Origin of the sequence: Streptomyces sp. NPDC047853, from assembly GCF_043204535.1 — a bacterium.
Taxonomy (GTDB): domain Bacteria; phylum Actinomycetota; class Actinomycetes; order Streptomycetales; family Streptomycetaceae; genus Streptomyces.
The window spans coordinates 56,692-113,102 of sequence record NZ_JBIDCI010000009.1 but is presented as its reverse complement, the minus strand read 5'-3'; the positions used below and the strand labels follow the sequence as shown (position 1 = coordinate 113,102).

Genomic DNA, 56,411 nt, shown 5'->3' with positions numbered 1-56,411 from the left:
AGCGGTGTCGCTCATACGTCCTGTCACCTCCCGCCCGCGGGTCCGATCAACTGTCTTCGACTCTACGGGCGGGGTCTGACAATCGGCTCCGGCGGCCTGCCGGGGCCCGCTCGTCGCGGGTGCGGGGTCAGGGAACGGTGCGGGAGACCACGTAGACCATGGGGTGGCCCGGGTTCTCCATGTTCACGACGACGTCCTGGGTGGGTGCCGGGTCGCGCTGCTCGTTGACCAGGCCCCACCAGGAGCCGGACCCGCCGAACTCCCAGCCGGTGACCCGCTGGGCGCGGTCGCTGATGGCGATGTTGTCCCGCTTCAGGGTGTCCCGGTCGACGCCCAGTCCCGCGAGGAAGGCGTCGAGGCCGGCGCCGGTGGTCTCGAACTGGACGTAGAGGCGGCTGGTCTTCCAGTTGTTCGTCTCGTAGTAGGCGACCTCTTCGGAGGGGACCGGTACCGGGACCTCGTAGACGCGGCGCTGGAGCTTGGACGGCCAGCCCTCGGTCATGCCGGTCGCCGCGTACTTCGCCTCCTTCTCCCGGCCGCTGTCGCGGCTCTGGTTGGCGGAGATCACGAGGTAGCCGGCCGGGACGCCGATGAGCAGCACGATGATGAGCAGGGTGAGCGACCGGCGGCGGATCATGTGCCGGCGGTCCTCCACCGGGTGCCCGGGCTCGTCCGGGGGGCCGGCCTGCTGGGGCACCGAGTCCGTCACAGGGACTCCCGGGGCGTACGGCGGGCCTCCGCGAAGCGCTCGTACCGCTCGTAGCGCTCCACCCGGCGCCGCTTGGCGCGGCGGAACCGGCGGGCGACCAGCCGGGCCAGGTCGGCGGCGCCCACCATGCCGGCCTCGGGGCCGAGCTGGGCGCGGACGATGCGGGCCTCCGGGCGGTAGCCGCGGCCGGTGAGCTGACGTTTGAAGGCGTCCCGCGCGGGGCCGATCAGCAGGTCGTCGGCGGCGCTGACGCCACCGCCGACGACGAAGCAGGAGGGGTCGAGCGCGGCCGCGAGGTTCGCGATGCCCACGCCGAGCCACTGGCCGATGTCCTGGAGCAGCTCGATGCACATGGCGTCGCCGTCGCGGGCCAGCTCGGTGATCATCGGGCCGGTGATGTCGCCGATGCTGCCCTTGACGTGCTCGATGATGCCGTACGCCACCGGCGAGTCCGCCGCGGCCAGCTCCCGGGCCTCCCGGACCAGCGCGTTGCCGGAGCTGTACTGCTCCCAGCACCCGCGGTTGCCGCACGGGCAGCGGTGGCCGCCCGGCACCACCTGCATGTGCCCGAACTCCCCGGCGACTCCGTACTTGCCCCGCTTGACCTGCCCGTCCTCCAGGATCGCGCCGCCGATACCGGTGCCGAGCGTGATCATGACGAGGTGGTCCTCGCCGCGACCGGCGCCGAAGCGCCACTCCGCCCAGGCCGCGGTGTTGGCGTCGTTGTCCACCAGGACGGGGACCGCGAGGCGGCCGGCGATGCGGTCGCGCAGCGGCTCGTTGCGCCAGGACAGGTGGGGGGCGAACAGCACGCGGTTGCGGTCGGCGTCGACCCAGCCCGCCGCGCCGATGCCGACGGCGTGCACGTCGTGCCGGTCGGAGAGGTCCAGGACCAGTTCGACGATGGTGTCCTCGACGACCTTGGGGCTCTTGGACTTGTCCGGGGTCTCCGTGCGGAGCTTCTCCAGGATGTTGCCGTCGGCGTCGACGACGCCCGCCATGACCTTCGTGCCGCCGATGTCGATGCCGACCGTGGGCACGCGGGGCGCCGTCAGGTGTGAGCGGCGTTCCCTCGTGCCCACGGTGCGCAGGACCGGGGCGCGGCGGGAGCCGATGGGGGCGGTGAAGTCGCGGTAGGTGCTCATCGGGTGCGATTGTGCCGCACGGTCATGCCGGGTGCCGAATGGACGGGGGCGGGTGGTGACCGTGTTCACCGTCGGCGGGTACGTCATGGCTGGTCGCGGAGTCCCCCGCGCCCCTCGCGGGACGCTTCGACGACGCCCGCACGTCTAGCGGCGTTCCAGTTCGTGCCGCAGATCGTCCAGCTCCGTTCCGCCCGCCATCTGCCGGGTCAGCTCGTCCAGCGTGATGTCCTCGCGCTCGTGGTTGCCCACCATCGTGCCCCTCTTCAGGAGCACGAACCTGTCGCCCACCAGGTACGCGTGGTGCGGGTTGTGGGTGATGAGGACGACACCCAGCCCCTGATCGCGGGCGGCCGCGACGTATTTCAGGACGACGCCGGACTGTTTCACGCCGAGGGCGGCGGTCGGCTCGTCCAGGACGAGCACCTTCGCGCCGAAGTGCACCGCGCGGGCGATCGCCACGCACTGGCGCTCACCGCCGGAGAGGGTGCCGATGGGCTGGTCGACGTCGCGCAGGTCGATGCCCATCCGCAGCAGCTCGGCGCGGGTGGTGCGGCGCATGTGGTCGACGTCCATGCGCTTGAAGGGGGCGACGCCCTTGCGCGGCTCGGAGCCCAGGAAGAAGTTGCGCCAGACCGGCATGAGGGGGACTACGGCCAGGTCCTGGTAGACGGTGGCGATGCCGCGGTCCAGGGCCTCGCGCGGGGAGGACAGGCTCGTCTCCTCGCCGTCCAGGCTCAGGGTGCCGCCGTCGTGCCGGTGCAGACCCGAGATGATCTTGATGAGGGTCGACTTGCCGGCGCCGTTGTCGCCGAGCACGCAGGTGATCTCGCCCGCGCGCACCTGGAGGGACACGCCCTCCAGGGCGCGGACGTTCCCGTAGTGCTTGCTGACGCCGGACAGCTCCACGAGCGGCGTACGGCGTTCGGTCTGCGTCACTTGGTGGCCTCCGCGCGCTTGCGGACCCAGGCGTTGAGCAGGGTCGCGAGGAGCAGCATCGCTCCGAGGAAGAACTTGAACCAGTCGGGGTTCCACTCGGCGAAGACGATGCCCTTGCTGGTCATGCCGAAGATGAGCGCGCCGACCGCCGAGCCGACGGCGCTGCCGTAGCCGCCGGTGATCAGGCAGCCGCCGATGACGGCCGCGATGATGTAGATCAGCTCGTTGCCGACGCCCTCGCCGGACTGGACGACGTCGTAGGAGAAGAGCAGGTGCTGGCCCGAGATCCAGGCGCCGAGGGCCACGCCCATGTACAGCCCGATCTTGGTCCTGGTGACGGGGACGCCGACCGCGCGCGCCGCGTCCTTGTTGCCGCCCACCGCGAAGATCCAGTTGCCGGCCCGGGTGCGCAGCAGGATCCAGCTGGCGACGGCGACCAGGGCGAGCCACCACAGGATGGTGACCTTGAAGCCGACGCCGCCGACGGTGAGCGTGGAGGCGAAGACGTCCCGGGCGGAGGCGAAGCCCTCCATGTCGGCGATCGTCTTGGTGGAGACGGTGCCGTCGATCAGCTTGGTGAAGCCCAGGTTCAGGCCGGTCAGCATCAGGAAGGTGCCGAGCGTGATGATGAAGCTGGGCAGTCTCGTGCGGGTGAGCATGTAGCCGTTGAAGGCGCCGATCGCGAGGGTGACCAGCAGGGACACGGCCACGCCCACCCAGACGTTGGCGGTCATCTGGTAGCTGAACATCGACGACACCAGCGCCGACGAGGTGACCATGACGCCCGCGGACAGGTCGAACTCGCCGCCGATCATCAGCAGTGCCACCGGGACGGCCATGATGCCGATCGTGGAGGCGGCGTAGAGCACCGTGCTGAGGCTGGCGGCGTGCAGGAAGCTGTCGGCGAAGAAGGCGAAGAAGAGGAAGACGGCGATCGCGCCGACGACGGAGCCCAGCTCGGGGCGGCCCAGCAGTTTCCGCAGCGGAGAGGACTGCAGAATCCTTTCGTCAGCATCCTTCGTCTGCGTGGCGCTCATCGGGTGCCCCGCCTCGTGTAGTCGCTCAGCGCGGCGGCGTCGTCCTTGGTGATGATCTGCGGCCCGGTGAGCACCGGCCCGCCACCGCCGAGGACGTCGGCGTTGTACCGGTACAGCCACAGCAGGTCGACGGCCTCGTAGCCCTGGAGGTAGGGCTGCTGGTCGACGGCGAAGCCGAGGCTGCCGTCCTCCAGTCCGGCGGCGACCTTGGCGTTGAGGTCGAAGGTGTCGATCTCGGCCTCGCTGTCCGCGCCCTGCTTGGCCTTCACGGCGGTGTCCGCGTAGGGGGCGCCCAGGGTGACGACCGCGTCCAGGGACGTGTCGGTCTGGAGCTTGGCCTCGATGGCGGACTGCACGTCCGGCATGCTGGTGCCGTTGACGTAGAGCCGCTCGATCTTTCCGTCGAAGGTCTTCTCCACGCCGTCGCAGCGCTGCTCGTGGCCGACGTTGCCCTGCTCGTGGAGGACGCAGATCGCCTTCTGGCGGCCGCGTTCGTTCAGCTCCTCGCCGACGGCCTCGCCGGCGATCGTCTCGTCCTGGCCGATGTGGGTGAGGGCGCCGAACGCCTTGGACTGCTCGGAGCCCGAGTTCACGGTGACCACCGGGATGCCGGCCTTCCGCGCGCGGTCCAGCGCGGACTTCATGGCGTCGGGCTTGGCGAGCGTGACGATGATCCCGTCGACCTTCTTGTCGATCGCCGCGTCGACGAGCTGCGCCTGCTGCTGGGCCTCGTCGTCGTGGGAGTACAGGAAGTTGATGTTGTCCTTGACGGCGGCCTGCTCGGCACCGCTCTGGACGATGTCCCAGAAGGTGTCGCCATCACCCGAGTGAGTGATCATCGCGAAGGTCCAGCGGGGGGTGTCCACCGCGGCCTTCCCCTGGGCGGAGGCGGCCTTGCGTGCGTCCTCGGCGCGCTTGCCACCCGTGCTGCTGCACCCGGCCAGGGACACCGACAGTGCCCCTGCCAGCGCGATGCCCACCCATGTCCGAAACCGTGCCACGAGGCCGTGCCCTTCTTGCCGTGCCGTGCTGTGCCGTTGCTGTGCCGTTGCTGTGCGTGCCGCGCGTCGGCCGACGCCCGGCCGGGATCCGGAAATCCCAAACGCCCCATTGTCCGACACACAAGCGGAGCACATGCCTCCGGGGAGTGCGACGACGGTCACATTGTCCGGACATTGCGACGAACCCGCACGGTGGGGCCGCCGCCGGACGGCACCGGTCAGGGCCGCACGAGCAGCTGGAACTCGAAGGAGTAGCGCGACGGACGGTAGGTGTGCGTGCCGAACTCGACCGCGCGTCCCGTGTCGTCGAACGTCGTCCGCTCCATGGTCAGCAGGGGGGCGCCGACGTCCTCGCCGAGCCGTTCGGCCTCGTCGGCGGTGGCGGCGCGGGCGCCGATGGACTGGCGGGCGCTGTGCAGGGTGATCCCGGCGGCGCGCATCAGCCGGTACAGGCCGGTGGCCTCCAGCTGTCCGGTGTCCAGGTCGACGAGGCCGGGTGGCAGGTGGTTGCACAGGTACGCCATCGGCTCCCCGTGCGCCAGCCGGAGCCGCTCCACCCGGTGCACGTCGCTCTCCTGGACCACGCCGAGCGCGGCGGCGACCTCCGCGGTCGCCGGGACGACGGTGTTGACCAGGACGTTCGTGGCCGGGCGCTGTCCCGCCGCCTCCAGGTCGTCGTAGAGACTGCTGAGTTCGAGCGGGCGCTTGACCTTGCTGTGGACGACCTGGGTGCCGACGCCCCGGCGGCGCACGAGCAGGCCCTTGTCGACGAGCGACTGGATGGCCTGGCGGACGGTGGGCCGGGACAGACCGAGCCGCGCGGCCAGCTCGATCTCGTTGCCCAGCAGGCTGCCGGGGGTCAGCGCACCGTGCTCGATCGCGGCCTCCAGCTGCTGCGACAGCTGGAAGTACAGCGGCACGGGGCTGCTGCGATCCACGCTGAGCTCCAGCGACACGGTCGGGTCCACTTCTGGTTTCGGCACGGGCCGAGCGTAGCTCCGTGCGCTGGTGACGGGAAGTTGTCTAGTTCGATTGTCCGGACATACGCATTGACAGGGCGTACGCTGTGCGCCCACTTTGATTCCATGCGCATCGGGGTCATCGGTACGGGCCGCATCGGCACCGTTCACGCCAACACGCTCAGCCGCCACCGTGACGTCGGGTCCCTGATCCTCACGGACGCCGACCTCGGGCGGGCCCAGGATCTGGCCCACCGGCTCGGCGAGACGGCGGCCCCCGGCGTGGACGAGATCTTCCGGTGGGGCGTGGACGCCGTGGTGATCACGACGGCCACCGCGGCCCACGCCGAACTGATCGGTCGGGCAGCACGCTCGGGGCTGCCGGTGTTCTGCGAGAAGCCCATCGCGCTGGACGTACCCGGCACGCTCCAGGCGATCGCCGAGGTGGAGGCCGCCGGGACGGTCCTCCAGATGGGGTTCCAGCGGCGCTTCGACGCCGGCTACACGGGAGCCCGCGAGGCGGTGCGGTCCGGACGGCTGGGCCGGCTGCACACCGTCCGGGCGGTGACGAGCGACCAGGCGCCGCCGCCGACGGCGTACCTGCCGCAGTCCGGCGGGCTCTACCGGGACACGCTCATCCACGACTTCGACATCCTGCGCTGGGTGACCGGGCGGGAGGTCACCGACGTGTACGCCGCCGGTTCCGACGCCGGGCCGCCGATGTTCCGCGCGGCGGACGACGTGGACACGGGCGCGGCGCTGCTGACGCTGGACGACGGCACGCTGGCCACGGTGACCGCGACGCGGCTGAACGGCGCGGGGTACGACGTGCGCATGGAACTGGCCGGGGAGTCGGACCAGATCGTCGTCGGTCTCGACGACCGTACGCCGATCGCCTCGACGGAGCCGACCGGGCCGCCGGCCGCGGACAAGCCGTGGACCGGCTTCGTGGAGCGGTTCGGGCCCGCCTACGAGGCGGAGCTGGCGACCTTCGTGGAGGTCGTGCGCGGTGAGCGGGCCAACCCGTGCGACGGGCGCGAGGCGCTGCGGGCCCTGCTGATCGCCGAGGCCTGTGAGATCTCCCGGCGGGAGCGCAGGGCCGTGCGGCCGGCGGAGGTCCCCGGCGCCGGTGCCTCCGGAGCGGCCGCGACGGGGTGAGGGCGGGCCGCCGGGTGGACGTCGGGGCCCGGCGTCCGAACGTCGGCCTCAGGAACCCGGCGTCCGAACCTCGGGTCCAGGACCCGGCGCCGGTGCCTCCGGGGCGGCCTCGACGGGGTGAGGGCGGGCCGCCGGGTGGACGTCGGGCCCGGCGTCCGAACCTCGGCCTCAGGAACCCGGCGTCCGAACCTCGGGTCCAGGCCCCGGCGTCAGAGCTCCCGCACCAGGACCGGGCGACCGAGCCCCCGCACCAGGACCCGGCGACCGAACCCCCGCACCAGGACCCGGCGACCGAACCCCCGCACCAGGACCCGGCGTCCGAACCCCCGCACCAGGACCCGGCGTCCGAGCCCCCGTACCAGGACCGGGCGTCAGGGGCCGTCCTCGCCTTACTCGTCCAGCAGCCCCGCGTCGTAGGCCAGCAGCGCGATCTGCACCCGGTTGCCCAGGTCGAGCTTGGCGAGGATGCGGGAGACGTGGGTCTTGACGGTGGCGACGCTCATGAAGAGCTCCGCGGCGATGGCGGCGTTGGCCATGCCGCGGCCGACCGCGACGGCCACCTCGCGCTCGCGGTCGTTGAGCGCGGCGATGCGCGCACGCGCGCGGGTGCGTCTGGTGTCGGCGGTGCCGCCGGCCGCGTGGGCCATCAGCCGCCGGGTCACGGCGGGCGACAGGACGGGGTCGCCGGCCGCGACCCTGCGCACCGCGTCGAGGATCTCCGCGGGCGGGGTGTCCTTGAGGACGAATCCGGCGGCACCGGCGCGCAGGGCCCGCAGCACCTGCTCGTCGGCGTGGAAGGTGGTGAGCACGACGACCTGCGGGGCGTCGGTGCGGCCGCGCAGCCGCTCGGTCGCCGTCAGGCCGTCCACCTCCGGCATCCGGATGTCCATGAGGACGACGTCCGGCCGGGTGCGGTCGACGAGGGCCTCGACCTCGCCGCCGTCGGCGGCCTCACCGACGATCTCGACGTCGCCGGCGCCGCCCAGCATGAAGGACAGCCCGGCCCGCACGAGCGGGTCGTCGTCGACGAGGAGCAGTCTGATCGCAGTCATGGGCCATACGTAATCACGGTTGCCGGTGGCCGACTTGGTCCCCGTGACGGCGGCCGTCCGGTCGCCGGTGATGGTCTCATCCCCACGGCAGCCGGGTCCGCACCTCGAAGCCGCCCTCGGGTGTCGGGCCGTGCTCCAGGGTGCCGCCCGCCAGCGTGGCGCGCTCGGTCAGCCCGATCAGGCCCTGCCCGGAACCGGGCACGGGGGGCACCTCGCCGACGGGCGGGGCGTTGCGCACGGTCAGGGTGAGGCCCTCGCCCGGGGCTCCGGCGACCGAGACGGTGACCTCGGTGCCGGGGGCGTGCTTGCGCGCGTTGGTCAGTGCCTCCTGGGCGACGCGGTAGGCGGTGCGGCCGACGGAGGCGGAGACGCCGGCGGGGTCGGCGACCCGGCCCACCAGGGTGATCTTCATGCCGGCCTCCCGGCACTCGGTGACCAGGGCGTCGAGTGCCGCGAGCGTCGGCTGGGGACGGCCCTGGTCGTCGGAGTCCCCGGCGCGCAGGACGCCGATGATCTCCCGCAGGTCCTGAAGGGCCTCGTGCGCACTCTCGCGGATGACCCCGGCCGCCCGCGCCACCTCCTCCCGGGAGGCGTCGGGCCGGAACTCCAGCGCTCCCGCGTGCACGCTGAGCAGCGTCAGCCGATGCGCGAGGACGTCGTGCATCTCGCGGGCGATGGCCTCCCGGGCCAGCCGTTGCGCCTGTTCCGCGCGCAGCCGCGCCTCGTTCTCGGCGCGCCGGGCGCGGTCGCGCAGGCTCAGCAGCAACTGGCGCTTGGAGCGCACGAGCAGGCCCCAGCCGACGATCGCGGCGGTGAGCAGCAGCCCGATGAGGAGCGAGGCCAGGTAGGGCAGTCCGGGTTCCGGGCGCATCCAGTAGAACAGCGGCTGCACCAGGATGCCCGCGCCGCCCACCCAGGCCACGTACCGGAACGGACGGTGCACGGCGAGCGTGAACAGGGCGACGAGGGCGGCGCCGCCCGAGGTGGCCGAGAGCAGGGAGACGGGCACCATCGCCGCGGCCAGCCCGACCGGCCACCGGCGCCGCAGCCACACCGCGGCGCAGGCCAGCGCTCCGATCACCTGGTCGGCCAGTCGCAGGGCGTCCGACAGCTGCGGCTCCTGGTCGAGGGTGTCCGCGGTCAGCAGTCCGATGCCGACCGCGAGCAGGAAGCAGGTGAAGTCGACGATCCAGTCGCGCCCGGTGCGCCGGGACCGTCCGTCGGCCCGCCGCGCCTGCGGGTACATGTCCTCGACCAGCGCCGCCGGCAGCACCCAGCGCCGCTTGGCGAACGCGGAGGGCGTCGTGGCCTGCTCGTCACTGTTCACGGTCGACAAATCTACGCAGGGGCGGCCGCCGCGACGGCCGGGAGAGCGGGATGAGCGACCGAAGTCGCGAAGGTGTCGACTTTCGGCGTTCCGGCCCGTACGCACCGGGGCCTTTCGTCGGACAGGGCTCGCCCCGCGGCCGATGTGTGTGGGGGGACCGCGGGGCGAGAGTCGACGGCATGAAGGAGTTGCTGGAGTTCCTGGGCCTGATGGCCGTGATCCAGGGCGTCGCCGGTCTGGTGCACGAGTTCACCGACTGGCACTGGGGCCTGGTGCAGCGGATCGGTTTCCTCGACGGCTACGAGGTCTACGCGAGCGTGGTGCTGCTCGCTCTCGGCGGCGCGCTGTTCGCCGCCGCCGAGAGCCGGAGCGGATGACCACCGCTCAGGGCCGGACCGGGGTGTTCAGCAGCCGTGGTCGACGAGGTCGAACGAGGCGTAGTGGTCGGCCGTGTAGTAGTCCTCACGGGTTGCCTCGCCGGTGACGATCCGGCGGGCGCCACGGGTGTCGGAGCCGGGGGTGATCACCGTGTACTCGTGGTAGTAGCCGGTGGACCGGTCGGGCAGGATGCCCTCCCGGTTCTGGAAGACGGTCCCGTCCTGTTCGAAGGGATAGGGGCCGCCTCGCTCGATCAGGTCGAGGGTGTCGTGCGCCTGCGCGGGCAGGTCGCTGAGGCAGATCTCGCCGACCGCGGCGGGGGCGGCGCCCGCGGTGGTCGCGGAGACGGTGCCGCCCACGAGGAGGGCGGACAGGACTGCGGCTGCTGCGCCGAGCCGAGCGGCGCGTGGGGGGAATCGCATGACCTCATGATGACGCGCGTAGACAGTGGCATGTCAATGACAAGTACGTGGAGGTTACCGGTAAGTCGTATGGCGTTTCGGCGAGTTCGCGGGCCGAGGTCGACGTCCGTTCACCGCCGGTACGAGCCCCGGCGGTCCGCTGGGATGGGGTCATGGACACGAACACACTCACTCATCCCACCGCTCCGCTGACCGGCCGGGCCGCCCTCGTGACGGGCGGCAGTCGCGGCATCGGCGCGGCGACCGCGGTGCGGCTGGCCCGGGAGGGCGCGGACGTCGCCTTCACCTACGTGAACGGCAAGGAGGCGGCCGAGGACGTCGTACGGACCGTCGAGGCGCTGGGGCGCCGGGCGGTGGCCCTGCGGGCGGACGCCGGTGACGCGGCCGAGGCCACGGGGGCGGTGGAGCGGGCCGCGGACGCCCTCGGCCGCCTCGACGTGCTGGTCAACAACGCGGGCGTCGGGCTGCTCGGCCCCGTCGAGGGCTTCTCGGTCGGCGACCTGGACCGGGTGCTGGCCGTCAACGTCCGGGGCGTCTTCCTCACCGCCCGGGCCGCGGCCGCCCGCATGAGCGACGGCGGGCGGATCATCACCGTCGGCAGCTGCATGGCCCTGCGAGTGCCGGGCCCCGGCGGGACGCTCTACGCGATGAGCAAGGCGGCGCTGGTCGGGCTGACCAAGGCGCTCGCCCGCGAACTGGGCGGCCGGGGCATCACCGCGAACATCGTCCATCCCGGACCGATCGACACGGACATGAACCCGGCCGACGGGCCGTACGCCGAGGGACAGGCGGCGCTGACCGCGCTGGGCCGCTTCGGCACGGCCGAGGAGGTGGCCTCGACCGTCGCCCACCTGGCGTCGGCCGGGTACGTCACCGGGGCGGAGTTCTCGGTGGACGGCGGCCACGCGGCCTGACGCCGACGGCGGACCCTGCGCACGAGGCGCTCGGGAAGCCGCCGGTGACGGGTGATGCGCGTGGGGCGCGCCGGTGCTGTCCAGGCCGGGCGCGCCCCACGGGTCGGGGTGGGTCAGCCGCCGAGCTCCTGGTGGCGGGCGGCGAGGTGGGCCGCTCCGTCCTCGGTCAGGGAGCCGAACAGGCGCAGGCGGGAGATGCCGCCGTCGGGGAAGATGTCCACGCGCGCGTGGGTGCCGACGGCCGCCTCGGGCAGGACGAAGCGGTGGTTGGTGTCGGGCTGCATCCGGGTGCGCGGCAGGATCTCGCGCCACTCGCCGTCCTCGCCGTCCTTCACGGACACCGAGGCCCAGCCGGCCGAGTTGCCCTTGAGGTACGCGGTGTCGATCTCGATCGCGCGGATCTGCGAGCGGTCCACCAGCCGGTAGCGGATCCAGTCGTTGCCCTGGTCGCGGCGGCGGCGGGTCTCCCAGCCGTCGTCCATCTTGCGGGAGCGGCCCGGCTGGATGGTGTTGGTGGCCGGCGAGTAGAAGAGGTTCGAGGCGTCCTCGGCCCGGCCGCCGTTCTCCAGGGCGACCACGTCGAAGGTGCCGAGGGCGGTGAGCCACGCCGGGTCGGGCACGACCTCGCCGTACACGCGCAGGCGGGCGATGCCGCCGTCCGGGTGCTGCTTGAGGCGCAGGTGGGTGAAGCGCTGCTCGGCCAGGACGGCGAAGCCGTTGGCCGCGTGGCCGCCGACCGCCGTGCGCGGGACCAGGGTCGTCCACTTGACGTCGTCCGCGAGCAGCTCCCCGGGCGACGGCGAGCCCTCGACCGAGGTGCCCTCGACGGAGACGGCCTGCGGGTAGTTGCCGCGGAAGTGGGCCGTGTCGACGACGATGCCGCGGATCACGCCGGGGGCGCCGAGGCGAATCAGCGCCCAGTCGTGGTCGTCCTCGGTGGGCCAGGGGTGCTCGGCCGAGGCGCCGCGCCGTCGGCGGGTCTCCCAGCCGTCCATGACCTTGCCCTTGTGCCCGAAGTGCTCGGGGTCGAACTCGGCGGGCTCCGGCACCAGCAGGTTCTCGCGCTGGGCGAAGAACTCGTCGTTGGCGGCGACGACACCCGCGCCGAGCTGCCGGTCGGCAAGGTTGGCGTACTGGGTGAAGGGGAGGTCGGCGGTGCGGTAGTCCGCGTACGGGTCGCCGCCTCCGTAGGGGTTCGCGTCTCCGGTGAAGCTGGCCAACGAGGGGTTCTGCTGGGCCGTCACGGTGATCAGGTGTTCCTTTCGGGGTCGTTCGTGGAGTGTGTGGTTCAGGGGGTCCGGACGCGTCAGGCCCGGTCGAGGAGCTGTCCCTTCGGCTCGGTGAACGCGCCGTCCGCCACGACGCGCCGTCCGCGCAGCCAGGTGGACTTCACGACGCCGTACAGGGTCTTGCCCGCGTAGGCGGTGACGCGGTTGCGGTGCTGGAGGGCGGCCGGGTCGACGGTGAAGGTCTCGTCGGGGGCGAGGACGGCGAAGTCGGCGTCGTGGCCGGCGGCGATGGCGCCCTTGCGCCCGTCGAGTCCCACCTGGCGGGCGGTGTTCGCGGACATCCAGCGCACGATGTCCTCCAGGCCGAGGCCCCGCTCACGGGCCTTGGTCCACATCGCCGGGAGGCTGAGCTGGAGGCCGGCGATGCCGCCCCAGGCGGTGGCGAAGTCGTCGGTCTTGAGGTCGGCGGTGGACGGCGAGTGGTCGGTGACCACGCAGTCGATGGTGCCGTCGACCAGTGCCTGCCACAGCAGGTCCTGGTTGGCGGCCTCGCGGATCGGCGGGCAGCACTTGAACTCGCTGGCGCCGTCGGGCACTTCCTCGGCGGTCAGGGTGAGGTAGTGCGGGCAGGTCTCGACCGTCACCCGCACGCCGTCGGCGCGGGCCTCGGCGATCAGCGGCAGGGCGTCGCTGGAGGACAGGTGGAGCACGTGCACGCGGGCGCCCAGCCGCTTCGCCTGGGCGAGCAGCCCGGCGATCGCGGTGTCCTCGGCGTCGCGCGGGCGGCTGGCGAGGAAGTGGGAGTACTTGGGGCCGCCCTGCTGCGGGGCCGCGGCCAGGTGGTGCGGGTCCTCGGCGTGCACGATCAGCAGGCCGTCGAAGGCGGCGATCTCCGCGAGGGAGCGGGCCAGCTGCTCCTGGTCGAGGTGGGGGAACTCGTCCACGCCCGAAGGGGAGAGGAAGGCCTTGAAGCCGAAGACGCCGGCCTCGTGCAGCGGGCGCAGGTCCTTGACGTTGTCGGGCAGGGCGCCGCCCCAGAAGCCGACGTCGATGTGGGCCTTGTCCGCGGCGACCTCGCGCTTGGTGCGCAGGTTGTCGACCGTGGTGGTCGGCGGGATGGAGTTGAGCGGCATGTCGACGAGGGTGGTGATGCCGCCGGCCGCCGCGGCGCGGGTGGCGGTCCAGAAGCCCTCCCACTCGGTGCGGCCGGGGTCGTTCACGTGCACGTGGGTGTCGACCAGGCCGGGCAGGACGACGTGGTCACCGACGTCCTCCAGCCGGGCGCCCGCCGGGACGGGGGCGTCGTACGGCAGGACGGCCGTGATCTTCTCCCCGGTCACCGCGACGGACGCGGCGCGTGTCCCCTCGGGAGTGACGACGCGCGTCGAGCGCAGCACCAGTTCAGCCTCGGACACCCGAACCCCTCTCTCCGCCGATCTCCGCCGACGATTTCAACGTTCTGTTGAAGGAGTCTTCATTCCCGGTTCCACCTCGTCAAGAGGCACCCTTTGTGTAGGCGTGACCACGACCGAGCCCTGGACGTTTCCACAAAGCGGAATTAGAATTCCAGCAAGCAGAACGTAGCTACGTACAAGCCGGTAGTCAACCGGCCGCCGGGTACGCTTCTTTCCTCCCGCCAGCCCCGAAAGGAACGTGCCGTGCCGACGTCCAGCGCCAGCACCACCGACTCCGCCAGGTCCGCCACAGGCGGCGTCCAGTCCCTGGAGCGCGCCTTCGACCTGCTCGAACGGATGGCGGACGCGGGCGGCGAGGTCGGCCTGAGCGAGCTGTCCGCGAGCAGCGGGCTGCCCCTGCCGACGATCCACCGCCTGATGCGCACCCTCGTGGCCTGCGGATACGTACGCCAGCAGCCCAACCGCCGGTACGCCCTCGGCCCCCGCCTGATCCGGCTCGGCGAGTCCGCCTCCCGGCTGCTCGGCACCTGGGCCCGCCCGCACCTGGCCCGGCTGGTCGAGGAGACCGGCGAGACGGCGAACATGGCCCTGCTCGACGGGGACGAGATCGTGTACGTCGCCCAGGTGCCGTCCAAGCACTCGATGCGCATGTTCACGGAGGTGGGCCGGCGCGTGCTGCCGCACTCCACCGGCGTGGGCAAGGCGCTGCTGGCGGACTTCCCGGCGGACGAGGTGCGGGCGCTGCTGGGCCGGACCGGCATGCCGGCGGCGACCGAGAAGACGATCACCACGCCGGACGGCTTCATCGCGGCGCTGGCGGACGTGCGGCGCCAGGGATACGCGATCGACGACAACGAGCAGGAGATCGGCGTCCGCTGCCTGGCCGTATCGGTGCCGAACTCCCCCACCGCGGCCGCCATTTCCATCTCCGGCCCGGCGGGCCGGGTCACGGAGGCCGCGACCGACCGCATGGTGCCCCTGCTCCAGCAGGTCGCGGCCGAACTGTCGGAGGCCCTGCTGGCGTCGAACGGCACCCCGGCCGCCTGAGCGCGCGCCGCCCGCGGTCCCGGCCACGTCCCGGGCGGCTCCTCAGCGGCGGGGCGGGTCGCCGAAGAGCTCCACGGCCCGGCGGACCTCCGCCAGCCCGGGCGACAGGGCGCTGACCGAGCCGATCGCGCCGGCTATCAGCAGCAGGGAGCGGTGCAGCCGGGAGATCTCGGGCACTCCGTGCGCCGTCATCGCGGCGAGGTCCGCCAGTTCCTCCTCGGCCACCACCCGGTCCGGGAAGTCGGCCGGCAGCGCCGCGAGCCGGCGGCGCAACCGCGACACCGCGGTCCGCAGTTCCGCCACTCTGACGTCCTCGTCGCCGACCGTCACCTGCGCCTGCCCCAAGCTCCGCAACACAGCCCCTCCCCCTCGCACCCCGCCGGCCGCACGCCGTCGTGCGCCCCTGCGCGGGAACGTGCCGAGCACCCCGTGCGCTGGTCGGGCGCCGGAGACGCGGGTCAGTAAACGCCACCCGGAGCCCGCCGCGCCACTGGGCGGACCGAAATTCAGTCCTATGAGCAGCCCGCCGCTCACCGCACCGCGGGCGCACCCGCCGGACCACACGCCGACCGGTCGGGTATGCAGGACCCATGACTGACGACGAAGACCAGGTGACGGGGTTGCTGCTGGCCGCCGGCGGCGGGCGGCGGCTCGGCGGACGCCCCAAGGCACTGCTCGAACACCGTGGACGCCCGCTCGTCGAACACGCGGTCGCCGCCCTGCGGGCGGCCGGCTGCACCCGCGTGCATGTCGTCCTGGGGGCGCGCGCCGAGGAGGTGCGGGCGCGGGCGGCGCTCGACGGGTGCGTCCTGGTGGACAACCCCGGCTGGGAAGAGGGCATGGGGTCCTCGCTGCGCGCCGGGCTGGGCTCGCTGGCCGGCACCGGAGCGCGGGCCGCACTGGTCTCCCTGGTGGACCAGCCCGGCATCGGGGCGGAGGCGATGAGACGGGTGCGCGCCGGGTACCGGGACGAGACCTCGCTCGTCTCGGCGGCGTACTCCGGGGTGCGCGGGCATCCCGTCCTCCTCGGCGCCGCCCACTGGGCGGGCGTCTCGGCGACTGCGGCCGGGGACCGGGGGGCACGCGCCTACCTGAGGGCACACGAGGCGGAGATCGCGCTCGTGGAGTGCGGGGAGGTGGCCCAGCCGTACGACATCGACACCGCGGCCGACCTGCGCCACCTTGAGTGAGGGCCGTGGCACTGGGCGCCACCTTCCCTCGACTCAGAGAATCTCGACATCAACACTCCTTGAAGTTCCACGATGAGGAAACTACTATCCACTGACCAGAAGCACTCCATCGCGCTGTTGAGTGCGCAATGCCCGTTACGTGCCCGTTGGCACCCGGTGCCACCGCTGAAGGAAGTGACAGCTCATGTCCGCACCAGCGCCGTCCACGCTGGCCATCGTCGACGCCGAGCCCCTGCCCCGGCAGGAGGAGGTCCTCACCGATGCGGCGCTCGCCTTCGTGGCCGAGCTGCACCGGCGGTTCACGCCCCGGCGTGACGAGCTCCTCTCCCGCCGTGCGGAGCGCCGCGCCGAGATCGCCCGCACCTCCACGCTCGACTTCCTCCCGGAGACCGCCGCGATCCGCGCGGACGACTCCTGGAAGGTGGCCCCGGCCCCGGCCGCGCTGAACGACCGCCGCGTCGAGATCACCGGCCCCACCGACCGCAAGATGACCATCAACGCCCTCAACTCGGGCGCGAAGGTCTGGCTCGCCGACTTCGAGGACGCCTCCGCCCCGACCTGGGAGAACGTGGTCCTCGGCCAGCTCAACCTGACGGCCGCCTACACCCGCACCATCGACTTCACCGACGAGCGCACCGGCAAGTCGTACGCCCTGCGCCCGGACGCGGAGCTGGCGACGGTCGTCATGCGCCCGCGCGGCTGGCACCTGGACGAGCGCCACCTCCAGGTCGACGGCCGTCCGGTGCCGGGCGCGCTGGTCGACTTCGGCCTGTACTTCTTCCACAACGCCCAGCGCCTGCTGGACCTCGGCAAGGGCCCGTACTTCTATCTCCCGAAGACGGAGTCGCACCTGGAGGCCCGCCTCTGGAACGAGGTCTTCGTCTTCGCGCAGGACTACGTGGGCATCCCGCAGGGCACCGTCCGGGCCACCGTCCTGATCGAGACGATCACGGCCGCGTACGAGATGGAGGAGATCCTCTACGAACTGCGCGACCACGCCGCCGGGCTGAACGCCGGCCGCTGGGACTACCTGTTCTCCATCGTGAAGAACTTCCGCGACGGCGGCGCCAAGTTCGTCCTGCCGGACCGCAACGCGGTGACGATGACCGCCCCGTTCATGCGGGCGTACACCGAACTCCTCGTGCGCACCTGCCACAAGCGCGGCGCGCACGCGATCGGGGGCATGGCCGCGTTCATCCCCTCACGGCGCGACGCCGAGGTCAACAAGGTCGCCTTCGAGAAGGTCCGCGCCGACAAGGACCGTGAGGCGAACGACGGTTTCGACGGCTCCTGGGTCGCCCACCCCGACCTGGTCCCGATCGCCATGGAGTCCTTCGACAAGGTCCTCGGCGACCGGCCGAACCAGAAGGACCGGCTGCGCGAGGACGTCGACGTGCGGGCGGCCGACCTGATCGCGATCGACTCGCTGGACGCCAAGCCGACGTACGCGGGTCTGGTCAACGCCGTGCAGGTCGGCATCCGTTACATCGAGGCGTGGCTGCGGGGCCTGGGCGCGGTCGCCATCTTCAACCTGATGGAGGACGCGGCCACCGCCGAGATCTCCCGCTCGCAGATCTGGCAGTGGATCAACGCGGAGGTCGTCCTCGACAACGGCGAGCAGGTCACGGCGGAGCTGGCCCGCAAGGTCGCCGCCGAGGAGCTGGCGAACATCCGCGCCGAGATCGGCGACGAGGCCTTCGCGTCCGGCAACTGGCAGCAGGCCCACGACCTGCTGCTCACGGTGTCGCTCGACGAGGACTACGCCGACTTCCTGACGCTGCCCGCCTACGAGCAGCTGAAGGGCTGACGCCCGGTCCGCTCACGGACACGCCCGCGCCCCCGGTACCGCACAGCACCGGGGGCGCGGGCCCGTGTTCAGGACAGGTGCCGGGACCAGTCCGGCGCGGCGGAGGGCTTGCCGTGCAGGTCGGGGACCCGCTTGAGCCAGTCGGGACGCCCGCGCCGGGTACGGGCCGCGCGGGCGGCGTCCTCGGCGGCGAGCTCCTCGCGGGACGGGAAGTCGGTGGGCAGCCAGTCGCGCGAGGCGCGCACCCGCGCGGACAGCCAGCCGACGTAGGCGTCCCTGACCTCGTCCGGGGTGTCGAAGCCGGCCTCGCGGGTCAGCCAGTCGTCCGGCACCCGTGCGACCACCTCGCGCAGCAGCTCCTCCGTCACCTTGGGCGCCAGCTCGGCGTCGGCCGCCCGGACGTCCGGCGCGTACCGGCCCAGGGCGTGGTGGCGGAAGTCGTACGCCTTCTCCGGCGCGGAGGCGTCCCAGCGGTGGTGGAAGACCAGGGCCGCGCCGTGGTCGATGAGCCACAGGCGGGCCGGCGCCACGCCGAGGGTGGGCCAGACCATGAGGTTGGAGCTGTGCACGGTCCGGTCGACGTTCACGGTGAGGGCGTCCAGCCAGACGACGCGGCCGGCCTCCCCGGGGCCGACGGGGAAGTCCCTCGCCAGTTCGGGCGTGAGGTCGGCGCCGCCCGACAGGTAGTCCATGCCGAGGTTGAGCCCCGCGCTCGCGTTCAGCAGGTCCCGCACCTCCTGGTGCGGCTCGTCGGCGGCGGCCCGGGGGTCGAAGTGGGCGAGGACCAGCTCGGGCACCCGAAGCCCCAGCTCACGGGCCAGCTCCCCGACGATCACCTCCGCGACCAGCGCCTTGCGGCCCTGCGCGGAGCCGGTGAACTTGACGACGTAGGTCCCGAGGTCGTCGGCCTCGACGACACCGGGGACGGAGCCGCCCGAGTGCAGGGGCGTGACGTAGCGTGTCGCGCTGACGCTCCTCAGCATCCTGTCTCCTCCCCGGCCCGTCCGGAACCACGCGGTCGCCGCCTCCGGGCTCCGGCACCGCCCGAGCATAGTGACCAAGCGTGACAGATCGGCGAGCGGTCCCCCGGAGCGTGGCGGGGAACGACCGCACCCCCGCCCCTCAGGGCTCCCGCAGCGGGTTGGGCAGCGGCCGGTAGCGGGCGTCGGCGCCGTCCGCGCCCGTCCAGCGGAGCAGGAGGTTGGTCTTGCCGGGGAGGCTGGGCGAGGCGAGGAGCGCGGGGATCTCGGGCAGGTCGTGCCGGGCCAGGGCGCGGCGCGCTGCGGGCCAGGGGTCGAGGCCCGGATGGTGCTCGGCCAGGGCGCCGGCGATCTCGCAGAGGTGGTTGACGACCAGGCAGTAGACCAGCCGTTCCCAGCCGGCCGCCCGGGAGGTGTCCGGCAGCAGCTTCACGCCCTCGGCGTCCCGGAACAGGGCCTGCACCGGGGTGCCGGCGGCGTCCACCGCGACCAGGGTGTTCTGCAGGTGTGCCTCCAGGACCACGCCGTCGTCGGCGAAGGCGGTCAGCACCGGCGGGACGACGGCGGCGAGGTACGCCTCCCACCAGGCGGCCGGGTCCGTGGTGCGCTCCAGCGGGCTGCCCGGGAAGCCCTCCACCAGAGCGGCGGCGAGCAGCGGGGTCGCGCCGGGCAGCACGCGGCCGCGCAGCCCGTCCCGCACGACGACGGCCAGTTCCTCGAAGGCGAAGTCCGTGGTGCGGTGCCCGCGGTCGGCGAGCCAGGCCGCCGGGGGGCCGATGGCGTCGAAGGCCTCGCTGACCGCCGTGTCGGTGCGGCGCAGCCTCAGCAGGTCGTGCCGCCACAGGCGCCGGATGTCGTTGGTGATGCGGACGTCGAGGCTGAACTTGAGGAACAGGTCGCGCCCCGGCGGGTACGCGGGGGCGTACACCGTGCGCACCGCGGCCGTCGGCCAGACGGGGAAGCCCGTGGTGCCGAGCCGGCGGATCCGTCCGTCGGCGAAGGCCGGGGCCAGGGCGGCCGAGGCCAGCCGGAGCTGCCAGGGGTGGGCGGGCAGCATCCGGTAGCCGGGCGGGGCTTCGCCGAGGGCGTCCAGCGCGGTGGTGTCCCCCTCGTCGACGACCGTGTCCTCGCGCACCGCCAGCAGGACCAGCGGGAAGCGGGCGTGCGCCTCGGGCGCGTAGGGCAGCCAGTCGGCGTGCGGGCCGCCGCCGCGCGCCTTGGGGGCGGGGTGGTGGGTGTGGCCGGTGAGGAGGGACTGCTCGGAACGGACGTACGGGTCCTCGGGCGGGGTCGCCCGCGCACGGGCCGTCAGCAGCGCGGCCACCGCGTCGCGGCTGTCGGTCATCTCGGTGGGCAGTTCGTGGTTGGGCAGTCCGGTGTGCCGGCGCAGTTCCTCGGCGACGAGTTTCACCAGCTCGGCGTGGCCGGCGCGGTGCCATCCGCCCGCCGCGTACACCTCGGGCTCGGCGGGCCGCCGGCCTGCCCGCACCCGCAGCAGTCGGCCGCCGGGCAGCCGGTACACCGGCCGGGCGCCGGGGTCCGGCAGCCGTTCGGCCACTTCGCGCAGCAGGCAGTTGAGCAGCGGTACCGCGGCGTAGGCGTCGGCGCGTTGGGCGTCATCGTCCCGGGGTGCGGCGTCGGCGCCGGTGGGTGGGGGCAGGAAATCCACGCGTTCCACTCGTTCCCTACGGTCTGTCAAAGGGTGGAGACGATCAGTATGTCTGTCGTCGTTCCCGAGCAGTGCCGTCCCGTTCGACCCGAGGAGTCCGCCCGTGCACCGTCCCTGCGCCACCGAGGCCGAGGTAGCCGACGAGCTGGCGGCCGTGCGCCCCGCTCTCGTGGCCCGGTTCGCGGCCGAACTGCCCGGCGCCCGCGCCGCGGTGCTCTCCCGGCTCTGGCGTGCGTTCGCCCACGAGCCGATGCCGTGGATCGCGGGCCGCGAACCGGCCCGGGGGGAACTCGTCCTGCGCCTCCGGGACGGCCGACGGCTGGCCGGTCCGGCCGCGGACCCGTACCGCACGGACCCGTACGTGCGGGTCGTACGGCTGGACGAGGTCGGGTACGACGATCCGGCGCGGCTGATGACCGACCTCGCCGTACCGCGTTCCGCGGGGTTCGCCGCCGAACTCGGGCACAGTGCCGCGTCGCTGGCCCTGTCGCACGCGGCCCGCGAGGATCACCCGGACGAGTGGCCGCGGACCGACTGGGCCTGGGAGCAGCGGGTGGTGGACGGGCATCCCTTCCACCCCAACTGCCGCGCCCGGCCCGGCTTCTCGGTGGCCGAACAGCTCGCGTACGGGCCCGAGCACGGGCCCGTGGTGGGGCTCGGCCTGGTGCCGGTGGCGGAGACCGGATGCCTGGTGACGGGGGCGTGGCCGCGGGAGCTGCGGGACGGTGCGCGGATCCTGCTGCCGGTGCATCCGTGGCAGGCCGCGCACGTGCTCCGGCGACCGTGCGAGGGACGGCTCGCCGCGCATCCGCTGATGTCCCTGCGCACCCTCGCGGTGCCCGGCGGACCGCACGTCAAGACCGCGTTGAGCGCCCGGCTGACGTCCTCGGTGCGGGACATCTCGGTCGCCTCCGTCGCCGCGTCGGCGACCCTGTCGTCGTTCGGTGAGGAGCTGGCGGCCCGCGCGGACGGCCTGCTCCACGTGACCCGCACCCTGGGCGCGGCCACCGCCCACTCCCCCGACCTCGCCGCCGTACTGCGCGAGTCGCCGCGGGTGTACGCGGCCGCGGGCGAGCACGTCGTCCCGGTGGCGGCGCTGGCGACCACCGCACTGCCCCGCTCGCCGCGGTGGACGGCCCGCTTCGCCCGTCTTGCGCTCACCGTGGGGCTGCGCGCGCTGGAGCTGGGCGTGGCCCTGGAGGCGCACGGCCAGAACCTCCTGGTGGTGCTGTCCGCGACGGGCGAGCCGCTGCGCCTGGTCTACCGCGACCTGGCCGACATCCGGGTCTCGCCGGCCCGCCTGGCCCGCCACGGTGTCCCGGCCCCCGAGCTGCCCTCCCGCATGCTCACGGACGATCCGGACGCCCTGCGCCGCAAGTTGTTCGGTTCGCTGGTGGGGGGCGCGCTGGCGTCGGTCGCGGGCTCGGGCGCGGCGCTGCGGGACGCCCTGGGGACGGCCGTGCGGGAACTGCCGCGCACCCCGGACCTCGCGGCCCTGTGCGGGGCGCCGCTGCCGGTCAAGGCGCTGACCCTGATGCGCACTTCGCCCGGGAGCGGCGGGGATCAGTGGGCACGGCTGCCCAATCCGCTGGACTGGAAGTGACGCCGGGACGTCCGCGCGGCCTCGTTTTGGAGCCCGGCCCCGTTGATCCATAAGATCCGCCGATGATCACAAGAACACGGCTGGCGGCGGGCGCCTGTGCCCTGGTCGCCGCGCTGGCGGCCGGGATCGCCTTCCCGGCCGGGGCGTCGGCCGGTGAACCCACGGGTAAGGACGCGCCGAAGGTCGACCTGGTGCTCGACGTCAGCGGTTCGATGCGGACACGGGACATCGACGGCGGTACGCGGATGGCCGCGGCGAAGCAGGCCTTCAACGAGGTGCTCGACGCGACGCCCGAGGAGGTGCGGCTGGGCATCCGGACCCTGGGCGCCGACTATCCGGGCGACGACCGCAGGACCGGCTGCAAGGACACCGCGCGGCTCTACCCGGTGGGACCGCTGGACCGTACCGAGGCCAAGACCGCGGTGGCGACGCTGGCGCCCACCGGCTGGACGCCGATCGGCCCCGCCCTGCTGGCGGCGGCCGACGACCTCGACGGCGGCGACGGCTCCAAGCGCATCGTGCTGATCAGCGACGGCGAGGACACCTGCGCCCCGCTCGATCCGTGCGAGGTGGCCCGCGAGATCGCCGCCAAGGGCATCGGGCTGACCATCGACACGCTGGGCCTGGTCCCGAACGCCACCATGCGGCAGCAGCTCAGCTGCATCGCCGAGGCGACCGGAGGGACGTACACCTCCATCGAGCACACCGACGAACTCACCGACCGGGTCAACCAGTTGGTGGACCGGGCGGCCGACCCCGTGGTGACCCCGGTCGCCACCGAGGGCGCCGGCACCTGCGCGAAGGCGCCGACGCTGGAGTCGGGGCTGTACACCGACCGCGCGGAGTTCGGGCAGCAGCGCTGGTACCGGGTGGACGTGCTGCCCGGACAGGAGGTGCGCGCCTCGGTGAGCGTGGGCGCCGACCGGGCGGTGAACCCGTCCTACGGCGTGCTGCTGCGGGCGGTCACGCTGCACGGCCGGGAGATCGTGCGCGGCGAGGCGGCGGGCGACGGCCGTACGGACGTGATCTCCACGGGCCTGCGCTATCCGAAGGCGGAACGCGACGACGCGGACGCGGACAAGCCGGCCGCGGAGACCGTGTGCCTCCAGGTCACCCACTCCTTCTCCGTCGCCGCGGGCGTGAAGACCACGCCCGGGCTGCCGCTGGAGCTGACCGTCGACGTCGTGGAGGGGCCGTCGGACGCCGACGACGTGGCCTCCTTCGGCCTCGGACGCGGGTGGTGGCTGCTCGGCGTGCTGGTGCTCGTCGGCTTCCTGGCCGGTCTGCTGTGGGGCTGGCTGTCGCGCTGGCGGTTCGCGGTCTGGAGGACCAACTGATGCGTGTCGGACACACCTTGACGGCCGCGGCGCTCCTGCTGGGCGTCGCCGCGTCGCCCGCGGCGGCGGACGCGTCGCCCTCCGCGAGCCCGTCGGAGGACGGGGGCGCGCCGACGGCGGCGGGCACCTCCTTCCGCACGGCGGCCGAGATCGAGCAGGGGCGGCCGGCCACGGCGAACGGCGCCGCGGGCGACTACCTGTACTGGTCGTTCCCCGCCGACGCCGGACAGCGCCCCACCGTGCGGGCCACGGTGAGACTGCCCGAGACACACGCCGCCGAGACCTGGCGGGTCGACGTCTACGACGGTCTGCGGCGCCGCCAGGCCTGCCAGTACGGCGCGCAGACCCGTACGGCGGCGGCGGACGCCGGCTCCGTGGAGCTGGCCTGCGTGCTGCGCACCGTGCGTGCCTGGTCCGAGCCGTGGGCGAACGACCCGCTGCCCGGGACGTACTACGTCCGGCTGACGGTCGTGGACCTGCCGACGTCCGACCTCGGCGTCCGGGTGGGCGCGCAGGTCGAGGTGGACTCCAAGGACATGGGCGGGGCGTCGGCGGTGGACGGTTCGCTGTCCGAGCCGCTGGTGCCGGGCGCGGCCGTGCGGCCGGACGCCGACGAGGACGACGCCGACCGCGGCGCCGTGCTGTCCGCGATCGAGCCCGAGGACGGCTGGTCCTCGGGCTGGTGGTCCGACCGGTGGGTGTGGACCGGGATCGGGGGTGTGCTGGCCGCGCTCGCGGGCGTCGGCGGATACGCGCTGACCCGCGGCTCGGGGCGGCCCACCCGGGTGCCGCCGACAGCCTGACCCCCGGACGGCCCGACCCTGCCAGGCCCGCTCACGGGCTGCCGGACTCCAGAAGGCCGCCAGGAGGCCGCCAGGAGGCCGCACACCGGCCACCCCACCTCGGAAGGCCCGCTCACCGGCGGGCCTTCCTCCGTGTCAGCCCTCGCGGAGCGCCTTGGCCGCCGTGCCCTCCCCGGTCACCTCGACGCGGCCGTCCCGCACCGCGTCCCGCAGGCTCAGCTCGCCGCGGCCGATGGCCGCGCAGGTCGGGGCGTCCAGCACGATCCGGGCGCCGGCGCCTCGGGGGGCGGGGCCGTCGCCGTACACCGGCTCCTGTCCGTCCGCCCCCGCGTACAGGTGGAACTCCCCCTCGTCCAGCCCGACCTCGACGACCTCCTCACCGGCCCCCGCCTCCCGCAGGGCGCGCCGCAGCGGCAGCGCGAACCAGTGCGCCCGCACGGCGTCCGTGGGCCGCCGCTCCCCCAGCTCGCCGGCGCCCCACGCACCGAGCGCCTCCAGCACCGGCAGCAACGCGCCTCCGCGCGGGGTGAGTTCGTAGACGTACGCCGCTCCCGGCGGGGGCAGCCGCCGCCGGGTCGCCAGGCCGCCCTGCTCCATGTCCTTCAGCCGCGAGGCGAGGACGTCCGTGCTGACGCCGGGCAGGTCGGCGTGCAGGTCGGTGTAGCGCCGCGGACCGGCGAGCAGCTCCCGGACGATCAGCAGGGTCCAGCGGTCGCCGACGGCGTCGAGCGCGCGGGCGGCGGAACAGTACTGGTCGTAGCTTCGGCGAGGTGGCATGCGACGCAGTGTAGACAAGTTGTTGGACTTTCCAAGCTCCTACTTGGTAAAACCAAGCAACACCAGTCACCGGAGGGGAAGCGCGGCATGGAGTTCCGGCAGTCGAACAAGCTCAGCGAGGTCTGTTACGAGATCCGCGGCCCGGTCATCGAGCAGGCCAACGCACTGGAGGAGGCGGGGCACAGCGTGCTGCGCCTGAACACCGGCAACCCCGCGCTCTTCGGTTTCGAGGCGCCGGAGGAGATCCTCCAGGACATGATCCGCATGCTGCCGCAGGCGCACGGCTACACCGACTCGCGCGGCATCCTCTCCGCCCGCCGGGCCGTCGCCCAGCGCTACCAGGGCCTCGGCCTGGAGGTCGGCGTCGACGACGTCTTCCTCGGCAACGGCGTGTCGGAACTCGTCTCCATGGCCGTCCAGGCGCTGCTGGAGGACGGCGACGAGGTGCTGATCCCCGCCCCCGACTTCCCCCTCTGGACGGCGGTGACCACCCTCGCGGGCGGCAGGGCGGTGCACTACCTCTGCGACGAGCAGGCCGAGTGGTACCCGGACCTCGCGGACATGGAGTCCAAGATCACCGACCGCACCAAGGCGGTCGTCGTCATCAACCCCAACAACCCCACCGGGGCCGTCTACCCCAAGGAGATCGTCGAGGGCATCCTCGACCTCGCCCGCCGGCACGGCCTCATGGTCTTCGCCGACGAGATCTACGACCAGATCCTGTACGACGACGCCGTCCACCACTCGGCCGCCGCGCTCGCGCCCGACCTGGTGGTCCTGACCTTCTGCGGGCTGTCCAAGACCTACCGGGTGGCGGGCTTCCGCTCCGGCTGGCTGGTGGTCACCGGGCCGCGGCAGCACGCGCGCGACTACCTGGAGGGCCTGACCATGCTGGCCTCCATGCGCCTGTGCGCCAACGCGCCCGCGCAGTACGCCATCCAGGCCGCGCTCGGCGGCCGCCAGTCGATCCACGAGCTGACCGCGCCCGGCGGCAGGCTGCGCGAACAGCGCGACGTCGCCTGGGAGAAGCTGAACGAGATCCCGGGCGTCTCGTGCGTGAAGCCCAAGGGCGCGCTGTACGCCTTCCCGCGCATCGATCCCAAGGTGCACCGGATCCACGACGACGAGCGGTTCGTCCTGGACCTGCTGCTGCGCGAGAAGATCCAGGTGGTCCAGGGGACCGGCTTCAACTGGCCGGGCACCGACCACTTCCGCATCCTCACCCTGCCCCACGCGGACGACCTGGAGGCGGCCATCGGCCGCATCGGGCGGTTCCTGGGCGGGTACCGGCAGTGAGCCGGGCACCGCGGTGCGCGATGCCCGGTGCGGACGCATAGCCTGGGGCCCATGGGTGATCTCTTTCTCGTCCGGCACGGTGAGACCGAGTGGTCGCGCTCCGGGCGGCACACCGGGCTGACGGACGTTCCACTGACCGAACAGGGGCGGGAGCAGGCGCGGAGCCTGGTGCCGCTGATCCGGTCCCACCGGATCGGGGCCGCGTTCGTCAGCCCCTTCCAGCGCGCCCGGGAGACCGCCGAGCTGATCGGCCTGCACGGGGTGCGGATCGATCCGGACCTGCACGAGTGGGACTACGGCGGGTACGAGGGGATCACGACGGTCGAGATCCACCGCAGCCGTCCGGACTGGTTCCTGTTCACGGACGGCGTCACGCCGGGGCCCCCGGAGCACCCCGGGGAGACGCCCGAGCAGGTGGGTGAGCGGGCGGACCGGGTGCTGGCCCGGGTCGAGGCCGCCTTCGCCGACACCGAGGGCTGCGTGGTGCTGGTGGCGCACGGACACTTCCTGCGGGTGCTGACCGCGCGGCACCTGGGGCTGGAGCCGTCCCACGGGGCGCTGTTCCAGCTCGGCACGGGCACCCTGTGTCGGCTGGGCACCGAGCACGGGCGGCCGGTGGTCGCCGCCTGGAATGTCAGACCTCCGTCGTAGTCTTCGAAGGCGTCACCGGTGACGGGACCAGTGACGGAACCGATCGCGGAAGGAGACGCCGTGGCCCCCTCGCCCACCGCCGCGCAGCGGCGGGTCATCGACGCCGCCGACCCCGTGACCGGCCGCCTGCGGGGGACGCGGACGCAGCTCGAGGCGCTGGTCAGGCGCGGGCTGGCCTTCCGGCACCCGCGCCCGCCGCACGACCACTTCCTGACCCCGGCCGGGCACCGGATACGCGAGACGCCGGCCGGGCCCGCGGCGGCCCCGGCCCCCGAGCCGGCCGCACCGTCCGCGGGCGGGGTCTTCGCCGCGCGGGTGGGCGGCGAGGAGACCGTGCCGGGCGAGGCCGGGCCGGCGCGGCTGCGCGAGGTGCGCGGCGCCTGGCAGGGGCTGTTGGAGCTGCGCCGGATGACGCACTCCGACGGGAGCAGGGACCGGCCCTGCGCCTGGGAGCGTACGCACCTCGTGCAGGCCGCCGCGCTCGCCCTGGAGGCGGCGGGCCGTCGCCCGGCGGGGCCGGACGGTGGAGCCGGGTACCGGGTGCGGGCGACACCGCAGCCCGAGGCGGTCGCCGTGCACGAACCCGACGGCGCGGCGCTGCGGGCCTGCGCGGCGACGCTGGAGGAGGCGGGCTGGCAGGTCGGGGAGCACACCGAGCCGCGGACGCGGGAGCGCTACCTGCTGGCCTCCCCGCGGAAGGTCTGAACCACCCGTGTCAGGATCGGTGGGGCGGCATCCGCCGTACCGGTACGAGAAGAGGCGACACCCGTGAGCGAACCGTTCTCCGTCCCCGTGACCGTCCGCGGGTACGAGACCGACACCCAGGGACACCTGAACCAGGCCGTGTACCTGAACTACGCCGAGCACGCCCGCTGGTCGCTGCTCCGCGCGGCCGGCATCCGGCAGACCGACCTGGTCGCCCGGGGTGTGGGTCCGGTCGCGCTGGAGACGACCATCCGCTACCGGCGGGAGCTGCTCGCCGGTGACGAGGTGGAGGTGTCCTGTGTCTTCGAGTGGGGTGAGGGGAAGACCTTCCGGATCGTGCAGGTCCTGAGCAAGGCGGACGGCACCGTCGCCGCCGAGATCGAGGCCGTCGGCGGGCTCATGGACCTGACCGCCCGCAAGCTGGTGGCCGATCCCCGGCAGCGGTTCCGGGAACTGGCGTCGGACCCGGGCCTGTTCGGCCTGTGATCCGACGCCGCGCTCGTGCGGGCCGGCGCCTCCGAGGGAGGCGCCGGCCCGCCTAACGCCCGGGGCTCACCCGGTGCGGGGCTCACGTCCCGGCCGGGGCCCGGGTCGCGGTCGCGCCGGTGATCTCCTCCCCCGCCTCCATCGGATGGGTCACGTCCTCCGCGTCCTGTCCCTTGCCCAGGTGGTTGAAGACCAGGTTGAGCAGGACGGCGGCCAGGCAGCCGGTGGAGATGCCGGAGTCGAGGATGATCTTCGCGTTCTCCGGGAACGAGTGGTAGAACTCCGGGGCCGCGATCGGGATGATGCCGACGGCCAGGGAGACCGCCACGATCAGGACGTTGTTGTCCTTGTCGAGGCTCGCCCGCACCAGGGTCTGGATGCCGCTGGCCGCGACGGAGCCGAAGAGGACCACGCCGGCGCCGCCGAGGACCGGGCGGGGCACGACGGCGATCAGCGAGGCCGCCATGGGACACAGACCCATCAGCACCAGGAAGCCGCCGCCCGCGGCGACGACGTAGCGGCTGCGGATCTTCGTCATCGCGACCAGGCCGATGTTCTGCGCGAAGGCGCTGCACATGAAGCCGTTGAAGAGCGGGCTGATCGCGGAGCCGAGGGTGTCGGCGCGCAGGCCGGCCGCGATGGTCTTCTCGTCGGCCTTGCGGTCCACGATCTCGCCCAGGGCGAGCATGTCGGCGGTGGACTCGGTCATCGAGACCACCATCACCACGCACATGGAGAGGATCGCGGCGAGCTGGAACTGCGGGGCGCCGAAGTGGAACGGGGTCGGGAAGCCGACGATGCTGGCGTCCGCGACCGGTCCGAAGTCCGTGACGCCGAAGGGGATCGCGATGATCGTGCCCGCGACCAGGCCGAGCAGTACGGCGATCTGCTTGACGAAGCCGCGGGTGAAGCGGCGCAGCAGCAGGACGATGACGAGGGTGATCGCCGCCAGGCCCAGGTTGGTCGAGGAACCGAAGTCGTCCGCCTCGGGACTGGAGCCCTGCGCCCACCCGAAGGCGACGGGCAGCAGGGAGATGCCGATCAGGGTGATGACCGTACCGGTGACGACCGGAGGGAAGAACCGGATCGCCTTGCTGAAGAAGGGGGCCGCGAAGAAGCCTATGAGTCCGGCGACGATGACGGCGCCGAAGATGATCGGCAGCGCGTCGGACTTGTCCTCGGTGGAGGCGACGATCGCGGTCATGGGGGCGACACCCGCGAAGGTGACGCCGTTGACGAAGGGCAGCCGGGCACCGATCTTCCAGATGCCGAGGGTCTGCAGGAAGGTGGCGAGGCCGGCGGTGAACAGGCAGGCGCCGGTCAGGAAGGTGAGTTCGGTCGCGGACAGCCCTATGGCCGCGCCGACTATCAGGGGTGGTGCCACTACTCCGGCGTACATGGCGGCCACGTGCTGCAGGCCGGTTGTCGCCATCTTGAGGGGCGGGAGTTTCTCGTCTACAGGGTGGTCGGCCACGGCGGCGTCCCTCCGGTCGGTTACGCGTCGGCTCTGACGCGGGTGTCATGGAGGTGGTGCGGGTGGTGACGGTCGTGCGGGACCGTGACGGACCGTCTGGGGAAACGGTGACCGCTCCCGGGGCGTGCGTATGGACGCACGCCCCCGGAGGCGGCCGCCATGGACCCCGCTCGGGTCCACGGCTACCGGCCGAAAGCCGTCCCTCTCGGCCGGAGATCAAGGGGTGTTCGACTGCGGGTCGTTCAGGCCTGTGCGGCGATCCTCGCCAGGCGCTGCGCCTCGTCCCGGGTGGAGCGGGCGATGGCGTCCTCGTCGACCGTCAGCAGCCGGCCGTCCTCGACGATCTGGCGGCCGTTGACGAACGACGCCGTGACCGGGGCGGCCGCGCCGAAGACCAGGGCGGTCACCGGGTCGGCGATGGAGGAGTGGGCGAGGGTGTCCATCCGCCACAGCACCAGGTCGGCGAGCTTGCCCGCCTCCAGGGAGCCGGTCTCGGCGGCACGGCCGAGGACCTGCGCGCCGCCGTAGGTGCCCAGGCGCAGCGCCTTGCGGGCGTTCAGCGCGGCCTCGCGGTGGGCGCCGAGGCGGTTGACGAGCAGGGCGTTGCGCAGCTCGGTGTGGAGTTCACCGGACTCGTTGGAGGCGGTGCCGTCCACGCCGAGGCCGACCGGGACGCCGGCGGCGAGCATGTCGGGCACCCGGGCGATCCCGGCGGCCAGGCGGGCGTTGGAGGAGGGGCAGTGGGCGACGCCGGTCTTCGTGCGGGCGAAGGCCGCGATGTCGGAGTCGTTCATGTGGACGCAGTGCGCCATCCACACGTCCTCGCCGAGCCAGCCGGTCGACTCGAAGTAGTCGGTCGGGCCCATGCCGAACAGCTCGTGGCAGAACTTCTCCTCCTCCACGGTCTCCGAACCGTGGGTGTGCAGCCGCACGCCGAGCCGACGGGCCAGCTCCGCGCCCTGGCGCATCAGTTCGGTGGAGACGGAGAAGGGGGAGCAGGGGGCGACGGCGACCTGGGTCATCGCGTCGAAGGAGGCGTCGTGGTGCTCCTTGACGGTGGCCTCGGTGGCGGCCAGCGCACCGTCCAGGCTCTCCACCGCGAAGTCCGGCGGCAGCCCGCCGTCGGACTCGCCGCGGTCCATGGAGCCGCGGGCGAGGGTGAAGCGGACGCCCATCTCCTGGGCGGCGCCGATGATCGCGCCCGACAGGTCGCCGGAGCCCCGCGGGAAGACGTAGTGGTGGTCCATGGCGGTGGTGACACCGCCGCGGGCCATCATGGCCAGCGAGCCCTGGGCCGCCGCGTACGCCATCGGCTCGTCGATGCGCGCCCAGGTCGGGTAGAGGGCGACCAGCCAGTCGAACAGGTTGTGGTCGGTGGCCAGGCCCCGGGTGATCCACTGGTAGAAGTGGTGGTGGGTGTTGACCAGGCCGGGCGTGACCAGGTGGCCGGTCGCGTCGATCCGGCGTACGACGTTCTCCAGGCCCTCGGGCGCCGCTCCCGCGCCGACGGACTCGATCCGGTTGCCGGCGAGGACGACGTGGCCCGAGGCGTACTCGGTGTCCCCCGCGTCCACCGTGGCGATCGCGCAGTTCTCGATGACCACGTGCTCGGCTGCCGATGATGCTGCCATGCTGCTTCCTTGTCTTTCAGTGGGGCCCGTGGGCGGGTGGGTGAGTACCCACGGGGAGGGCACGGCAGGACCCTAGGAGGATTTGAGTGCCGGAGCCGTCGGACGGCTCCGGGTGCCGAGATGGTGGAAGAACAGGTTGAGCGTGACCGCGACGAGCGCGCCGGCGCTGATGCCGGAGCCGAGCACGGTCTGCGCCCAGGCGGGGAACTCGGCGTAGAAGGTCGGCGCGGCCAGCGGGATGATGCCCGCACCGAGGGCCACGGCCACCAGGATGATGTTGGAGCTGTCGTCGAGGCCCGCCTCGGACAGGGTGCGGATGCCGCTGACCGCGATCGAGCCGAAGAGCACGATGCCCGCGCCGCCGAGGACCGGCATGGGGACCAGGGAGACGACCGCGCCGAGGACCGGGAAGGCGCCGAGGACGAGCAGGGTGGCGCCCGCCACGGCGACGACGTAGCGGCTGCGTACCCGGGTGAGGGAGACGACGCCGACGTTCTGGGCGAAGGCGGAGGTGGGGAAGCCGCCGAAGACGGGGCCGATCAGGGTGGCGAGGCCGTCGGTGCGCAGGCCGCGGGTGATGACCTTGGCGTCGGCGCGGCGGTCGCAGATCTCGCCGAGGGCGAGCATGCCGGCGCTGGACTCGGTCATCAGGACCAGCATCACGATGCACAGCGACAGGATGGCCGCGGGCTGGAACTCGGGGGCGCCGAAGGCGAAGGGGGTGGGCAGGGCCGCGACCGGCGCCGACTTCAGGGCGCTGAAGTCCGCCATGCCGGCCGGGATGGCGACCAGGGTGCCGACGAGCAGGCCGACGAGCAGGGCGACCTGCTTCAGGAAGCCCGCGCCGAAGCGCTGCATGACGAGGATGACGGCGAGGGTGAACGCGGCGAGCGCGAGGTTGCCCATGGAGCCGAAGTCGGCGGCGGTCTCGTCCCCGCCCTGTGCCCAGCCGACCGGAACCGGCATCAGGGTGACCCCGATGAGGGTGATCACCACGCCGGTGACCAGGGGCGGGAAGAAGCGGAGCAGCCGGCCGAAGAACGGGCCGACGACGAGGCAGAAGACGCCCGCGACCATCACCGCGCCGTAGATGGCAGGGAGTTGGCTGCCCTCGCTGTTCGTCTCGGCGATGGCGAGGATGGGCGCGATGCCGGCCGAGGAGGCGGCGTTGACGAAGGGCAGGCGGTTGCCCACGAAGCCCTTGACGCCGAGGGTCTGGAGCAGGGTCGCGACGCCCGCGATGAGCAGGCTCGCGGCGATCAGCCGGGTGCGGCCCTCGACGTCGAGGCCGACGGCCTGGCCGATGATGAGCGGAGGAGTGACCACACCCGCGTACATGGCGGCGATGTGCTGGAGCGCGGCGGGGACGAGCCGCGAGGGGTGGAGCTTCTCGTCCACCGGGTGCACGGACGTGACGGCGTCCTCGGTGTGCTCCGGCGGGGTGGAATCCAGGCCTTCGGCGGGCCCTTTCGCAGGCAGTGCCATGGTGTTTCCTCCGGTGTGGCGCGCCCCCGGGTCCGGACGGAGGGCCGGGGGCGCGCTTTCCGCGTCAGAGGTTGGTCATGTCGACCGGGATGAGTTGCTCGGCGCCGTCGCGCAGGATGGTGGCCTCGATCAGGCCGTAGGGGCGGTCGGCGGCGTAGTAGACGGCGCCGTCCTTGGCCTCGTTGTCGATCCCGAAGGGCGACAGGTCCGAGCGGAAGTGGTGCTTGTTGGGCATGGAGAAGCGGATCTCGTCCACCTCGTCACGGGAGTTGAGCACCCGCACGCCCATCTCGAAGAGGGTCTGCTGCAGCGAGTACGAGTAGGTCTCGGCGAACGCCTGCAGCGCGTGCTTGCGCACACCGTTGTACGAGCGGTCCCAGTCCGGGGCGTGCGAGTCGACGCCGTCCCAGTTGTGCCGCCACCAGGTGGAGACGGTGGTGGCGAGGATCCGGTCGTAGTCCTCCTTGAGGGTGGTGTACTTGTCCTTCAGGTAGCCGAAGAACTCGGAGTTGGTCGAGTTCAGGACGGTGAGGTCCTTGAAGCCGGAGAGCACCTGGATGCCGTGGCCGTCGTAGGTGATCTGCGCGACGCGCGTCTCCTGGCCCGTGCGGACGAACGAGTGGGCGATCTCCTCGGAGCCGACGAAGCGGGCGCCGCCCTTGGAGGTCTCGATCCGCTCCCAGCCGTACTCCTCGATGCGGATGCGGGCCTGGTGGATCGGCTCGTTGTTGTCGACGAAGTGGCGGGCGAGCTTGACGCCGAGATCCTCGGCGCTCTCGATCCCGTGCTCCTTGGCGAAGGCGAACACCGTGTTCTTGGTGGTGTCGGTCGGCAGGACGTTCGCGTTGGACCCGCTGCGGTGGACCTCCTCCATGTCGCCGGAGAGGGCGACGGAGACGTTCAGGTCCTTGATGTGGTGCGTGTCGCCGTCACGCGTGATCTTGACGACGCGGTTCTCTGCCTTGCCGTACTGGTTCTGTCCCAGGACGAAACGGGTCATGTGTCGGTCAGCTCCCTCGGTAAACGGAGTAGCCGAACGGGTTGAGCAGCAGCGGAACGTGGTAGTGCTCGCCGGGCACCACCGCGAAGGTGATGGTGACCTCGGGGAAGAACACGGGCCGGTCGTTCTCGCTGTCCCGGAGCGCGGGGGCGTCCTGCTGGGCCGCGGCTTGTTTCTTGGCGAAGTACGTCTCGGTGTCGAAGTCGAGGCGCACGTGTGTGGTGCCCTCCGGCAGGGCCGGGAGGTCCTTGCACCGGCCGTCCGCGTCGGTCGCGGAGCCGCCGAGCTCGTGCCAGTCCGCCTTCTGCCCGGCGCGGGCGGAGAGGTGGACGGCGACGGCCTCGGCGGGCCGGCCGACGCTGGTGTCCAGGATGTGCGTGGACACGGAGGCGGTGGTGCTGGTGCTCATGGTCAGGCGTCCTGTTCGACGAGTCGGGTCAGGCGGATGCGGTTGATCTTCCCCAGTTCGGTGCGGACGATCTCCCGCTCCTGCTCGGGCGAGTTGCCGATCCGCTCCTTGACCGCGTCCCGCATCTGCTCACCGGTCCGGCCGGTGGCGCAGATCAGGAAGACGTGGCGGAACTTGTCCTGGTAGGCCAGGTTGAGTTCGAGCATCTCCGCTTTGAGGTCCTCGGAGGCGCCGGCCATCCCGGCCTGCTCGCGGGACGAGGTCGGGTCGCCCGGCTTGGGGCGGCCGATCGGCGGGTGCCCGGCCATCGCCTCGGCGAGGTCCTCGGCCGTCAGCTCGGCCATGGCGGCGTCACTGGCGGTGTACAGGTCCTCGACGGTGGTGAAGGGGCGGGCGGCGAGCAGGTGCCGGGCCCACGCCGTGGAGGCACACGCCTCGTGGAGTTCGGCGAGCGCCGCGGACTCCTCGAGGGCGTTGAGACGGGCCAGGCCCGACGCGGAAGTGGACGTCACGGGAGCCTCCGTGGCCTTGTGCTGAACGGGCGTGCCGATAGCTAACGCCCTCGGAAACAAGCCGTCAACACTTTGTTGAAAATTCGGGGTGACGAAAGCCGCCGCCCGGTCACCGGACGGCGGCCTGCCGTTCACGAGGTCGTACCTGGTCAGACACCTCTTGTCCGATCAGGCACCCTTCTCGCGGTTGAGGTAGTTGTAGACGGTGAAGCGGCTGACGCCCAGCGCGCCCGCGACGGTCTCCACACCGTGGCGCACGGAGAAGGCCCCCCGGGCCTCCAGCATCCGCACGACCTCCTGCTTGGCCCGGCGGTCCAGCTCGGACAGCGGCCTGCCCTGCCGGCGTTCCAGCGCGGCGAGGATGTGGTCCAGGGAGTCCGCGAGCTGGGGCAGCCGCACGGCGACCACCTCGGCACCCTCCCAGGCGAGCACGACGTCGTCCTGGCCGGCCTCGTCGGCCGGGAGCAGCTCGCCGCCGATGGCGTCGACCAGGGGTTTCACGGCCGCGATGAAGGGCTCCTCCCCCGGCCCGGTCACCGCTCACCCTCCCCGACCACGTTGACCTGGAGGGAGATCCGGGTGGCGCCCGCCTCCAGGGAACGGCGCAGCAGCGCGTCCACGGCGGTGAGCACCGCGTCGGCGCCGCCCTCCGCGGTGTTGCCGAACGGGCCGACGTCGACCTCGTCCAGCTCCGCGGCCTCGACGACCTCCCGGGCGACCACCGCGTGCGCGGGGGCCTCGTCGAGATCGAAGGGCTCGGTCGTGAACTCCACTCTCAATCGCACGCGGTCAACCTAACGCGCGGTGACCGTTTTCCGCCGCCCCCTCTTGACAAGCAGGAAGCTCCACCGGCAATCTTCCATTAAGCAGAAACGAACTTCCGCAATACGGAAGACAGCGGATTACGATCGAAACGGAAGGAGCGCGGCACCCGATGGGCTTCGCAGACCAGCGCTTCAACGTCAACCTGTCGATCCTCTTCACGGAACTCCCGCTCCTGGAGCGTCCAGCGGCCGCCGCCGCGGCCGGCTTCACCGCGGTCGAGCTGTGGTGGCCCTGGATCGACTCGCCCGCCCCCGAGCAGTCCGAGCTCGACGCCCTGAAGCAGGCGATCGAGGACGCGGGCGTCCAGCTCACCGGGCTGAACTTCTACGCCGGACAGCTCCCGGGCCCCGACCGCGGCGCCCTGTCGGTGCCGGGCGAGGAGTCGGACCGGTTCCGCGCCAACATCGACGTGGCCGCCGACTTCGCGAAGTCGCTGGGCTGCACGGCCCTCAACGCCCTGTACGGCAACCGCGTCGAGGGCGTGGACCCGGCCGAGCAGGACCGGCTCGCCCTGGAGAACCTGGTCCTCGCCGCCCGCGCGGCCGACCGGATCGGCGCGGTCCTGCTGGTCGAGGCGCTCAACAAGCCCGAGTCGCCGCTCTACCCGCTGGTGTCGGCCCCGGCCGCCGTCGCGGTCGTCGACCAGGTCAACGAGGCCACCGGACTCGGCAACGCCAAGTTCCTCATGGACCTCTACCACCTGTCCATGAACGGCGAGGACCTGCCGCAGGTGATCGACGCGTACGCGGCGAAGACCGGCCACGTCCAGATCGCCGACAACCCGGGCCGCGGCGCCCCCGGCACCGGCACCCTCCCGCTGGAGGAGCTGCTCGACCGGCTGCGGAAGGCCGGCTACGACGGCTGGGTCGGCCTGGAGTACAAGCCGGGCGACGCCCCCAGCGCCGAGTCCTTCTCCTGGCTGCCGGCCGAGGCCCGCGCGGCCCGCTGAGCGCCACCCCGCAGAACACTTTTTTCAGAGAGGCACCCATCATGAGCACCCTCCCCAAGGTCGCCTGGATCGGTCTCGGCATCATGGGCTCCCCCATGGCGGAGAACCTGATCAAGGCGGGTTACCAGGTCACCGGTTACACGCTGGAGCAGGACAAGCTCGACCGCCTGGCCGCCGCCGGCGGCACCGCGGCCGGCTCGATCGCCGAGGCCGTGCGCGACGCCGACGTCGTCGTCACCATGGTGCCCGCGTCGCCGCAGGTCGAGGCCATCGCCTACGGTCCCGACGGCATCCTGGAGAACGCGAGGTCCGGCGCCCTGCTGGTCGACATGTCCTCGATCACCCCGCAGACCTCGGTCGACCTGGCCGCGGCCGCCAAGGACAAGGGCATCCGCGTGCTGGACGCCCCCGTCTCCGGCGGCGAGGCCGGCGCCATCGAGGCCGTGCTCTCCATCATGGTCGGCGGTGAGCAGGCCGACTTCGACGAGGCCAAGCCGCTCCTGGAGGCGCTCGGCAAGACCATCGTGCTGTGCGGTCCGCACGGCTCGGGCCAGACCGTGAAGGCCGCCAACCAGCTGATCGTCGCCGTGAACATCCAGGCGTGCGCCGAGGCCGTGGTCTTCCTGGAGAAGTCCGGCGTGGACCTGAAGGCCGCCCTCGACGTCCTCAACGGCGGACTGGCCGGCTCCACGGTGCTGACGCGGAAGAAGGACAACTTCCTGGCCCGTGACTTCAAGCCGGGCTTCCGCATCGACCTGCACCACAAGGACATGGGCATCGTCACCGACGCCGCCCGCAACGTCGGGGCCGCGCTGCCGGTCGGCGCCGTGGTCGCCCAGCTGGTCGCCTCCCTGCGCGCCCAGGGCGACGGCGGCCTGGACCACTCGGCCCTGCTGCGCGCCGTGGAGCGCCTCTCCGGCTCCCAGGTCTGACCGGCCCGGACCACGAGACCTCCGGGCGGCGCCGTCGCTGACACCTGTCCTGTCGCGCCCGAGCGGCGACGCCGCCCGGATCCCACTTCAACAAACTGTTGACGTGCTCTTCACCCGAACTTAGGCTCCACGAAGCGGAAGTTGTTTTCCGCTGACCCCTCGCACGGAAGGTCCCCGATGTCGCAGCGCGTGCTCACGACGCGGACTCTCACCACGGAGTCCGGCGCCCCGGTCGCAGACAACCAGAATTCCGCCTCCGCCGGCATCGGCGGCCCCCTGCTGATCCAGGACCAGCACCTCCTGGAGAAGCTCGCCCGCTTCAACCGCGAGCGCATCCCGGAGCGCGTGGTGCACGCCCGCGGCTCCGGCGCCTACGGCCACTTCGAGGTGACCGACGACGTCACGGGCTACACGCACGCCGACTTCCTGAACACCGTCGGCAAGCGCACCGAGGTCTTCCTGCGCTTCTCCACCGTGGCCGACTCGCTCGGCGGCGCGGACGCGGTCCGCGACCCGCGCGGCTTCGCGGTGAAGTTCTACACCGAGGAGGGCAACTACGACCTCGTCGGCAACAACACCCCGGTGTTCTTCATCAAGGACCCGATCAAGTTCCCCGACTTCATCCACTCGCAGAAGCGCGACCCGTTCTCGGGCCGCCAGGAGCCGGACAACGTCTTCGACTTCTGGGCCCACTCCCCCGAGGCCACGCACCAGGTGACCTGGCTGATGGGCGACCGCGGCATCCCCGCCTCGTACCGTCACATGGACGGCTTCGGCTCGCACACCTACCAGTGGACGAACGGCAAGGGCGAGTCCTTCTTCGTCAAGTACCACTTCAAGACGGACCAGGGCATCCGCTGCCTGACCGCCGACGAGGCCGCCAGGCTCGCGGGCGAGGACCCGACCTCGCACCAGACGGACCTGGTGCAGGCGATCGAGCGGGGCGTGTTCCCGTCCTGGACGCTGCACGTGCAGCTGATGCCGGTGGCCGAGGCGGCGAACTACCGCTTCAACCCGTTCGACGTGACCAAGGTGTGGCCGCACGCCGACTACCCGCTGCGGCGCGTGGGCCGCCTCGTGCTGGACCGCAACCCGGACAACGTCTTCGCCGAGGTCGAGCAGGCCGCCTTCTCCCCGAACAACTTCGTTCCGGGCATCGGCCCCTCCCCCGACAAGATGCTCCAGGGCCGGCTGTTCGCCTACGCGGACGCCCATCGCTACCGCCTGGGCGTCAACCACACCCAGCTCGCGGTGAACGCCCCCAAGGCGGTGCCCGGCGGTGCGGCCAACTACGGCCGGGACGGCCTGATGGCGTCCAACTCCCAGGGCCGCGGCGCCAAGAACTACGAGCCGAACTCGTACGACGGCCCGGTCGAGACCGGCCGCCCGCTGGCCTCGCCACTGCCGGTGTCCGGCCACACCGGCACCCACGAGACGCCGCTGCACACCAAGGACGACCACTTCTACCAGGCCGGTGAGCTGTACCGCCTGATGTCCGAGGACGAGAAGCAGCGCCTGATCGCGAACCTCGCCGGCGGCCTGTCCCAGGTCTCCCGCAACGACGTGGTCGAGAAGAACCTCGCGCACTTCCACGCCGCCGACCCGGAGTACGGCAAGCGCCTGGAAGAGGCGGTCCGCGCCCTGCGCGAGGACTGACCGCAAGGCTCGCGCACGGGACCCGGCGGGGAGGCCGGGACCGTGTGCGCGGCCCGCGCGGGCACCGGAGCGGCCCGGATGAGGGGTGGCCGCCCGGAGCCGGCGCGGGAAGGGCGAGGACCGCGACGGCCTGCGAGCCAGTGCGGTGGTGAAGGGCCCGGAGCTTCTCCTACGACCTGAGGGGAGAGGCGTTCCGGACCCGTCGCACCGTCGCGGTCCCAGCCACCACCCGCCTCTGCACGCCAGAGGCCCACGACTCCGTCCGGCGGCGCGAACGACCTGTCGCGCCCAGCCTCGCGCTGTCGGACGGACACCACGTGAAGAACCGTAGAACCTTCACCGGCCGATGAGCGCCGGATGCGGACGGTCCCGCATCCGGCGCTCTTCGGCGTGCCCGCGCGGGCCTCCACCGGTCCTGACACCCTCCGGGGTGCGGAACGCGGGCCCGCGCAGCAGCCTGAAGGCATGGCACACCCATCCGAGCACCCGCACATCGTCGTCCACTCCCCCGCCCTGGACGGGTCCCGCCGGGTCACCTCCGGCGACGAGACCCTCGGCGTCGCCTCGCACACCGACGACGTCGCCGAGCTGCTGCGGCTGGCCGACCTGTACGTGACCGACATCGAGGACAGCGACCTCGTCGAGTGGCAGGGCGGCGGCCCGGACGACTGGCCGGGGCTGCACGAGCACCAGGAGCACCAGGAGCCCCCTCCGGCCTGACCGCGCGTCCGGCTCCCTCAAGTCCTCCTCTGAGAACGCGTCCGCGCGCTTGAACCGCCCCCCGGGCCGGGCACATCCCCGGGCACACGGGGGTGAGGTCATGGACGGTGGCACGGAGATCGGCTGGGAGCCGTACGAGATCGCACTGCTGGGCGGCGGGCCGCGGGCCGCGGTGACGGTGGCGGTGGCGGTGGTCGACCTGCACCTGCGGGGGGCGTTGGAGATCGGCCCCCGCAGGACGCTGTGCGCCGCGGGGCCGGAACCGGAGGGGCTGGGGCCGTTCGAGGGCACCGTCCTGGACTGCCTGCGGGAGCCGCGCACCGCCCGCGAGCTGGTCCGGCATCCGGACGTGCGGCTGGCGCTGGCGCTGGCGCGCATCCCGCTCGCGGAGGAAGGGCTGCTGCGCTACCCGCGGCTCGGCCCCACCCGGGGCGCCCGCCGGCGGGTGGAGTTCTGGCGGGCGCGCAACCCCCTGCCGAGGGTCCGGCACGGGCTGACGGACGACGACACGCTGCTCGCGGTCGCCCTGCACGGCGACGCCGCCCTGCGCATGCTGCTGCCGCGCTTCGCGCTGCGGACCGGGCTCACGGACCCGGGTGCCTCGGCGGAGGGGGTGCGCTTCTCCCTGGGCCGGGGCAGGTTCCTCAGGTGGCGCGACGAGTACGAGGACTCGATCACGGGCGACTGGGGCGCGGGCCACGGGGGCGGTTGCGGCTCGGGCGGCGGGGGCGGGGGCGGTGGGGACTGAGCGGACCGGACGCGCGCGAGGGCGGTCCGTCACGGTGACGGACCGCCCTCGCCCTCAGGCCGTGCGGGTGGTGCGGGTCAGGCCTTCAGGGTCCTGACCGCGGTCGGGGCGTGCCCCGGCTCCGTGGCCAGCTCCTCGAACTCCACCACGTTGGAGATGTCGTTCGTCCCCGACATGGAGATGTTGGTGATCCGCTCCAGGATCGCCTCGACGACGACCGGCACCTGGTGCTCGGCGGCGAGCTTCTTGGCCTGCTCCAGGGCCGCGCCCAGCTCGCCGGGGTCGGTCACCCGGATCGCCTTGCAGCCGAGGCCCTCGGCGACCTTGACGTGGTCCACGCCGTAGACGCCCAGTTCGGGCGAGTTGATGTTCTCGAACTCCAGGTTGACCTGGAAGTCGATCTCGAACGCCCGCTGGGCCTGGCGGATCAGGCCCAGGTAGGAGTTGTTGACCAGGACGTGGACGTACGGGATCTTGTGCTGCGCGCCGACGGCCAGTTCCTCGATCATGAACTGGAAGTCGTAGTCGCCGGAGAGTGCCACGACCTGGGCCTCGGGGTCGGCCTTGGCGACGCCGAGCGCGGCCGGGACGGTCCAGCCGAGCGGGCCGGCCTGGCCGCAGTTGATCCAGTGGCGCGGGCGGTAGACGTGCAGCATCTGGGCGCCGGCGATCTGGGAGAGGCCTATGGTGGAGACGTACCGGGTCTCCGGGCCGAAGGCCTTGTTCATCTCCTCGTAGACGCGCTGCGGCTTGATCGGGATGTCGTCGAAGTGCGTACGGCGCTGGAGGGTGGCCTTGCGCTCCTGGGCGGAGGCGGCCCAGTCGGAGCGGTCGGGCAGCTTGCCGGCCGCCTTCAGCTCCTTCGCGACCTCGACGAACAGCGACAGGGCGGCCTTCGCGTCGGAGGCGATGCCGTAGTCCGGGGCGAAGATCTTGCCGATCTGGGTCGGCTCGACGTCGACGTGGACGAACTTCCGGCCGGCGGTGTAGACGTCCAGCTTGCCGGTGTGGCGGTTGGCCCAGCGGTTGCCGATGCCGAGGACGAAGTCCGACTCCAGGAAGGTCGCGTTGCCGTAGCGGTGCGAGGTCTGGAGGCCGACCATGCCGGCGTTCAGCTCGTGGTCGTCGGGCAGCAGGCCCCAGCCCATCAGGGTGGGCACGACCGGGGTGCCGGTCAGCTCCGCGAACTCCACCAGGAGGTCGGCCGCGTCGGCGTTGATGATGCCGCCGCCGGCCACGATCAGGGGGCGCTCGGCCGCGTTCAGCATGCCGATCGCCTTCTCGACCTGGGCACGGGATGCGGCCGGCTTGTAGACCGGGAGCGGTTCGTAGGTGTCCGGGTCGAACTCGATCTCCGTGAGCTGGACGTCGATCGGCAGGTCGATGAGGACCGGGCCGGGACGGCCGGAGCGCATGAGGTGGAAGGCCTGCTGGAACACGCCGGGGACCTGCGCGGCCTCCAGGACGGTGACCGCCATCTTGGTGACCGGCTTGGCGATCGAGGCGATGTCGACGGCCTGGAAGTCCTCCTTGTGGATCACCGCGGTCGGCGCCTGGCCGGTGATGCACAGGATCGGGATCGAGTCGCCGATCGCCGAGTACAGACCGGTGATCATGTCGGTGCCGGCCGGTCCCGAAGTGCCGATGCAGACACCGATGTTGCCCGGGCGGGTCCGGGTGTAGCCCTCGGCCATGTGCGAGGCGCCCTCGACGTGCCGGGCGAGGGTGTGGTGGACGCCGCCGGAGGCCTTGAGCGCCGCGTAGAAGGGGTTGATCGCCGCGCCCGGCACACCGAACGCGTCGGTGACGCCCTCGCGCTTGAGGATCTCAACTGCCGCTCTGGCAGCGGTCATACGAGCCATCGAGTACTCCTGCTTCGGCTGTCGGATTCGCACTCCCGTCGCGCCCCGCGGTGAGCTTCTTCCGTAGCGACTTCCATATTGCGGAATTTTGTTTCTACGATCTGGAAGTAATGTAAGTGGGCGGCCGAGGGCCGTCAAGAGAGGACGATGGGGGCATGTCCGAGACCGTCCCGGTGTGCTGCACCGCCTGCGGGCGCCGGCACCGCTACACGGCACCGTCGTACCCCTGCGCCTGCGGGGCGCCCGTCACCCCCGCGCTCGATCCGCGCGGGACCGCGACCGCGGTCACCCACCGGGTGTGGGACGAGGAGTGGATCGGCGTGCGCTGCGCGGCCTGCGGGACCGAGAGCCGCTGGCCGCGGCCGGAGCTGGGCTGCCCGTGCGGGACCGTGCTCTGCGTGCCGGTGGACCGGAGCGCCGGCGGGCGGTCCGGGCGCGCCCCCGGGTCGCGGGTCCCGGCCCACCGGGCGGTGCCGATCCGCACCGCCCGTGACGCCGTCACCGCCGCCGTGCTGTACCTGCGCGGGCTGGGGCACCGGGACGTGCGCCGGGCGGAGCAGCGGCCGGTGTCCGGCATCGGGCTGGCGGCGCCCGGGATCGTGGTCCAGGTGGACCCGACGGCGGGCCCCGCCTCGGCGCGGGACGTGGAGTGCCTGTGGCTCACGGGCATGGCCGAGTCCGCGAGCTGCGTCTTCTTCTCCCTCGCCGGCTACGCCGAGGAGGCCCGCGAACGCGCCGACGCGCTGGGCGTCGCGCTCTTCGTCCTCGATCCGGCGGGTGTACCGCGGCCCGCAAACGCGTCGGCCGTGGCGCTGGACGCCACGGCCGACTGAGAACTGCTGTTGTGCGGACTACCGAGCGGCGTGCCCGAAGCGGACGCCGGCGGCCGGGAGACCGCCCTGACCGGGCTGGTGGACGGTGACCGGGGCGGTCGGCTGGCCCACGGTCACGTTGGCCATCGGCAGGGCGTAGAGCGCGCCGTACGCGCTCGGGCCGTAGGGCATGCCGACGTACAGGCGGGTGCCGGTGAAGTGGATGCTCCGGCCGAGGTACTGCTTGGCCTTCGGGGCGCCGGGGATGCCGTCGCCGTCGCCGGACTCGATCCACTTGTCGTTGGCGCCGGGGGCGCCGAGCAGCGAGAAGACGTGGACGGCGCCGGAGCTCGTCTCCGAGCCGATGGCCTCGTCCGGGACACCGACGGCCATCTTCATCGTGGCGACGGTGCTGACCGCCCGCGGTGCGGTGTTCACGACGCTCAGGGCGGCACCGAAGTGGTCACCGGCCTCGGAGGTGCCGGAGACGTCGTCGTCGGCGGTGCCCGAGTCGTATCCCTCGAGCTTGGTGTAGCCGCCGGCGGCGTTGACACGGAAGGTCATCACGCCACCGGTCTGGGCCTTGCTGACGCCGTCCACCGTCAGGGCCTCGCCCGGCGAGCCCACCGCGAGGATCGACTCGGCGGCGGTCGCCGCTCCCGACGCGCGGTAGGGAGCCAGACCCAGGGCGGCGCCGAACCGGTCGCCTGCCTCCGCGCCGCCCGGGACGGTGTCCAGGTCCTGGTCGAGGCCGAACAGCGGGGTGGGCCTCTTCTCGCTGTTCAGGGTGTGGGAGAAGACGGCGAGGTTGCCGGCCGCGTCGTCGCCGCCGATGTTCTCGTCCGGAGCCCCGATGGCCACGTGGTTGGTGTCGGCGGCCAGCACGGCGCCGAAGCCGTCGTTGGCCTCCACCGCTCCGGGCACGTCCAGCCTGTCCTGGTGGACAGCGACGTTGGTGCCACCGCGGACGTAGAACGCCTCGCCCGCCTTCGCCGCGGTGCCGAGACCCTCGCCGGGCGTGCCGATCACGACGAAGGGCTCGCCGGCGGCGGTGGTGCCCGCGGCCATGGCCTGCCCCATCAGGTCCCCGGTCTCGGGGGTCGAGGCGCTGATCGAGCCGTTGCCCGTGGCCTGCTCGAAGTGGGTGTCCTTCTTGGCGCCGGTGCCGAGGCCGCCGGGGGCGCCGTGCAGGATGTCGGCCATGCCCGCGTCCACGGCATCGCCGATGTTCTCGCCGGGCGAGCCCACGGCCAGGTCGGTGCAGCCGTCCTCGTCGTAGTCGACGGTGGCGATGGCCTGGCCGAAGAGGTCGTTCGCCTCGGCCCCGCCCGGGACCCAGTCGAGGTCCTGGCTGATCTCGGCGCTGCCCTTGCCGCCGCCGTACACGAGACGGAGCAGGCCCGCCTTGGCGTCGCCGCCGACGGCCGCCTCCGGGTCGGCGACGGCGATGTCCTCCACACCGTCGCAGTTGAAGTCGGTGACGCGGGTCGCGCCCACCTTGGACGCCACCCAGGAGCCCAGGTCGTCGACGCGGGTGACGATGCCGCCGGTACGCGTCTCGGCGGCGTCGATACCGAAGCAACCGCCCTGGTAGGAGCGGCTGCTGAGGCCGGCCAGCCGGTGGGTCCCGCCGGCCACCCGGACCAGCGGTCCGCCGGTGTCGCCCATGCACGCGGAGACGCCGTCCCTGCCGGTCACCGTCGCCGTGGTGGTGGCGGCGGCGTCCACCGAGAACGTTCCGGTGTGCAGGTTCAGCGGCGCCCACTCGGTCTTGGTACGGCCGTACCCGGCGAGCGTCAGCTCCTCACCCGCGACGGGTGCGGTGGTGGCCAGGGCGAGGGGGGTGACGCCCGCGACCGGGCGGTTCAGCCGGGCCAGGACGACGTCGCGGTCGGTGCGGGGCACCAGCTCCACGACCTCGCGGACCGCGCCGGCGGTGCCGGACAGGTCGGCGCGGCCGACGGTCGCGGTGGTCTTGCGCTGCGGCTTGCCCGCGGGCACCGCAAGGCTCGCGGCGGGGTCGTCCGCGAAGCAACTGGCCGCGGTGAGCAGCCACTCGGTGTCGACCAGGACGCCGGAGCAGCCGCGGTCGTGGTCACCGACGACGACCTGCGCCGTGTAGGCGTGCGTCGTGTCGGACGAGGCGGAGGCGGGGCCCGTCACGGCGGTGGCGGGAACGGCGGTCATGACGACCGGTCCCGCGGTCAGGGCTGCGGCCAGTGCGGCGAGGCGCACGGGTCTGGTGTGTCGCATCAGTTCAGGTTCCTCGGTGGCAGGTCTCGGCAAGGGGACTCGGCTGGGCGCTACTTGGAGGTCCTGATCTCCACGAGCAGGTGCTCACGGCCCTGTTCGTCCGCGCTCTCGCCCACCGAGGTCCAGGTGTTCTTCTCCAGGTCGAAGGACTTCTCCTCGTCCCCGACGGTCATGTCCACCTGGGTGTCGTAGTCGTTGCCCCGCATGACGTAGACGGCGGGGATCTCGAGCGTCAGCCACCCCGAGTTGCCGACCGTCCTGAAGCAGATCGTCTCCGCTTCACGCCGGGCCATGACCTGCAGGAGGCCGGGGCCGTCGGCGCAGTCGGCCAGGGTGATGTGACCGTCCCCGCGCTTGAGGACGATGCCCTGCTCCTCGAGGATCTTGTCGGCCTGCGGATAGGCGAAGTCCTCGACCGCGTAGCCCGGGGCCTCGTCCGCCACGGTCACCGCGGGACCGCCGGTCTCCGTCGGGAGGCCGGAGCCCAGCGCGGCCCATGCCAGGCCGCCGGCGACCAGTGCGCCGCCCAGGGCGCGCGCCACGAGTCTCTTCCGCTGCGGCTTCACCGTGGTGGTGGTGCGTACCTTCATCACAGTCCTAAATTCGTTTTCCTCCGGCCGGATGTCCGCCATCCGACCCCGTGACAGGCATGAAGGCTCCGCAATTCAATGAGGGCCCCCAACCCCCGTCGGAAATACGGGAGGACAGCACATTCCTTTCCCGCATCTCCGCTTGAGCCTGTCCATGCCACCTCCCGGCAGCGGTGTCTGTCCACTTCCGAACCCCAGCAAAACGGACTGGAGTTGTAGGTTCCGTGTGACTCTCGCCACCTCCTGGAAAGGTTGTACGCATCCCTGTGGAGAATTTGTGAAGACATGTAGGTGCCACGCATCGGCCGGATCTGTCGTTCCGTCAATTTGTCGGGGCACCAAGCGATTTCATTCCCGGCGGCCGTTGATAGGGTCACTCCAGTTTTCATGCCCCTGCCATTTCATCGACCAGACCGCGAGGACAACGCCCTTATGCAGACGATGTTCTGGAGTCGCAGACGGCTCCTCGGGGCGGCCGCCGCCGTGACGGCCGCCGCCGCCACCCCCCTGTCGCTGACGCCCCCGGCGCGCGCCGCCGCACAGGACACGCCGACCGTCCCGCCGGCCCTGCCCGACACCGACCGGGCCAGGGTCGTCCAGGCGTGGACGACGGGCGGCAAGGCCACCAAGGCCGCGGCCGCCTACGCGCTGTACGGCACCGACGCCGAGGTCGCGACGTTCCTCGCCGAGACGCTGCCGAAGGTCACCGCCGAGGACAACCGTGTCGCCGTCGCCAGGTACCTGGCCCGTTCCGGCAAGGGCCTGCGCCGCGAGGCGGTCGCCGCCCTCGACAACGGCGACGCGGCCATCGCCGCCTTCCTGGCCGACCAGTACAAGTCCGCGCTGATCGAGGATCTGAGCGTGGCGACCTCCATCATCTCGTCCACCGGCGACAAGGCCGTCCAGCGGGCGGCCTCCGCCGCGTTGGACGCCGGCACCCAGCAGGCGCTCGAGGGCTTCCTCACCGACGGCCAGTACGACGCCCGTCTGGAGGACGCCAGGGTCCAGGTGTCCTCCATGCTGATCGGCACCGGGCCCGAGGTGCGCAAGTACGCGGACCGTGCCCTGAGCGGCACGGCGACGGACGTCCAGTGGTTCCTCGACACCGGCCAGCACATCGCCCGGGCCCGGGACCAGGAGTCGGCGACCATCGCGGAACTCGTCGCGGTGGTCGAGCGGGAGGGCAAGCGCGCCCAGACCGAGACCGACCGGGCCGTCGAGGCCTCCGCACGTGCCATGACCGCCGCCGAGAAGGCCAAGGAAGCGGCCGAGAAGGCCGCCGCGGAGGCCGCGGCCGCCAAGGAGGACGTCAAGAAGTCCGCCGCGGCCGCCCGCAAGGCGGCCAGCGCCGCCAAGGGTGCGGCCAACGCCGCCCGCAACGCCATCAGCGCCTCCAACGCCGCCGTCACCGCCTCCCGCCGCGCCTCCTGGGCGGCCGCCGCGGCCTCCCAGGCCGCCGCGACGGCCGGCAACGCCGCCTCGCACGCCTACAACGCCGCCATCGCCGCGTCCAAGGACGCCAACAAGACCAAGGCGGCCAAGGACGCGGCCGTCGCCGCGTACAACTCGGCCGCGAAGGCCCGGACCGCCGCCAAGGCCGCCGACTACGCCGCGTCCGCCTCCGCGCAGGCCGCGAACGCCGGTTCCTCGGCCGCCTCCGCCGCGCGCAACTCCGCCGCCGCGGCGACCGCCGCGGCGCAGGCCGCCACGGCCGCGGGGGCCGCGGGGTCCGAGGCCGCCGAGGCCAAGCGCCAAGCGGCCATCGCGACGACCGCGGCCAACCGCGCCACCAACGCCGCCTCCACGGCCCAGGCGCTCGCCAACCAGGCGGCCTCCGCCGCGCGCACCGCCCGGGACGCGGCCTACTCCGCCGCCGACCACGCGGAGAAGTCGGCCAAGGCCGCCGAGGAGGCGGTGAAGTTCGCCGGTCAGGCCATCGACTACGCGAACAAGTCCACCGCGCACGCGGCCGAGGCCGTGAAGGCGGCGAACACCGCCACCAAGGCCGTCGAGGACGCCATGGCGGTGGAGCAGGCGGCCCGTGCCGCGGAGATGTCCAGGCTGGAGCAGGACAAGCTCCAGGGCATGGACGAGGCCCGCCTGCTGGCCGCGATCGAGGCCGAGGAGCGGGCCGAGTACGAGGACAAGCGCACCCAGGAGGCCCAGACCGAACAGGCCCTCAAGGACACGATCGCCGCGGCCGAGAAGGCCCTGTGGGAGACCGGCGACCTGACCCTCGCCGCCACGCTGGGCCGCAAGGCAGCCACCGGGCTGCTGGAGGCCAAGGGTGCGTGGACGCGGGAGGCCGCCCAGCACGCGCTGGCCGGCACCGACGACGACGTGCTCTCCTGGGTCGACCTCGACCGGGGCATCGCCCAGAACCAGGACGACCGCGAGACGGTCCTGTACATAGCCCAGATATCCAGCCCCGCCATCGCGGAGGCGGCACAGACCGCCCTGTCGAGTTCCAGCTCCGCGGCGATCGGCGACTTCCTCACCTCGGGGATGATCCGGGCCTCGCAGGACGACAACAAGGTCCAGATCGGCCGCATCCTCAACGACAATCCCGGCAGCGCCGTCAAGAAGGCCGCCAACGACGCGCTGGACAAGAACACCCCCGAGGCGCTGCAGGACTTCTTCGAGCGGACCTACCCGGCGGCCCAGCGGGAGGACGACGCGGTGGAGACCGCGACGTCGGTGGCGACCGGGGGCGAGTACGTCAAGTCGTACGGCGAGGTCGCCCTGGAGGGCCCGGCCTGGATGCGCCGGAACTTCGTCCTGGTGATGCAGCACACGGCGGCTCAGCTCGACCACGACTCCGCCACCCACGTCGCGGCGATCCGCGGGACCATCGCGGCCGGGGCGAAGATCGCCTACAAGGCCCAGGAGAACGCGGCCCTCGCGTCGAAGGCGGCGGCCGACGCCCGCAAGGCCGGCGCCGAGGCCCAGGAATGGGCCGACAAGGCGGTGGACGCGGCGCGTGAGGCGGAAGGCTACGCCGACCAGGCGAAGCAGAACGCCGACGCCGCGGACCGGTCCGCCGCGGACGCCCAGGCCTCGGCGAACCAGGCCAGCTCGGCGGCCGCGACCGCGCGCAGCGCGTCCAGGTCGGCCAACTACTCCGCCAACAAGGCGGTGGACGCGGCCCGTTCGGCGCTGGCGTCCTCGCACAGCGCCCAGGCGTCCGCCGCCAGTGCCCGCCAGTCCGCCCTGCAGGCCGGCAAGGACAAGGCGACGGCGGCCGCGGCGGCCAGCGCGGCACGCACCGTCGCCGCCCAGAAGCGCCAGGCCGAGATCGCCGAGGCCGCCCGTGAGGCCGCCGAGAAGGCGAAGCGGGAACGGCAGGAGGGCAGGAACCCGGCCAACAGCGAGACCCACGACGAGGTCCACCCCAACGGCACCGGTTCCGGCTCCGAGCAGGAGGACTGGTGGTCGGACGCCGGCTGGTGGGCGGACGCCGCGGGCAAGGTCAGCGTCGCCACGGGCTTCATCGCCGCCGGCCTCGGCCTCGCCAGCCTGGTCTTCCCCCCGCTGGCGGCGGGGGCCGCGTTCTTCGCCTGGGTCTCCGTGGGCGCCGGCGCGCTGAGCGCCGTCTTCACCGGCATCGAACACGGCTTCGGCAGCGGTGAGTTCATCGGGGCCCTCGGCGGCACCGCCCTCAACCTGGCCACCTTCGGCCGGGGCAAGCTGGTGACCACGGGCCTCAAGAAGGCGGCCCCCGTGGTCAACAAGGTCGCGGAAGAGGGCAAGGAGCTGGTGTCCTCGATCGCCGGCGGCCTGTCGAGCCTCTGGTGACCGGCACCGCCCACCCGTCACGCGACGGGTGACCCTCCCGCCCCGCCGGTGACCGGCGGGGCGGTCCTCTGACGTCCCACCGCCGCGCCGACGCGGACCCACGGTCTCGGGCAGGCCTCACGCCCCTCCCCCGCGCCGCACTCCCCCGGGACGTTCCCCAGCCTCCGCTCACCCGGTGGCACGTCACACCCGAAAGGTAAGTACGACCATGCGACCATCCTCTTTCCTCGCGCGATATCGACGCGCGGCCGTTCCCTTGCTGGCCGTCCTGGTCCTGGGCACCACCACCGCGATGGTGCCCGCGTCCCAGGCGCCGGAGGTGTCCCAGGCCTCGCAGGCGTCCCCACGCGAGGCGGACGGAGCCGGTGCGGGCAACACGACCGGCGTTGCCGCCCCCACCGAGACCCGGCCCGTACCGCTGGCATCCGGGGAGCACTGCGAGCCCACCCGCGCCGGCTCCCGCGAGCGCAGGGCGGGAGCCGTGGAAGCCTGCGTCACCACCAGCACCAAGCCGGTGACGTCGGCCGAGCGGCAGTCCCTCGCGGCCGCGCAGCCGACGACGGCTTCCGTCGCCGCAGACGAGGCCAGTTGCGTCATCACGGTCCCGGGCCAGTGGAACTACAGCCGCTTCGGCTACTGCGTCAGCGGCCTGACCGTGCTGTACGTACTGAAGGACAGCAACGGCAAGGAACTCGGCACCGGCACGCTGAACGTCGCGACCAGCGCCCTCCTGCCCGCCGACCTCGCCAACCCCAAGTGGAACGAGTACGTCACGGTGACCATGACCGGCGCGACCGGCGCCGTCACGTCCCTCACCGCGAAGCTCAGGTCCGCGTGCACGGCCGGCTGCAAGGCGAGCAAGACCGCCCCGTGGTACGGGGGTGAACTGGTCAAGGGCCAGTCCGTCAACGGCTTCGTGACCTACACCTCCTCCCCGGCCGTCGGCGCGAAGGTCCAGTTCACGACGTCGTACCAGCTGTACGTCACCTCTCCCGGGGCCCAGATCACCGACCCGAACGCCTCCTGGAGCAACCCGGAGCAGATCCGCTGCGACGACGACGTCCGGGACACGACCGTTGCCGACAGCAAGCCCGGCCGCGGTTGTGTGGTGCCCTCCGTCATGCCGGTCGTGAAGCTGGACTCGGCGTCGAGCACGGGCGCCGCGGTGGCCGGCTACCAGTGGGCCCAGGAGAACCTCGCCGACGGCTGGGGACGCGACAAGCCGCTGACCCGGGCGAAGAGCGGCATCGCCGACCGCACGAGCCGCACCTGCGGAGCCGGGAGTTCGGTGCCCTTCCAGGCCCGGCCGGACCTCGTCACGAACGACAGCTGCGGCGGGTTCCCCTTCGCGGCCACCCACGAAGGGGGCGTCGACGGCGCCCAGTGCGCCGAGGTCGTCCCCAACCCCAGCAGCGGCGGCTGGGACGTCTACAAGCTGAACGGCGAGAACTCCGGCCGGCCCTGCGCACGCGTGCACGCCCCGCCCGCGGACATCCAGGCCGCCGAGACGCAGCTCACCGAGGGCTTCGCGAGCCAGCGCGTGGTGGAGGCCGAGCAGTTCAAGGTGGAGATCACCGGCTCGGCCCCGCAGCCTCAGGGCGCCTGCCTGAAGAGCGCCCCGACGGGAGCGCTTCCTTCCGGTAACGGGTGGTACAGGAACACCACCGAAGCGGTCGCGCACACCAACAAGACCACCAACCCGCTCGGTCCGCCGGGCACTCGGGCGACCATGGCCCAGGCGTGTATCGGCAAGAACCTCGAAGAGGGCTCCCCGGCCGAAGGGGACATCACCGGCTGGCAGGACGCCCAGGAGTTCGCCCGCGTCAACTCACCCGGCACCGGGCTCGCCCGGTGCCACCTGATCGCCAACATCCTGGGCGGCCCGGGCGCGAGCCGGGACGGCGGAGCGGACAACCTCGTCCCCTGCTGGCAGGTGGGCATGAACACCGGAACGCCCAGCATGCGGACCTACGAGTTCGCCGCGCAGACGGCGGTGGGGAACGCGGCCTTCGGACCGAACGACTCGATCTTCTACCAGGTCGTTCCCGACTACCGGGACAGCACCAGCACGATTCCGCAGGGGGTCACGATGAGCGCTACAGTCGAACGGGCGGACGGCACCACGCAACCGCTGTTCCCGGACGTGTACATCACCAACACCCAGCGCAACACCGGGAAGCTCAACCTCGGAAACTGATCACAGCTGATCCGCGCCACCGGGAGCCGGAATGAGTCGTACCACCCCGCCGCGACCGCTCGACGTCACGGCGCTCTTCCCTCGACTGGCCCCGCTGGCACGTACGGCGACCCGGCTGCACCCTCGCGCCGGGTCGCCCTCGCGGCACGACAGCTCGGTCGGCGGACCACTGCTGTGGCCCGCCGACGAGCCGTGGCCACACTGCGACGACCCGCACACCTGGGAGCAGGTGACCGCTGCCTTCTCGCTCGAAGAGGAGCGGCAGGACCGGGGCATCCCGACGCCAGGGGCGAGCGAGCAGCCGGACGGCCCCGGCGCGGACGAGGCCGGGGACGGGGAATGGCCGCTCGACGACCTGGCCGACGCCGACCAGCCGTGGCCCGGCGGCCCGATCGCCATGCTGCCCGTCGCTCAGTTGTACGCGCGCGACGTCCCCCTGCTGCGTCCGCCCGGACAGACCGAGGCCGACCTGCTCCAGGTCCTGTGGTGCCCCTTCGACCACCCGGCCCACCCCAGGACGGCGCTGTTCTGGCGGTCCGCCGCCTCGGTCACCGACGTCCTCGGCACACCCCCCGAGCCGCCCGCGGTCGAGTACCCCGGCTACCTGCCCCAGCCGTGCCTGCTCTCGCCGGAGGAGGTCACCGAGTACCCCCACTACATGGAGCTGGGCAAGGAACTGCGGGAGGAACTGACGGACTGGAACAGGTGGCGGACCGCCGAAGGTGCGGTGGACGACTCCTACGCCGCGGCCCCCGAGGACTTCTACAAGACCACGCTGTCCGTCTCCCCCGGCTGGAAGGCCGGTGGCTGGACCCGCTGGGGCCTCACCGACCCCACACCCCGGAACTGCTCCGCATGCGGCACCGCGATGGATCCGCTGCTGACCATCGCCACGACGGAATGGAACCGCGGCACCAGGAACTGGGCGCCCGAGGGAGACGGGGCCCGCGACCCCCTCCCCCCCGGTGTCCCCCCGGCGAACTACACCCGGATCGACCTCGCCCGAGGTTACGACCTGCAACTGCACGTCTGCCCGGTGTCCCCGGACCACCCCCACCTGGAGCTGATCCAGTAGGCCCCCTCAAGCGCCCGTACGCGCGCAGCTGAACTCCTCGACCTCCCCGAACCGGAAGGGACGCCGGCCTGCGGTCGTGCCGTCGCCGACTACAAGAGAGAGCTGGGACCGGGAGGTCGGCCTCGACCAGGCGGGGGGCACTGGCCGAGGCCGACGATCACTCTCGATCCGACCTCAGTTCATCGCGCACCGCGCGAATCGACCGGATCGCAGTGATCATCTTTTGAGTGAGGGATGGGACCTGGTCGAAAAGGTGGCCCAAGACAGTAAAGCCCCCGACGACCGCAGCGGTACCAACAGTCACCCAGCCTGCCAGTTCCATGTAGCTCCTTTCTGGAGAGGGGACGGCGGAGGCGCGAGCCCAGTGCCGACAACCCCCCGTCCAGCACTTGGAACTGGCCTGCTACACCGGCCCCCTTCGCAGGGGACTGCTACATGTCCTTGCGGGCCCTCTCAGGTTACTGACCTTCAACTGCCCTGTCTCAAGCTTCTGGAGAGGAGGCCGACCGAGGGCCCCACGGTTCCGGTGGGACTCGTCCGACGTTCGGCAATCTCCGCGACCAGACCCCGCCCCGGACTGGCGCTGCGCCTGCGGTTGCGGCCGACAGTCCGAGCAGTGGGCGCACGCCGGCGATCGCGCGGTCGAGGTTCGCGCCGATGGTGTCGCCGAGGAGGGGGGTCGTGCTGGTGCCGTGGGTGTACGACGGCTGTGCGGGGGGCGGGGTCATCGGAAGTCCTCCTCGCGGTACTCGTTGGCGGAGCCGGCGGCCGTGGCCTCGCGCAGCTCGATGCGGCGGATCTTGCCGGAGACGGTCTTGGGCAGCTCGCCGAACTCCAGGCGGCGGATGCGCTTGTAGGGGGCGAGGGTCCGGCGGGAGTGCTCGAAGAGGACCTTCGCGGTGTCCGGGCCCGGCTCCCAGCCCGCCGCCGGGACCACGTACGCCTTCGGCACCGCGAGGCGCAGCTCGTCCGGGGCCGGTACGACGGCCGCCTCGGCGACCGCCTCGTGCTCCAGCAGGGCGCTCTCCAGCTCGAAGGGGCTGATCTTGTAGTCGCTGGCCTTGAACACGTCGTCGGCCCGGCCGACGTAGGTGAGGTACCCGTCCGCGTCGCGGGCGCCGATGTCGCCGGTGCGGTAGTAGCCGCCGGCCATCGCCTCGGCCGTGCGGTCGGGGTCGCCGTGGTAGCCGGTCATCAGGCCGACGGGATGCTCGGAGAGGTCCAGGGCGATCTCGCCCTCGTCGGCGCCGGGGGCGCCGGTGACCGGGTCGAGGAGGGCGACGCGGTAGCCGGGGCTGGGGCGGCCCATGGAGCCGGTCTTCAGGAGCTGGCCGGGGCTGTTGGAGACCTGGACGGCCGTCTCGGTCTGCCCGAAGCCGTCCCGGACGGTCACCCCCCAGGCGCGGCGCACCTGTTCGATCACCTCGGGGTTGAGCGGCTCACCGGCGGCGACGGCCTCGCGCGGCGGGGTGGCGAGCCGGCCGAGGTCGGACTGGATGAGCATCCGCCAGACCGTGGGCGGGGCGCAGAAGGTGGTCACCGCGGCCCGGTCCATCTCGGCCATCAGGCGGGAGGCGTCGAAGCGCGTGTAGTTGTGCAGGAAGACGGTCGCCTCGGCGTTCCACGGCGCGAACAGGTTGGACCAGGCGTGCTTGGCCCAGCCGGGCGAGGAGATGTTCAGGTGGACGTCGCCGGGCTTCAGCCCGATCCAGTACATGGTCGCGAGATGCCCGATCGGGTACGAGGCGTGGGTGTGCTCGACCAGTTTGGGCCGGGCCGTGGTGCCCGAGGTGAAGTACAGCATCAGCGGGTCGTCGGCGGTGGTCGGGCCGTCCGGGGTGAAGGCGTCGGGGGCCTGGTACGCGTCCTCGTACCGCAGCCAGCCCGCAGCGGTGGTGCCGCCGACCGCGACGCGGGTGTAGTCGCCGGGGACGTCGGCGAACTTGGCGGTGTCCTCGGCCCGCACGATCACGTGCCCGACCCGGCCACGGTCGACGCGGTCGCGCAGGTCGGCGGGGCCGAGCAGCGGGGTGGCCGGGATGACCACGGCCCGCAGCTTCATCGCGGCGAGCGCGGTCTCCCACAGCTCGACCTGGTTGCCGAGCATGACGAGGATGCGGTCCTCGTGGCCGACGCCCCACGCGCGCAGGCCGTTGGCGACCCGGTCGGAGCGGGCGGACATCTCGGCGAAGGAGACCCGGACCTCGCTGCCGTCCTCCTCGACGATGTGCAGCGCCGTGCGGCCGTTGCCCTCGGCGATGACGTCGAACCAGTCCAGTGCCCAGTTGAAGTTCCCGGGACGAGGCCAGGTGAAGCCCTCGTACGCGGCGGCGTAGTCCTCGCGGTGCTCCAGCAGGAAGTCCCGTGCGCTGCGGAACAGCTCCGTGGCCGTCGTCATCCGTCCTCCTTCGTGCCGGACCTTGCCGGGCGGCTGGCTGCCATCGTGTAATCCGTGATGCAGGTCTCACTACCCCCGAACGGGGGTGTGCGTCCCGGGACGGGCGCGAGGAAGGCGGAACGGGTGGCGGTGGACACGGCCGACGGGGTGGAGATCCGCAGGGCGCTGGTGCGGCTACGGCGGACGACCGGGCTGCCGGTCGCCTTCGGCGGGCTGGTGGAGTCCGGGCGCCGCCAGGTGCGCATCAGCGAGCTGAGCGGGACCGCGACGGCGGCGCTCAGCGCCCTCGCGGTGACCTCCGGCAACGGGCTGGGCGGCAAGGCGGTGGCGCTCACGCGGCCGTGCGCGGTGAGCGACTACTCCGTCTCGCGGCAGATCAGCCACGAGTACGACCTCCCCGTCGCCGCCGAGGGGCTGCGCTCGGTGGTGGCGGTGCCGGTGGTCGTACGGCGCCGGGTGCGCGGGGTGCTCTACGGAGCCCTGCGCGCGGCCCAGCCGCTGGGCGACCGCACGCTGAGCGCGGCGGTGGAGGCGGCGCGGGACGTGGAGCAGGCGCTGGTGCTGCGGGACGAGGTGGGCGAGCTGCTGACGGCGGCCCGGCCGCGGCCCGGGTGCGGCCGGGCGGACCTTCCGGGCTGGGAGCAGGTGCGCGAGGCGCATGCCGCGCTGCGCGCGCTGGCGCCGAGGATCGCGGATCCGGCGCTGCGGGAGGAGTTGTCGCGGGCGTGTGGACTGCTGGCGGCCGGGGGCGGGCCCGTACCGCTGTCCGCCCGGCTCGCTCCCCGGGAGGTGGACGTGCTGGCGTGTGTGGCCGCCGGGGAGACGAACGCGGCGGCCGCGGAGCGGCTCGGGCTGCGCCCGGAGACCGTCAAGGCCTATCTGCGCTCGGCCATGCGCAAGCTCGGCGCCCGGACCCGGGGCGAGGCGGTGGTTGCGGCGCGCCGGGCGGGACGGTTGCCGTAGACGGGGTGGCCTGCGGGTTTTCTCGTGCCGCCTTTCGGATGCGGTCCCGCCGCCTTGTTGTGTCCGTCACCTCCTCGTCCCCCGGCGGTGCA

At 72.5% G+C, this 56,411-nt stretch carries 50 protein-coding genes; 23 read left to right on the top strand and 27 right to left on the bottom strand.

Translation table 11 applies throughout. The features are described 5' to 3' along the window. Positions 1-127: 127 nt before the first annotated feature. The 6 genes from ACGF5T_RS18725 to ACGF5T_RS18700 all read right to left on the bottom strand — a co-directional run bounded on the left by ACGF5T_RS18725 (position 128) and on the right by ACGF5T_RS18700 (position 5,784). A complete protein-coding gene (locus tag ACGF5T_RS18725) occupies positions 128-709 on the bottom strand; it encodes a sugar kinase (RefSeq protein WP_361009674.1) in 582 nt (193 codons plus the stop codon). Further along, positions 706-1,854: an ROK family glucokinase gene (locus ACGF5T_RS18720; protein ID WP_356607167.1), complete on the bottom strand. Its 1,149-nt coding sequence runs from the start codon at positions 1,852-1,854 to the stop codon at positions 706-708. Before ACGF5T_RS18720 ends, ACGF5T_RS18725 begins: the two co-directional genes overlap by 4 nt. A 144-nt stretch (positions 1,855-1,998) precedes the next feature. Further along, on the bottom strand, positions 1,999-2,790 hold the full coding sequence (locus ACGF5T_RS18715; protein WP_366766366.1) for an ATP-binding cassette domain-containing protein: 792 nt from the start codon (positions 2,788-2,790) through the stop codon (positions 1,999-2,001). Then, positions 2,787-3,827 carry an ABC transporter permease gene (locus ACGF5T_RS18710; RefSeq protein ID WP_361009670.1) on the bottom strand — a complete coding sequence of 347 codons (1,041 nt, stop codon included), beginning with the start codon at positions 3,825-3,827 and terminating at the stop codon, positions 2,787-2,789. The genes ACGF5T_RS18715 and ACGF5T_RS18710 overlap by 4 nt, the downstream gene beginning before the upstream one ends. Continuing rightward, on the bottom strand, positions 3,824-4,828 hold the full coding sequence (locus tag ACGF5T_RS18705; RefSeq protein WP_366766367.1) for a sugar ABC transporter substrate-binding protein: 1,005 nt from the start codon (positions 4,826-4,828) through the stop codon (positions 3,824-3,826). Before ACGF5T_RS18705 ends, ACGF5T_RS18710 begins: the two co-directional genes overlap by 4 nt. 218 nt (positions 4,829-5,046) lie before the next feature. Further along, a complete protein-coding gene (locus ACGF5T_RS18700; protein WP_356607577.1) occupies positions 5,047-5,784 on the bottom strand; it encodes a myo-inositol degradation transcriptional regulator in 738 nt (245 codons plus the stop codon). A 129-nt stretch (positions 5,785-5,913) separates the two neighbouring features. On the opposite strand from ACGF5T_RS18700, the gene ACGF5T_RS18695 reads away from it, so the two are divergent. Further along, positions 5,914-6,945, top strand: coding sequence for a Gfo/Idh/MocA family oxidoreductase (locus tag ACGF5T_RS18695; RefSeq protein WP_366766368.1), 1,032 nt, complete (start codon positions 5,914-5,916; stop codon positions 6,943-6,945). A gap of 389 nt (positions 6,946-7,334) precedes the next feature. On the opposite strand, the gene ACGF5T_RS18690 is transcribed toward ACGF5T_RS18695, so the two are convergent. Beyond that, positions 7,335-7,997 (bottom strand): response regulator transcription factor, encoded by a 663-nt coding sequence (locus ACGF5T_RS18690; protein ID WP_366766369.1) that lies wholly within the window; start codon positions 7,995-7,997, stop codon positions 7,335-7,337. Between the two features lie 76 nt (positions 7,998-8,073). Beyond that, entirely contained in the window at positions 8,074-9,324 is a 1,251-nt protein-coding gene (locus ACGF5T_RS18685) for a histidine kinase (protein WP_356607179.1), read from the bottom strand. A gap of 179 nt (positions 9,325-9,503) precedes the next feature. On the opposite strand from ACGF5T_RS18685, the gene ACGF5T_RS18680 reads away from it, so the two are divergent. Then, positions 9,504-9,701, top strand: a complete 198-nt coding sequence (locus tag ACGF5T_RS18680) for a hypothetical protein (RefSeq protein WP_361009660.1) — start codon at positions 9,504-9,506, stop codon at positions 9,699-9,701. Between the two features lie 27 nt (positions 9,702-9,728). On the opposite strand, the gene ACGF5T_RS18675 is transcribed toward ACGF5T_RS18680, so the two are convergent. Continuing rightward, positions 9,729-10,124 (bottom strand): ribonuclease domain-containing protein, encoded by a 396-nt coding sequence (locus ACGF5T_RS18675; protein WP_356607183.1) that lies wholly within the window; start codon positions 10,122-10,124, stop codon positions 9,729-9,731. 152 nt (positions 10,125-10,276) lie between these two features. Here ACGF5T_RS18675 and ACGF5T_RS18670 point away from each other — a divergent pair, with 152 nt between their 5' ends. Beyond that, entirely contained in the window at positions 10,277-11,038 is a 762-nt protein-coding gene (locus ACGF5T_RS18670; protein ID WP_356607185.1) for an SDR family oxidoreductase, read from the top strand. 113 nt (positions 11,039-11,151) lie between these two features. On the opposite strand, the gene alc is transcribed toward ACGF5T_RS18670, so the two are convergent. Both alc and allB read right to left on the bottom strand, forming a co-directional pair. After that, positions 11,152-12,282 (bottom strand): allantoicase, encoded by a 1,131-nt coding sequence (alc, locus tag ACGF5T_RS18665; RefSeq protein ID WP_356607187.1) that lies wholly within the window; start codon positions 12,280-12,282, stop codon positions 11,152-11,154. A 62-nt stretch (positions 12,283-12,344) separates the two neighbouring features. Continuing rightward, positions 12,345-13,682 carry an allantoinase AllB gene (gene allB / locus ACGF5T_RS18660; RefSeq protein ID WP_356607189.1) on the bottom strand — a complete coding sequence of 446 codons (1,338 nt, stop codon included), beginning with the start codon at positions 13,680-13,682 and terminating at the stop codon, positions 12,345-12,347. A 243-nt stretch (positions 13,683-13,925) separates the two neighbouring features. On the opposite strand from allB, the gene allR reads away from it, so the two are divergent. Next, positions 13,926-14,729 (top strand): allantoin degradation transcriptional regulator AllR, encoded by an 804-nt coding sequence (allR, locus tag ACGF5T_RS18655; protein ID WP_053139235.1) that lies wholly within the window; start codon positions 13,926-13,928, stop codon positions 14,727-14,729. A gap of 42 nt (positions 14,730-14,771) precedes the next feature. Here allR and ACGF5T_RS18650 read toward each other — a convergent pair whose 3' ends face one another. Next, positions 14,772-15,086, bottom strand: a complete 315-nt coding sequence (locus ACGF5T_RS18650; protein ID WP_356607191.1) for a DUF5955 family protein — start codon at positions 15,084-15,086, stop codon at positions 14,772-14,774. Positions 15,087-15,319: 233 nt separating this feature from the next. On the opposite strand from ACGF5T_RS18650, the gene ACGF5T_RS18645 reads away from it, so the two are divergent. Together ACGF5T_RS18645 and aceB are read left to right on the top strand one after the other, a co-directional pair. After that, on the top strand, positions 15,320-15,919 hold the full coding sequence (locus tag ACGF5T_RS18645; RefSeq protein WP_366766370.1) for a nucleotidyltransferase family protein: 600 nt from the start codon (positions 15,320-15,322) through the stop codon (positions 15,917-15,919). A gap of 184 nt (positions 15,920-16,103) precedes the next feature. Beyond that, positions 16,104-17,726, top strand: a complete 1,623-nt coding sequence (gene aceB, locus ACGF5T_RS18640; protein ID WP_356607195.1) for a malate synthase A — start codon at positions 16,104-16,106, stop codon at positions 17,724-17,726. Between the two features lie 68 nt (positions 17,727-17,794). Here the strand turns inward: aceB and ACGF5T_RS18635 are convergent, their stop codons facing one another. After that, positions 17,795-18,709 carry a HipA family kinase gene (locus tag ACGF5T_RS18635; protein ID WP_361009650.1) on the bottom strand — a complete coding sequence of 305 codons (915 nt, stop codon included), beginning with the start codon at positions 18,707-18,709 and terminating at the stop codon, positions 17,795-17,797. 139 nt (positions 18,710-18,848) lie between these two features. Further along, positions 18,849-20,384, bottom strand: coding sequence for an IucA/IucC family protein (locus ACGF5T_RS18630; RefSeq protein ID WP_366766372.1), 1,536 nt, complete (start codon positions 20,382-20,384; stop codon positions 18,849-18,851). Positions 20,385-20,478: 94 nt separating this feature from the next. On the opposite strand from ACGF5T_RS18630, the gene ACGF5T_RS18625 reads away from it, so the two are divergent. The 3 genes from ACGF5T_RS18625 (at position 20,479) to ACGF5T_RS18615 (ending at position 24,118) form a co-directional block, all read left to right on the top strand. Beyond that, positions 20,479-21,978: an IucA/IucC family protein gene (locus ACGF5T_RS18625; protein WP_366766373.1), complete on the top strand. Its 1,500-nt coding sequence runs from the start codon at positions 20,479-20,481 to the stop codon at positions 21,976-21,978. Between the two features lie 62 nt (positions 21,979-22,040). Next, entirely contained in the window at positions 22,041-23,315 is a 1,275-nt protein-coding gene (locus ACGF5T_RS18620) for a VWA domain-containing protein (protein ID WP_366766374.1), read from the top strand. Beyond that, entirely contained in the window at positions 23,315-24,118 is an 804-nt protein-coding gene (locus ACGF5T_RS18615) for a hypothetical protein (protein WP_366766375.1), read from the top strand. Before ACGF5T_RS18620 ends, ACGF5T_RS18615 begins: the two co-directional genes overlap by 1 nt. 135 nt (positions 24,119-24,253) lie before the next feature. Here the strand turns inward: ACGF5T_RS18615 and ACGF5T_RS18610 are convergent, their stop codons facing one another. After that, complete coding sequence (locus ACGF5T_RS18610) at positions 24,254-24,895, bottom strand: helix-turn-helix domain-containing protein (protein ID WP_366766376.1); 642 nt, start codon at positions 24,893-24,895, stop codon at positions 24,254-24,256. A gap of 87 nt (positions 24,896-24,982) precedes the next feature. Here ACGF5T_RS18610 and ACGF5T_RS18605 point away from each other — a divergent pair, with 87 nt between their 5' ends. From ACGF5T_RS18605 to ACGF5T_RS18590, 4 genes are all read left to right on the top strand, one after another. Further along, complete coding sequence (locus tag ACGF5T_RS18605; RefSeq protein WP_366766377.1) at positions 24,983-26,191, top strand: pyridoxal phosphate-dependent aminotransferase; 1,209 nt, start codon at positions 24,983-24,985, stop codon at positions 26,189-26,191. 51 nt (positions 26,192-26,242) lie between these two features. Then, positions 26,243-26,842: a histidine phosphatase family protein gene (locus ACGF5T_RS18600; protein WP_356607210.1), complete on the top strand. Its 600-nt coding sequence runs from the start codon at positions 26,243-26,245 to the stop codon at positions 26,840-26,842. Between the two features lie 60 nt (positions 26,843-26,902). After that, a complete protein-coding gene (locus ACGF5T_RS18595; RefSeq protein WP_361009635.1) occupies positions 26,903-27,547 on the top strand; it encodes a hypothetical protein in 645 nt (214 codons plus the stop codon). Positions 27,548-27,610: 63 nt separating this feature from the next. Next, positions 27,611-28,033, top strand: a complete 423-nt coding sequence (locus ACGF5T_RS18590; RefSeq protein ID WP_366766378.1) for an acyl-CoA thioesterase — start codon at positions 27,611-27,613, stop codon at positions 28,031-28,033. Positions 28,034-28,115: 82 nt separating this feature from the next. On the opposite strand, the gene ACGF5T_RS18585 is transcribed toward ACGF5T_RS18590, so the two are convergent. The 8 genes from ACGF5T_RS18585 to ACGF5T_RS18550 form a co-directional block, all read right to left on the bottom strand. Further along, positions 28,116-29,507: a nucleobase:cation symporter-2 family protein gene (locus tag ACGF5T_RS18585; RefSeq protein WP_361009631.1), complete on the bottom strand. Its 1,392-nt coding sequence runs from the start codon at positions 29,505-29,507 to the stop codon at positions 28,116-28,118. 242 nt (positions 29,508-29,749) lie between these two features. After that, positions 29,750-31,138 carry an 8-oxoguanine deaminase gene (locus tag ACGF5T_RS18580; RefSeq protein ID WP_366766379.1) on the bottom strand — a complete coding sequence of 463 codons (1,389 nt, stop codon included), beginning with the start codon at positions 31,136-31,138 and terminating at the stop codon, positions 29,750-29,752. A 72-nt stretch (positions 31,139-31,210) separates the two neighbouring features. Further along, complete coding sequence (locus tag ACGF5T_RS18575; protein WP_366766380.1) at positions 31,211-32,623, bottom strand: nucleobase:cation symporter-2 family protein; 1,413 nt, start codon at positions 32,621-32,623, stop codon at positions 31,211-31,213. Between the two features lie 64 nt (positions 32,624-32,687). Further along, positions 32,688-33,623, bottom strand: coding sequence for a factor-independent urate hydroxylase (gene pucL, locus ACGF5T_RS18570; protein ID WP_356607222.1), 936 nt, complete (start codon positions 33,621-33,623; stop codon positions 32,688-32,690). A gap of 7 nt (positions 33,624-33,630) precedes the next feature. Continuing rightward, positions 33,631-34,032: a hydroxyisourate hydrolase gene (gene uraH / locus ACGF5T_RS18565; RefSeq protein ID WP_361009623.1), complete on the bottom strand. Its 402-nt coding sequence runs from the start codon at positions 34,030-34,032 to the stop codon at positions 33,631-33,633. 2 nt (positions 34,033-34,034) lie between these two features. Then, positions 34,035-34,544, bottom strand: coding sequence for a 2-oxo-4-hydroxy-4-carboxy-5-ureidoimidazoline decarboxylase (gene uraD, locus ACGF5T_RS18560; RefSeq protein ID WP_366766381.1), 510 nt, complete (start codon positions 34,542-34,544; stop codon positions 34,035-34,037). Between the two features lie 168 nt (positions 34,545-34,712). Further along, the gene (locus ACGF5T_RS18555; protein WP_366766382.1) at positions 34,713-35,081 is read right to left on the bottom strand and encodes a helix-turn-helix domain-containing protein; all 369 of its coding nucleotides are present in this window, start codon (positions 35,079-35,081) and stop codon (positions 34,713-34,715) included. Beyond that, on the bottom strand, positions 35,078-35,329 hold the full coding sequence (locus ACGF5T_RS18550; RefSeq protein ID WP_217141660.1) for a thiamine-binding protein: 252 nt from the start codon (positions 35,327-35,329) through the stop codon (positions 35,078-35,080). The genes ACGF5T_RS18555 and ACGF5T_RS18550 overlap by 4 nt, the downstream gene beginning before the upstream one ends. A gap of 149 nt (positions 35,330-35,478) precedes the next feature. On the opposite strand from ACGF5T_RS18550, the gene ACGF5T_RS18545 reads away from it, so the two are divergent. The 5 genes from ACGF5T_RS18545 to ACGF5T_RS18525 all read left to right on the top strand — a co-directional run bounded on the left by ACGF5T_RS18545 (position 35,479) and on the right by ACGF5T_RS18525 (position 40,374). Continuing rightward, on the top strand, positions 35,479-36,318 hold the full coding sequence (locus tag ACGF5T_RS18545) for a TIM barrel protein (RefSeq protein ID WP_366766383.1): 840 nt from the start codon (positions 35,479-35,481) through the stop codon (positions 36,316-36,318). A gap of 41 nt (positions 36,319-36,359) precedes the next feature. Beyond that, entirely contained in the window at positions 36,360-37,250 is an 891-nt protein-coding gene (locus tag ACGF5T_RS18540) for a 2-hydroxy-3-oxopropionate reductase (protein WP_366766384.1), read from the top strand. A gap of 177 nt (positions 37,251-37,427) precedes the next feature. Continuing rightward, the gene (locus tag ACGF5T_RS18535; RefSeq protein WP_361009610.1) at positions 37,428-38,906 is read left to right on the top strand and encodes a catalase; all 1,479 of its coding nucleotides are present in this window, start codon (positions 37,428-37,430) and stop codon (positions 38,904-38,906) included. A gap of 465 nt (positions 38,907-39,371) precedes the next feature. Further along, positions 39,372-39,626 (top strand): hypothetical protein, encoded by a 255-nt coding sequence (locus tag ACGF5T_RS18530; RefSeq protein WP_366766385.1) that lies wholly within the window; start codon positions 39,372-39,374, stop codon positions 39,624-39,626. Positions 39,627-39,726: 100 nt separating this feature from the next. After that, a complete protein-coding gene (locus tag ACGF5T_RS18525) occupies positions 39,727-40,374 on the top strand; it encodes a TIGR04222 domain-containing membrane protein (RefSeq protein ID WP_366766386.1) in 648 nt (215 codons plus the stop codon). A gap of 77 nt (positions 40,375-40,451) precedes the next feature. On the opposite strand, the gene gcl is transcribed toward ACGF5T_RS18525, so the two are convergent. Further along, a complete protein-coding gene (gene gcl / locus ACGF5T_RS18520; RefSeq protein ID WP_366766387.1) occupies positions 40,452-42,236 on the bottom strand; it encodes a glyoxylate carboligase in 1,785 nt (594 codons plus the stop codon). 155 nt (positions 42,237-42,391) lie between these two features. Between gcl and ACGF5T_RS18515 the strand changes: the two genes are divergently transcribed. After that, a complete protein-coding gene (locus ACGF5T_RS18515; protein ID WP_366766388.1) occupies positions 42,392-43,069 on the top strand; it encodes a hypothetical protein in 678 nt (225 codons plus the stop codon). 18 nt (positions 43,070-43,087) lie between these two features. Here ACGF5T_RS18515 and ACGF5T_RS18510 read toward each other — a convergent pair whose 3' ends face one another. Both ACGF5T_RS18510 and ACGF5T_RS18505 read right to left on the bottom strand, forming a co-directional pair. Next, a complete protein-coding gene (locus ACGF5T_RS18510; protein ID WP_366766389.1) occupies positions 43,088-45,301 on the bottom strand; it encodes a trypsin-like serine protease in 2,214 nt (737 codons plus the stop codon). A gap of 50 nt (positions 45,302-45,351) precedes the next feature. Beyond that, on the bottom strand, positions 45,352-45,891 hold the full coding sequence (locus tag ACGF5T_RS18505; protein ID WP_366766390.1) for a hypothetical protein: 540 nt from the start codon (positions 45,889-45,891) through the stop codon (positions 45,352-45,354). Between the two features lie 432 nt (positions 45,892-46,323). On the opposite strand from ACGF5T_RS18505, the gene ACGF5T_RS18500 reads away from it, so the two are divergent. The 3 genes from ACGF5T_RS18500 to ACGF5T_RS18490 all read left to right on the top strand — a co-directional run bounded on the left by ACGF5T_RS18500 (position 46,324) and on the right by ACGF5T_RS18490 (position 52,958). Beyond that, complete coding sequence (locus ACGF5T_RS18500; protein WP_361009592.1) at positions 46,324-49,686, top strand: ALF repeat-containing protein; 3,363 nt, start codon at positions 46,324-46,326, stop codon at positions 49,684-49,686. 208 nt (positions 49,687-49,894) lie between these two features. Beyond that, positions 49,895-51,883, top strand: coding sequence for a DNA/RNA non-specific endonuclease (locus ACGF5T_RS18495; RefSeq protein ID WP_366766391.1), 1,989 nt, complete (start codon positions 49,895-49,897; stop codon positions 51,881-51,883). A 31-nt stretch (positions 51,884-51,914) separates the two neighbouring features. After that, entirely contained in the window at positions 51,915-52,958 is a 1,044-nt protein-coding gene (locus ACGF5T_RS18490) for a hypothetical protein (protein WP_366766392.1), read from the top strand. A 724-nt stretch (positions 52,959-53,682) separates the two neighbouring features. Here the strand turns inward: ACGF5T_RS18490 and ACGF5T_RS18485 are convergent. Continuing rightward, positions 53,683-55,356, bottom strand: a complete 1,674-nt coding sequence (locus ACGF5T_RS18485) for an AMP-binding protein (RefSeq protein ID WP_366766393.1) — start codon at positions 55,354-55,356, stop codon at positions 53,683-53,685. Between the two features lie 123 nt (positions 55,357-55,479). Between ACGF5T_RS18485 and ACGF5T_RS18480 the strand changes: the two genes are divergently transcribed. Continuing rightward, a complete protein-coding gene (locus ACGF5T_RS18480) occupies positions 55,480-56,319 on the top strand; it encodes a helix-turn-helix transcriptional regulator (RefSeq protein ID WP_366766394.1) in 840 nt (279 codons plus the stop codon). The last annotated feature ends 92 nt before the right edge of the window (positions 56,320-56,411 follow it).

What these genes read in the sequence shown, in the direction of transcription:
- ACGF5T_RS18495 (WP_366766391.1), top strand. Translation starts at nt 49,895, where the DNA reads ATGCGACCATCCTCTTTCCTCGCGCGATATCGACGCGCGGCCGTTCCC.
- ACGF5T_RS18620 (WP_366766374.1), top strand. Translation starts at nt 22,041, where the DNA reads ATGATCACAAGAACACGGCTGGCGGCGGGCGCCTGTGCCCTGGTCGCC.
- ACGF5T_RS18535 (WP_361009610.1), top strand. Translation starts at nt 37,428, where the DNA reads ATGTCGCAGCGCGTGCTCACGACGCGGACTCTCACCACGGAGTCCGGC.
- ACGF5T_RS18490 (WP_366766392.1), top strand. Translation starts at nt 51,915, where the DNA reads ATGAGTCGTACCACCCCGCCGCGACCGCTCGACGTCACGGCGCTCTTC.
- ACGF5T_RS18690 (WP_366766369.1), bottom strand. Translation starts at nt 7,997, where the DNA reads ATGACTGCGATCAGACTGCTCCTCGTCGACGACGACCCGCTCGTGCGG.
- ACGF5T_RS18580 (WP_366766379.1), bottom strand. Translation starts at nt 31,138, where the DNA reads ATGGCAGCATCATCGGCAGCCGAGCACGTGGTCATCGAGAACTGCGCG.
- ACGF5T_RS18530 (WP_366766385.1), top strand. Translation starts at nt 39,372, where the DNA reads ATGGCACACCCATCCGAGCACCCGCACATCGTCGTCCACTCCCCCGCC.
- ACGF5T_RS18680 (WP_361009660.1), top strand. Translation starts at nt 9,504, where the DNA reads ATGAAGGAGTTGCTGGAGTTCCTGGGCCTGATGGCCGTGATCCAGGGC.
- ACGF5T_RS18515 (WP_366766388.1), top strand. Translation starts at nt 42,392, where the DNA reads ATGTCCGAGACCGTCCCGGTGTGCTGCACCGCCTGCGGGCGCCGGCAC.
- ACGF5T_RS18505 (WP_366766390.1), bottom strand. Translation starts at nt 45,891, where the DNA reads ATGAAGGTACGCACCACCACCACGGTGAAGCCGCAGCGGAAGAGACTC.
- ACGF5T_RS18600 (WP_356607210.1), top strand. Translation starts at nt 26,243, where the DNA reads ATGGGTGATCTCTTTCTCGTCCGGCACGGTGAGACCGAGTGGTCGCGC.
- uraH (WP_361009623.1), bottom strand. Translation starts at nt 34,032, where the DNA reads ATGAGCACCAGCACCACCGCCTCCGTGTCCACGCACATCCTGGACACC.
- ACGF5T_RS18545 (WP_366766383.1), top strand. Translation starts at nt 35,479, where the DNA reads ATGGGCTTCGCAGACCAGCGCTTCAACGTCAACCTGTCGATCCTCTTC.
- ACGF5T_RS18610 (WP_366766376.1), bottom strand. Translation starts at nt 24,895, where the DNA reads ATGCCACCTCGCCGAAGCTACGACCAGTACTGTTCCGCCGCCCGCGCG.
- ACGF5T_RS18645 (WP_366766370.1), top strand. Translation starts at nt 15,320, where the DNA reads ATGACTGACGACGAAGACCAGGTGACGGGGTTGCTGCTGGCCGCCGGC.
- ACGF5T_RS18635 (WP_361009650.1), bottom strand. Translation starts at nt 18,709, where the DNA reads ATGCTGAGGAGCGTCAGCGCGACACGCTACGTCACGCCCCTGCACTCG.
- ACGF5T_RS18670 (WP_356607185.1), top strand. Translation starts at nt 10,277, where the DNA reads ATGGACACGAACACACTCACTCATCCCACCGCTCCGCTGACCGGCCGG.
- ACGF5T_RS18710 (WP_361009670.1), bottom strand. Translation starts at nt 3,827, where the DNA reads ATGAGCGCCACGCAGACGAAGGATGCTGACGAAAGGATTCTGCAGTCC.
- pucL (WP_356607222.1), bottom strand. Translation starts at nt 33,623, where the DNA reads ATGACCCGTTTCGTCCTGGGACAGAACCAGTACGGCAAGGCAGAGAAC.
- ACGF5T_RS18615 (WP_366766375.1), top strand. Translation starts at nt 23,315, where the DNA reads ATGCGTGTCGGACACACCTTGACGGCCGCGGCGCTCCTGCTGGGCGTC.
- ACGF5T_RS18525 (WP_366766386.1), top strand. Translation starts at nt 39,727, where the DNA reads ATGGACGGTGGCACGGAGATCGGCTGGGAGCCGTACGAGATCGCACTG.
- ACGF5T_RS18500 (WP_361009592.1), top strand. Translation starts at nt 46,324, where the DNA reads ATGCAGACGATGTTCTGGAGTCGCAGACGGCTCCTCGGGGCGGCCGCC.
- gcl (WP_366766387.1), bottom strand. Translation starts at nt 42,236, where the DNA reads ATGGCTCGTATGACCGCTGCCAGAGCGGCAGTTGAGATCCTCAAGCGC.
- ACGF5T_RS18675 (WP_356607183.1), bottom strand. Translation starts at nt 10,124, where the DNA reads ATGCGATTCCCCCCACGCGCCGCTCGGCTCGGCGCAGCAGCCGCAGTC.
- ACGF5T_RS18720 (WP_356607167.1), bottom strand. Translation starts at nt 1,854, where the DNA reads ATGAGCACCTACCGCGACTTCACCGCCCCCATCGGCTCCCGCCGCGCC.
- aceB (WP_356607195.1), top strand. Translation starts at nt 16,104, where the DNA reads ATGTCCGCACCAGCGCCGTCCACGCTGGCCATCGTCGACGCCGAGCCC.
- ACGF5T_RS18575 (WP_366766380.1), bottom strand. Translation starts at nt 32,623, where the DNA reads ATGGCACTGCCTGCGAAAGGGCCCGCCGAAGGCCTGGATTCCACCCCG.
- ACGF5T_RS18605 (WP_366766377.1), top strand. Translation starts at nt 24,983, where the DNA reads ATGGAGTTCCGGCAGTCGAACAAGCTCAGCGAGGTCTGTTACGAGATC.
- ACGF5T_RS18540 (WP_366766384.1), top strand. Translation starts at nt 36,360, where the DNA reads ATGAGCACCCTCCCCAAGGTCGCCTGGATCGGTCTCGGCATCATGGGC.
- ACGF5T_RS18510 (WP_366766389.1), bottom strand. Translation starts at nt 45,301, where the DNA reads ATGCGACACACCAGACCCGTGCGCCTCGCCGCACTGGCCGCAGCCCTG.
- ACGF5T_RS18485 (WP_366766393.1), bottom strand. Translation starts at nt 55,356, where the DNA reads ATGACGACGGCCACGGAGCTGTTCCGCAGCGCACGGGACTTCCTGCTG.
- ACGF5T_RS18695 (WP_366766368.1), top strand. Translation starts at nt 5,914, where the DNA reads ATGCGCATCGGGGTCATCGGTACGGGCCGCATCGGCACCGTTCACGCC.